Here is a 56,928-nt window from a genome sequence, read left to right on the forward strand (position 1 = left end):
TCTTCCGGCGGCCGGTCCGCGTCTCCCGGCGGCCGGTCCGCGTCTTCCGGCGGCCGGTCCAGGTCTCCCGGCGGACGGTCCGCGTCTTCCGGCGGCCGGTCCAGGTCTCCCGGCGGACGGTCCGCGTCTTCCGGCGGACGGTCCAGGTCTCCCGGCGGACGGTCCGCGTCTTCCGGCGGACGGTCCGGGTCTCCCGGCGGACGGTCAGCGTCTTCCGGCGGACGGTCCGGGTCTCCCGGCGGACGGTCAGCGTTTCTGGCAGGACGGGCACCAGAAGAGGTTGCGGGCGGCGAGGCCCGCGGTGCGGATCTCGCCGCCGCAGATGTGGCAGGGCAGGTTCGCCCGGCGGTAGACGTACACCTCGCCGCCGTGGTCGTCGACGCGCGGCGGGCGGCCCATGGCCTCCGGGGTGTGTTCGGGCCGGACCGTGTCGATGCGGTTGTTGCGGACGCCCTCGCGCATGAGGTCCACGAGGTCGCGCCAGATCGTGTCCCACTCGGCGGGGGTGATGTCCCGGCCCGCGCGGTACGGGTCGATGCCGTGCCGGAAGAGGACCTCGGCGCGGTAGACGTTGCCGACGCCGGCGATGACCTTCTGGTCCATGAGGAGGGCGGCGATCGTCGTACGACTGCGCCGCACCCGGGCGTAGGCGGCCGTCGGGTCGGCGTCGGTGCGCAGGGGGTCGGGTCCGAGGCGGTCGTGTATCGCCCGCTTCTCGGGGTCCGTGATCAGGGCGCAGGTGGTGGGGCCGCGGAGGTCGACGTACGCGGTGTCGTTCGCGAGGCGCAGGCGGACCGTGTCGGTGGGCGGGGGCGCCGGGGCGTCACCGAAGCCGACCTTGCCGAAGAGGCCGAGGTGGATATGGACCCAGTCGGTGTCACGGAAGCCGAGGAAGAGGTGCTTGCCGTGGGCCTCCGTCCGGGTGAGCTCCGCTCCGGTCAGCAGCTCGGCGGCGTCGGAGAACTTGCCCTGGGGGCTGGTGACTCGCGGGGCGGTGCCGTAGAAGCGCTCGGCGTAGTCCTGCGCCAGCCGGTGGATCGTGTGCCCTTCTGGCACGGGTGCCATGTCCTTTCCTGCCGCCCGGGGCTCCGCCCCGGACCCCGTCTCGGTCGCGGGAGAAGTCACCCGCGAACGGGGGGCCGAGCCCCCCGTCCGGCGTCAATCCTGCTGCGGGTGGTGCGCCGGGACCGGCGGCAGGTCGCCCGTCGTCTCGTACTCCGACAGCATGTCGATGCGGCGGATGTGGCGCTCGTCACCTGAGAACGGCGTGTTGAGGAAGGCCTCGACGAACTTCGTCGCCTCCTCCTGCGTGTGCATGCGCGCACCCACGGCCACGACGTTGGCGTTGTTGTGCTGCCGGCCGAGGGAGGCCGTCTCCTCGCTCCAGGCGAGCGCGGCCCGCACGCCCTTGACCTTGTTCGCGGCGATCTGCTCGCCGTTGCCCGAACCGCCGATCACGATGCCGAGGGCGTCGGCGTCCGCGGCCGTCCTCTCCGCGGCGCGCAGGCAGAAGGGCGGGTAGTCGTCCTGGGCGTCGTAGATGTGGGGGCCGCAGTCGACGGGGTCGTGACCCGCCGCCTTGAGCCATTCGACGAGGTGGTTCTTGAGTTCGAAGCCCGCATGGTCCGAGCCGAGATACACGCGCATGGGACGAGTGTGACACGGCGGTTGCGGGGCGGCAGCTCCGGGTGCCGGCCCAGAGAAATGTGAGTCTCGCCATAGAACCTCAAGGAAACCTCAAGTAACAATCCGGATTCGAAGGTTCCAGAATTCGATCGCCTCCGATTCACTGGACCGGCTCGTACACCGCTGTGCGAGTGAGCCCCCACAGGCGCAAAGGAATTCCCCCCATGAACCCTGGTTCCGGACTTCAGGCAGGACTCAAGAACCGCCATCTGTCGATGATCGCCATCGGCGGTGTGATCGGCGCCGGTCTCTTCGTCGGCTCCAGTTCGGGAATTGCCACCGCAGGCCCCGGCATCCTCCTGTCGTACGCCCTCGTCGGCACGCTCGTCGTCCTCGTGATGCGCATGCTCGGCGAGATGTCCGCCGCAAATCCGAGCTCCGGCTCGTTCTCCGCACACGCCGACCGTGCCCTCGGCCGCTGGGCCGGGTTCTCCATCGGCTGGCTCTACTGGTTCTTCTGGGTCGTGGTGCTGGCCGTGGAGGCCACCGCCGGCGCCAAGATCCTCGAAGGGTGGGTCCCCGCCGTCCCGCAGTGGGGCTGGGCCCTGATCGTGATGGTCGTGCTCACCGCGACCAACCTCGTCTCCGTCGGCTCCTACGGTGAGTTCGAGTTCTGGTTCGCCGGGATCAAGGTCGTGGCGATCGGCGCCTTCATCGTGATCGGCGCTCTGGCCGTCTTCGGCGTGCTGCCCGGCGTGCACAGCGACAAGGCCGGCCTCGGCAACCTCACCGACCACGGCGGCTTCCTGCCGAACGGCCCCGGCACGATCCTCACCGGTGTACTGCTCGTCGTCTTCTCCTTCATGGGCAGCGAGATCGCCACCCTGGCCGCCGGTGAGTCGGAGAACCCGCAGCGCGCCGTCACCAAGTCGACGAACAGCATCATCTGGCGTATCGGCGTCTTCTACCTCGGCTCGATCCTCGTGGTCGTCTCCCTGCTGCCGTGGAACGACCCCGCGATCAAGGAGAAGGGCTCGTACGTCGCCGCCCTCGACTCCCTCGGTATCGCGCACGCCGGCGAGATCATGAACTTCATCGTGCTGACCTCGGTGCTGTCCTGCCTCAACTCCGGCCTGTACACGGCCTCCCGCATGGCGTTCTCGCTGGGCCAGCGCGGTGACGCGCCGAAGGCGTTCGCGAAGACCACCTCCCGTGGTGTGCCGATGACGGCGATCATCGCCTCCGTGGTCTTCGGCTTCGTGGCCGTGTTCTTCAACTACAAGTTCCCGGACTCGGTCTTCCTCTTCCTGGTCAACTCCAGTGGCGCGGTGGCCCTGTTCGTGTGGCTGGTCATCTGCTTCTCGCAGCTGCGGATGCGGAAGATCATCCAGCGCGAGGCGCCGGAGAAGCTCGTCGTGAAGATGTGGCTGTACCCGTACCTGACCTGGGCGACGGCCGCGCTGATCGTGTTCGTCCTCGGCTACATGCTGACCGACACCGAGGGTGAGAGCAGCGGACGTACGACCGTGCTGCTGTCGCTGATGGTCGCGGCGGTCGTGATCGTGATCGCCGTGGTGAAGCAGAAGGTCGTCGGGGACCGTTCGACGGTGGCCCTGGAGTCCGACGACAAGACCGACAAGGTGCCTGTCGGCTGACCCGGGCGACCCTGTCGCCGTCGACGAGGGGAGGGAGCCCGCCGGGTTCCCTCCCCTCGGGCGTTCCCTCCCCCGGGCGTTCCCGCCCGCGTTCACAGCACGGTGAAGCTCTCCTTGACCTTGTCGTACGTCTTCAGGGCCTGGGGCTCGTCGTCCGGCCGGTACCAGGTGTTGACCTGGTACGACTTCCCCTCCACGTCGAAGCCGAGCAGCTGGGCGTGCCAGGGGTCGCCCTTGAGCGTGAAGGTGTACTCCCAGACGACCGCCGGGTGACCCTGGAAGGTGGTCTCCTCCAGCCGGATCTTGACGTAGTCCTGGCCCTGGCGGGCGTTCTGCTCCGAGGTGCGCCAGGTGTCCATCAGATTGCCGCGGGCGAGCGACGACTTGCCGACGAGTTCCTGGCGGCCGTCCGGGGAGGTGTAGTGGACCTCGGAACCGGTCTTCACATCCCGCCGCCAGCCCTCGGGCGTCGCCCAGGCGAACCCCCCGGCCTCCCGGTGCGCGCCCGGCGGCAGGCTCTGCGGCCGGGCGGTGCCCTCGACGGTGGGCGACGGGGTGCTGCCCGTACTCGCGGTGCCGCTGCTGTCGCTGCTGTCGCTGCTGACGGACGAGGCCGGCGAGGAGCCGGCGTGCGTGTCGTCCCGCCGTCCGCCGGACGACGTGGCGAGCAGGACCGCGACCACGGCGGCGACGGCGAGCAGGCCGACGGCGGCGAGGATGCCGACGCGGTGCCGGGGCGACGGGGTGGCGGGGTCCGGGGGTTCGCCGCGCGGCATGCCGACGGTGCCGGGGCCGCGCGGGCCCGGCGGCCCGTGGCCGGGGCTGCGCCGGGTCTCCGCCTGGGCGCGGGTGAGGGAGACGCCCTGCCGGGGGTGAGCGCCGGGTGCCGGTCCCGCGGAGTTGCTGGACGGCGTCTCGGAACGGGCTTCGGAGCGCAGTTCGGAGGCGGCTTCGGGGGGTGTGGGCGGTGTTTCCCGGGGTGCGGGTGGGGTTTCCCGGGGTGCGGGTGGGGTTTCAGGGGGTGCGGCAGGTGTTTCGGGCGGTGCGGCGGGGGGCGAGGCGGCGGCCTGCGGCACCGCGTCGCGCACCGGCTCGGGCTCCGCGCGGGGGTCGGGGAGCGGCGGGGACTCCGGCCCGCGTACGTGCTCGGCCTCCTCGGCATGACGCCCGGCACGCCCGGCACGCCCACGAGGCGGCTCCACGAACGCCGGTGTGGGCCACTCCCCGGGCGCCCGGGGGAACACCGGAGTGTCCCCGGCCCGGCTCACCGGTCCTGGCGGCCCTGTCCGTTCTGCCTCACTCGCAGAACCCGTCGGAACCGCCGCACGCGCACCGGCGCCCCCGCCCGACGCGTCGCTGCCGTCCCCGGCCCCCTCCGGCTCCTCTTCCCCTTGAGCCGGCGTCGGGGGTGGATACGCGACCGGCCACAGGGCGTCCTCCACCTCGGGGAGGCCCGCCCTGACCGTCGGCTCCTTCTCCAGGAGTGCCGCCAGGATGTCCCGCAACGGGCCCGCCGCGGCGGGGAGCACGGGCTCCTCGTACAGCACCGCGTGCAGCGTCGCGAGGGTCGTGTCGCGGGAGAACGGGGAGCGGCCGCCCAGCGCCGCGCACAGGGTGGCGCCCAGGGACCAGATGTCGGACGGCGGTCCCTGCGGCTGTCCCGACACCCGCTCGGGGGCCATGTAGTCGGGGGAGCCGACGAGCATGCCGACCATGGTGAGCGCCTTGGCGTCCTGGATGGCCGCGATGCCGAAGTCGGTGAGCACCACACGCCCGCCGCTCCGCTCGACGAGGACGTTCCCGGGCTTGATGTCCCGGTGCAGCACTCCCCCGGCGTGCACCTGCCGCAGCGCCGCCACCAGCCCCAGCCCGATCCGCGCCGCCTCGGGCGGAGCCAGCGGGCCCTCCTGCGCCATGATCTGTTCCAGCGAGCGTCCGGCGACCAACTCCATGACGATCCACAGGAGTTCGCCCTCGTCGACGACGTCGTACACGCGCACGACGTTGGGGTGGTCGATCCGGGCCGTCGCCCTGGCCTCGCGCAGCGTGCGCTCACGGCGGGTGCGTGTGTCCTCCGCGTCCAGCCCGTCTATGCGCATTTCCTTGACGGCCACCTGCCGGTCGAGCATTTCGTCGGCGGCCCGCCACACACGCCCCATTCCCCCCTGGCCGATGCTTTCGACCAGCCGGTACCGCCCCGTCACCAGTAGCCCTGGAACACCAACGCTTCGCGCATTCCCCGGCAATCCACCCACCCCCCTGACCGACCGTACCAACCGAAACACAATGGTCACACTTCAGTCCGTACCAGCATAGTGCGGAGAAATCTTGTGGTACCTCTTCAAGTACTGCGAATTCAGGCGCAGTCCAGGGGGTTGCAAGGGGGACGAACATGAGTTCTCGTCGTTTGACGGTCGTCGTGGGATCGCTGGTCACGGCATCTTTCTCGGCCGTGATGATCCTTCCGTTCACGGCCGCCGCCGATGACCAGGGATCGGGAAGCAGCAAGGGGGGAAAGGCGGTTGACGCGGCACCGGCGGGCGTGAAGCTGAGCACGCTGCTGCCCGAGAAGATCTCGGTCGACAACAGTTCGCAAAAGACGGCGATTACCGCCACCGTCAAGAACGACGGAAGCAAGGACAGCGGTGACATCAGGCTTTTGGTGGTCGGTTTCGACGGCCTGAAGGTGACGGATGTTCAGGGCTGTGACGCCATCGCCGCAAAGGATCTGCCCGCGGGTTCGAACAGCGGTTTCAGTTGTCCGGTCGGCAGTCTCGCGGCGGGCAAGTCCAAGTCGTACGACGTGCAAGCGACTTATGACCTGGGCAAGACGGGCAAGATCTGTCTGCCCGTCCAGACCGCCGACGGGAAGAAGACCTTCTGGCAGCAGGGCCCGGTGCCCTTCGGTACGACGAACCCGTCGCCGAACGCCCCGGCCACCCCGCTGCTGCTCGGCACCGACAACAAGCCGGTGGCACCGGGCGGCGACCAGTTGCCCAAGACCGGCGTGGGCCGTGACGTCCTGCCGCTCGGCGCGGCCGGCGCGGCGCTGATCGCGGCGGGCGCGGCGGGGCTGTGGTGGTCGCAGCGGCTGCCGCGGGCCGCCAGGCAGCGGGGCTGACGCGAACGGCCGCATGGCCCGACGGAGTCCGTCGGGCCATGCGGCCGTGCTACGGGCGCAGGAGGAACTTCGTCCTACGCAATACGGACCACCAACTCACCGCTTGTCGGCGAACTTCCAGGCCGTGGGCAGCAGGCCCATCGCCAGGGCGGCCTTCAGGGCGTCGCCGATGAGGAACGGGGTCAGGCCGTTCGCGATCGCGGTGGAGGCGGGCAGGTCGGCGGCGTAGGCCAGGTAGGGGACGCCGACGGCGTAGATGATGGCCTCGCCGAGCAGCATCGTGCCCGCCATGCGCAGTACGGAGCGGTCGGCGCCGCGGCGGGCCAGGGCTCCCACGACGGTGGAAGCGAGGATCATGCCGAGGATGTAGCCGAAGGAGACGGCGCCCGCACCGGAGGTACCGCTCGCGAACCACGGCACGCCTACGACACCCGCGAGCGCGTACAGCGCGAGGGAGAGGAAGCCGCGTCCGGCGCCGAGGGACGTACCGACGAGCAGGGCGGCGAAGGTCTGGCCGGTCACCGGCACCGGGGAGCCGGGCACCGGGACGGAGATCTGGGCCGCGAGGCCGGTGAGCGCGGCGCCGCCGACCACGAGGGCGACATCGCGCACGCGGGACGCGGGCAGGAGGTCGGCGAGGACTGCGCCGGGTCGGGCAGCGGCGGCGGTGGCGGTGCTCATGGGGACTCCGCGGGTGTGGGCACGTTGGGACACCGCGACGCTATCCCGCCGCGACGGAGTCGATCACCGTCAGCGCTCGACAAAGGGGGGAACGAAGGCTTGGTGGGCTCCTCACAAAAGGTGCCGGACACACCTGGTTCGGCGTGATACCGATCACTGAGGTGGAGACGGCCGGCTCACATCGCGAGCCGTGCACCGGATTGTGGGCTCCCACCAAAGGAATCCTACCGCTCTGGTCGGATTCACCTGTCCTGCCGTACTCTTCCAGCCATGGTTGCCCAGGCCCGGAACTTCACGTCGCGTCGCTATGTCGACCTGCGACGCCAGGGCACGGCCACCTGTCGCCGTCCGGTCTGAGGCGCGGTTGCGGCGCGCCTCGACTTCCGAGACGTGTCGGCCCCGTTCCCGAGGACGGTCAACCATGCCCCGTGCCACGGCACTCCTTCTCCCCTCCCTCTCCTCCCCCGTACCCCGAGCCGCCGACAGCGACCGGCGGCGCACCAGCGCCAGCGTCGTGCTGCGGTCCGTGCTGGAGCACGGACCGGTGGCGCGCAGCACCATCGCCCGGCTGACCGGGCTGTCCCCCGCGTCCGTGACGGACTACTGCGCCCGGTTCGCCGAACTCGGCTTCATCCGTGAGGCCGCGGTGCCCCGGCGCTCGGGCGGGGTGGGCCGCCCGCATGTCCCCGTCGACCTGGACGACTCGCGGTTCGTGGTCGGCGCGGTGCATGTGGCCGTGCCGTACACCACGGTCGCGCTGCTCGATCTGCGTGGACGGGTGCTCGCGCAGCGGGAGTTGACGCACGAGCACACCGATCCCGGGTGGGTGCTGGCCAGGGCCGCGGACGGGCTCGCGGCGCTGCTCGCCGGGGCGCCGGGCAGCCGGCCGCTGGGGGTCGGGGTGGCCGCCGGGGGCTGGGTGGACCGCGACGGCGGGACGATCGTCGAGCACGCGCTGCTGGGCTGGCGTGACGTGCCGGTGCGGGAGGTGCTCGGCGCGCGCACCGGGCTGCCCGTCCATGTCGACGGACACGCGCGGGCGCTGGTCAACGGCGAGCGGCTGTTCGGGCGGGCGAGGGGCAGCGGGAGCGTGCTGCACCTGTTCGTCGGCAACGTGGTCGACGCCGCGTTCGCCACCAACGACGAGGTGCACCACGGGCCCCGCTCCCAGGCGGGCGCGATCGCTCATCTCCCCGTGCCGGGCGGCACCGAGCCGTGCGACTGCGGGCGGACCGGCTGCCTCCAGGCGGAGCTGGGCGAGCGGACGTTGTGCCGGCGGGCCCGGGAGGCCGGGGTCGTCGACTGCGCCGACGCGATGCGGGTGGTCGCCGCGGCGGCGGCCGGTGACGAGACGGCCGTACGGCTGCTGGTGGAGCGGGCGCGGAGGACCGGGCGGGCGGTGGGACTGCTGCTGGACGTGCTGAATCCGGAGACGGTCGTGGTGACCGAGACCGGCGTCATTCACCGTGAGGACTGCCTGACGGCATTGCGGGAAGCGGTGGGCGGCGAACGCGCCGGCACCGTCGTGCCGACCGGTTTTCCGGATTCCGTGCTCGCCGTGGCGGGTGGCTCGGTGGTTCTGGACGTGCTGTACCGGGATCCGCTGAACGCTTCACCTCAGGCTATTTAATTCAGAAACTCGGAATATTGACAGGGATCACCGATGACCGAGAACATCCTGCTCATGAGCTGTCGCACCCTTTGTTGCTGACGCGTCGACGCGCCCGGAGCGCGTATCTCTCACCGACGCGTCGTGAACGCGTCCTCCCCATGTCTTTCCCGCGTTCTCCTCGCGCCCTCCCTGCGTGAATTCCCCTTCTCCGGCCTTCCGCCGCCCGGAATTCCGCATGCCTTCCTGCCCTATGAACTCAAGGGGTTCTCCCATGTCTTCCGTGCCCGCCTCGGGCTTCGACCGCCGTCTCTTTCTCACCTCTTTGCTCGGCGTCACCGCCGCTGCCGCCGGCCTGAGCGGTTGCGCGGGCAGCAGTGCCGCGGCCGACTCCGAGGGCGCCTCCTCCGCCCCGCTCGCCGACCGGGTCCCGGCGGGCACCAGCCTGAAGATCGCCTCGTATCTGGGCACCCAGCAGCTGCAGTTCAAGCTGGCGAGGCTGCCCGCGCTGCCGTTCACGGTGTCGAGCTGGGTGAACATCGGGGCCGGTCCGGATGTCATCAACGCCTTCCGCGCCAAGTCCCTGGACCTCGCCAACAACGCGGGCATCCCGCCGATCCAGGCGCATTTCCAGGGCTACGACGCGAAGGTCGTCGCGATCGGCATCACCCGCAAGCCCAACTACCTCTTCGCCACCAGCCCCGGCAGCGACATCCGCACGGTGGCGGACTTCAGGGGCAAGAAGCTGGCCTTCTCCCAGGGGCAGGCCCAGGGGGTGGTGCTGCTGCGGGCGCTGAAGCAGGCGGGACTGAAGGACGACGACGTGCGGCTGGTCCCGCTGACCAGCAACCAGTTCCTCACCGCCCTGCAGTCCGGACAGGTCGACATCGCCCCGCTCGCCAACAGCCAGGCCCCGGCGTATCTGAAGCAGTACGGGCCGAAGGGCGCCCGGACCATCGCCACCGACGTGGTCGACCTGCTCAATCTGCTGTGGGCGCCGCAGTCGGTGCTGAACGACTCCGCGAAGGCGGCCGCGATCGCCGCGTACATCCCGCAGTGGGCCAAGGGCCAGGTGTGGCAGTACGAGAACCCGGACGTGTGGAACGAGGAGTTCTACGTCAAGACGCAGAACCTGACCCCCGACCAGGCGAAGTCGATCAGCGCGCTCGCCAACAAGCCTCTCTTCCCACCGAGTTGGGACGAGGCGATCAAGTGGGAGCAGGAGACCGCGGATCTGCTCGCACAGGGCGGCTTCGTGAAGAAGTTCGATGTCTCCCCGCTCTTCGACCACCGTTTCGAGGGCATCGCGGCCAAGGCCGTACCGGCGGAGTACCGGAGGTGACCGCCATGACCACCACCGTGAGCACCCCGGCCGCCGTCACCGCCGACGAGGACGAGGCCCACCGGGTCCGCAGGCGTCGTCGGCTCTCCCCCGGCAGGCGTCTGCCGGCGGCCCGACTCGCCGGTCCCGTCCTGGTCGTCGTCCTGTGGGCCGTCGCCTCCGCCGCCGGACAGCTCGACCCCGGGGCGATCCCGGCGCCCTGGACGGTCGTGCGGACCGCCGGTCGGCTGTGGGCCGACGGCACACTGCCCACCGATGTCCTCACCTCGCTGGAGCGCGCCGCGTACGGCTTCCTGATCGGCCTCACCGCCGGGGTCGCCCTCGCGCTGGCCTCGGGGCTCAGCCGGGTCGGGGAGGCGCTGATCGACGGGACCGTGCAGCTCAACCGGGCGATCCCGACCCTGGGTCTGATCCCGCTGTTCATCCTGTGGCTGGGCATCGGCGAGACCTTCAAGATCGCCATCATCGCGATCGTCGTCTACATCCCCATCTATCTGAACACGCATGCCGCGCTCTCCGGCATCGACAGCCGGTACGTGGAACTGGCGGAGGTGCAGGGGCTGTCGAAGTTCCGGTTCGTCCGGCAGATCGTCGTCCCCGGCGCGCTGCCCGGGTTCTTCGTGGGACTCCGGCTCGGTGTGACCGGCTCCTGGCTGGGTCTGGTGGTCCTGGAGCAGATCAACGCCACCAGCGGCCTGGGCTATCTGATGTTCCAGGCCCAGAACTACGGCCAGAGCGATGTCATCCTCGTCGGCCTGCTGATCTACGGCGTCTTCGGCCTGGTCTCCGACAGCGTGGTCCGGCTGATCGAACGGAGGGTGCTGGCATGGCGCCGCACACTGAGCAGCTGACCCGGCCGGCGGTACGACTGCGCGGTCTGACCCGCTCGTTCGAGGGGCGTACGGTCCTCGACGGCATCGATCTCGACCTGCCCGCCGGGCAGTTCACGGCCCTGCTCGGGCACAGCGGCTCGGGCAAGTCCACCCTGTTGCGGGCCGTCGCCGGCCTCGATCACGGGGTGGCCGGCGACGGGCGGCTCAGCGCGCCGGAGCGGGTGTCGGTGGTCTTCCAGGACTCCCGGCTGCTGCCCTGGCGCCGGGTCCTGGACAACGTCCTGCTCGGCCTGGACGGCAAGGACGCCGAGGAGCGCGGCCGGGCCGCCCTGGCGGAGGTCGGCCTGAAGGGCCGCGAACGGGCCTGGCCGGGCGAGCTGTCCGGCGGCGAGGCACAGCGCGCCGCACTGGCCCGCTCACTGGTTCGGGAGCCCGAACTCCTGCTCGCCGACGAGCCGTTCGGCGCCCTGGACGCGCTCACCCGCATCAAGATGCACAACCTGCTGCGCGCGCTGTGGGTGCGTCACCGCCCCTCGGTGCTGCTCGTCACCCACGACGTGGACGAGGCGATCGTGCTCGCCGACCGGGTCCTCGTCCTCGACCGGGGCCGAATCGGCCTCGACCTGACCATCGACCGACCCCACCCCCGCTCCTACCGCGAACCGGTACTGGGCGAATACCGCGAGCGGCTCCTGGCCGCGCTCGGTGTCACGGAGGACCACGCATGACCCGCAAGCTCCACCTCAACGCGTTCCTGATGAACACCGGGCACCACGAAGCCTCCTGGCGGCTCCCGGAGAGCGACCCGCACGCCCATGTCGACCTCGCCCACTACGTCGGCCTGGCCCGGACCGCGGAACGCGGCACCTTCGACTCGCTGTTCCTGGCCGACGGACCGCACCTGTGGGGCAGGGTGGCCCATCGCCCGGCCGGCGCCCTGGAACCGCTCACCCTGCTCACCGCCCTGGCGACGGCCACCGAGCACATAGGTCTGATCGCCACCGCCTCCACCTCCTACAACTCCCCCTACAACCTGGCCCGTAGGTTCGCCTCGCTGGACATCGTCAGCGGTGGCCGGGCGGGCTGGAACATCGTCACCACCGCCGGTGCCGAGGCCGCCCGCAACTTCGGCCTGGACGCCGAGCCCGCGCACGCCGAGCGGTACGCCCGTGCCGCCGAGTTCCTGGACGTGGCCCTGAAGCTGTGGGACAGCTGGGAGGACGACGCGATCGTCGCCGACAAGGCGTCCGGTGTCTGGGGCGACGACACGAAGATCCATCCGCCCCGGCACCGGGGGACGTACTTCAGCGTCGAGGGCGCCCTCAACGTGCCGCGCAGCCCGCAGGGTTACCCGCTTCTCGTGCAGGCGGGGTCGAGCGAGGACGGCAGGGCGTTCGCGGCCCGGTACGCGGAGGCGGTGTTCACCGCCCAGCAGACCATCGAGGACGCGCGGGCCTTCTACGCCGACCTCAAGTCCCGTGCGGCGGCGGCAGGCCGGAACCCCGAGCACATCAAGGTGCTGCCCGGCATCGTCCCCGTGGTCGGCTCGACGGAGGCCGAGGCACGGGCGGGCGAACGGCTCCTGGAGGAGCACATCGTGCACGGGCACGGCGTGGCCAATCTGGAGCGGCTGCTGCAACTGAGCCCCGGAACGCTGGAGCTGGACGCCCAACTGCCCGCCGATCTGCCGTCCGAGGACGCCGTCGAGGGCGCCAAGAGCCGCTACACGCTCGTGGTCGAGCTGGCCCGGCGCGAGCGGCTCACGGTCCGCCGGCTGATCGGGCGGCTGGGCGGCGGGCGCGGGCATCTGACCTTCGCCGGGACGCCCGAGCAGGTCGCCGACGCCATCGAGACCTGGTTCACCCAGGGCGCCGCCGACGGCTTCAACATCATGCCCGCGGTCCTGCCCTCCGGTCTGGAGACCTTCGTCGACCACGTCGTCCCGATCCTGCGCACCCGCGGGCTGCTGCGCCACGAGTACGGCCCCCGCCGCACCCTCCGGGAGAGATACGGCCTCCCCCGCCCCGCCAACCAGCACACCTCCACCTCCACCTCCGCTTCCACCGCCCTCCTCGTCTGAAAGGACCCCCAGACATGTCCATCGAGATCCGCAAGATCACCGCGAAGATCGGCGCCCAGGTCTCGGGCGTCGACCTCTCCGCGCCGCTCGGCCAGGAGACCGTCACCGCCCTGCGTGAAGCGCTCAACGTCCACAAGGCCCTGGTCTTCGACGACGTGCACCTCGACGACGAGGGCCAGCAGGCCTTCGCCCGCCACTTCGGCGACCTGACCACCGCACACCCGACGGTGGGGGCCGTGGACGGCGCCCCGAACGTGCTGCCGGTGGACAGCGAGCGGGGCCGCGCCAACCACTGGCACACCGACGTCACCTTCGTGCTCAACCCGCCGCAGGCCAGCACCCTGCGCAGCATCACCGTCCCGCCGTACGGCGGCGAGACCCTGATCGCCAGCTCGGCCGCCGCCTACCGAGACCTGCCCGAGCCGCTGCGCCGGCTGGCCGACACCCTGTGGGCCGAGCACACCAACGACTACGACTACGCGGTGCCGCACGAGGAGGTCGACGAGGAGAAGGCCGCCCAGCGCGCCCAGTTCACGTCGATCACGTACCGCACCGCCCACCCGGTGGTCCGCGTCCACCCGCTGACCGGCGAGCGCGGGCTGTTCATCGGCGGGTTCGCACAGCGCATCGTCGGCCTGTCGACGGGCGAGTCCCGCAAGATCCTCGACCTGCTCCAGCCGTACGTCACCCGCCCGGAGAACGTCCTGCGCTGGCGCTGGTCGGAGCACCAGCTGGTGCTGTTCGACAACCGCATCACCCAGCACTACGCCATCGACAACTACGACGGACGGCCGCGCCGACTGCACCGGGTGACCGTCGCCGGTGACGTCCCGGTCGGCATCGAGGGCAAGGAGAGCTACTCGATCGAGGGCGACGCCTCGCACTACACGAGCGTCGCCGCGTAACCGGTCCACGCCGTAAGCGGAACGCCACGTACCGTAGTGTGCGCGTCCGGATACTGGGCGGTCTCTCCGGCCTCTCGGAGAGGCCGCCCAGACTGTGGGCGCTTTTGCCCGCCCATTGCACTGAACGAGCCGCATCCATGCACAGCAGCACCACTGTCGAGACGCCGCAGCACGAACAGCGCGACGACGACGCCCTCTCCCACGGCCTCAAGCAGCGCCATCTGTCGATGATCGCCCTCGGCGGGGTGATCGGTGCCGGTCTGTTCGTCGGCTCCGGCGCGGGCATCGCCGCCGCCGGGCCGTCGATCGTCGTCGCCTATGCCGTCTCCGGCCTCCTGGTGATGCTGGTGATGCGGATGCTCGGCGAGATGTCCGCCGCCTACCCGTCGTCGGGCTCCTTCTCCGCGCACGCCGAGCGGGCGATCGGCCCGTGGGCGGGCTTCGCCGCGGGCTGGTCGTTCTGGGTGCTGCTGTGCACGGCGGTCGGGCTGGAGGGCATCGGCGCCGCCCACATCGTCACGGGCTGGCTGCCCGGCACACCCGAGTGGGCCTGGGTGGCGCTGTTCATGGTGGTCTTCTGCGGCGCGAACCTGACCGCGGTGAAGAACTTCGGCGAGTTCGAGTTCTGGTTCGCCGCGCTGAAGGTCGGCGCGATCAGCCTGTTCCTGATCCTCGGCGGGCTGGCCATCGCCGGGGTACTGCCGGGCACGGACTCGCCCGGCGCCTCGAACCTGACGGACTTCCTCCCGCACGGCGGCGAGGGCCTGGTCATCGGCCTGCTGGCCTCGGTCTTCGCCTACGGCGGCCTGGAGACGGTCACCATCGCGGCCGCCGAGTCGGAGAACCCGGTGCGGGGCGTGGCGAGCGCCGTGCGCACGGCGATGTGGCGCATCGCGCTGTTCTACATCGGCTCCATGGCGGTCATCGTCACCCTGGTCCCGTGGGACTCCAAGGAGGTCGTCGAGAAGGGCCCGTACGTCGCCGCCCTGGACCACCTCGGCATCCCCGGCGCCGGCCAGCTGATGAACGTGGTCGTCCTGGTCGCCCTGCTGTCGGCCATGAACGCCAACATCTACGGCTCCTCGCGCATCGCCTACTCGCTGGTGGCGCGCGGCCAGGGCCCGAGGGCGCTGGCCAGGGTGTCCGGCGGCGTGCCGCGCATCGCGGTGCTCACCTCGTGCGTGTTCGGTTTCGTGTGCGTGCTGCTCAGCTACTGGCGGCCGAACGACGTCTTCCCCTGGCTGCTGAACATGATCGGCGCGGTCATCCTCGTCGTCTGGATGTTCATCGCGGTCTCCCAGCTGCTGCTGCGCCGCCGCGTGGAGCGAGAGGCACCGGAGAAGCTGGTCGTGCGCATGTGGGCGTTCCCGGTGCTGACCTGGGTGGCGCTGGCGGGCATGGTGGCGATCTTCGTCCTGATGGCCCGTGAGCAGGACACCCGCGTGCAGCTGTACTCGACCGGCGGGATGACGCTGGTCCTGGCGGTCGTGGGCTACGCCTGGCAGAAGGCGCGCGCCAGGGCCTGACGTTCGCGCCCGTCGGTCCCGGTCAGGGGCAGGGGACGTTGAGCGACAGCAGGGCCGTGGACTGCGCGTCGACGCGGATCTCGCTGACCGCCGCGTTGCGCAGCTGCGGGAAGACCCGGCGGTATCCGGCCAGGGGAATGCCCAGCAGCGAGCACAGCACCAGCCGCAGCAGGGTGTTGTGGGCGACGACCAGGACGCGCCCGCCGGGGTGGGCGGCGGCGATACGGCGCAGGGCCGCGGTGCCCCGGACCGCGGCGGAGCGGGGGTCCTCGGCGCCGGGGAAGGGGTGGGCCACCGGATCGGCGCGGAAGGCCTCCGCGGCGTCCGGGTGCTCGGCGGCGAACTCGGCGAGGGTACGGCCCTCCAGCACCCCGAAGTCGCACTCCCGCAGGTCCGGTTCGCGCCGCGCGGTGAGTCCCAGGGCACGGCAGGCGGGCTCGGCGGTGACGATCGCCCGGGAGACGGTCGAGGTCCAGATCGCGTCGACCGGGTGCGCGGCGGCCCACCGGCCCAGCCGCTCGGCCTGTTCCCGCCCGGTGTCGGTGAGGGCGACGTCGCTCACCCCGGCGTAGCGGTTCTCGGCGTGCCAGACGGTCTGGCCATGACGGGCGAGGAGGAGGGTGGCGCTCATGACTGTGCAGTATCCGCGTCGATGCGGCCCCGCGCATGCGCCGCGACCGGTGCGGGCAGCCAGCCCCTCGACTCCAGTGCGTCCAGGAGGCGGGCGTAGGGCTCGGTGAAGCGGGCCGTGCGGTCGGGGCGGGGTTCGACGACGGTACGGATGCGGACCATGCGGTCCGTGGCGTCCGCGAGGGTGCGGGCCGCGCCCGTGCCGTGGGCGGCCAACGCGGCCATGCCCAGGGCCGGTTCGGTCTGTTCCGGCACGCGGGCCGGGCGGCCCAGGATGTCGGCGCGCAACTGGTTCCAGTAGGCGCTGCGGGCCGCCCCGCCGGTGAAGGCGAGGGGGCCGTCGAGCGGGGCGCCGAGGCGGTGCAGACAGTCCAGGCAGAGGCGTTCGGTCAGGGCCACGCCCTGGAGGAGGGCGGCCCAGTGGTCGGCGTCCGACACGGGTTCGCCCAGCAGGAGCGGGGTGGCGTCGGGGGCCCGGAAGGGAAAGCGTTCGCCCCGTGACACCAGGGGGTACGCGAGCGCGCCCGACGGTTCGAAGGCCGCGGCCGCGGCATCCAGCGCGGCCGGGTCGGCGTCCGGGAAGCGGGCGGTGAGGGCTCCGGCGCCGACGCTGGACGCGCCCCCGGGCAGCCAGCTCCCGTCCGGTGCACGGTGGTTGTAGACCACGCCCGCCTCGTCGCGGACGGGCACCGAGGAGGCGCCCTTCAGGACGAGCGTCGTGCCGAGCACCGAGTTCCAGGCGCCCTCGCTGAGCGCGCCCGACGCGATCTGGGCCGCGCAGCCGTCGGTCATGCCGGCGATGACGGGCGTGCCTGCCGGGATGCCGGTGGCCTCGGCGGCGGACGGACACACCTCGCCGAGCCGGGTGCCGGGCCGGACGACCTCGGGGAGCGCGTCCGCCGGCACACCGGTGCCGTCCGGCCAGATGTCGCGCTCGACGTCGTACGCCGTCTTGAGCGCATGGCTGGAGTCGGTGGGGACCGTATGCCCGACCAGTCGTGCGTTGATCACGTCCGGCTGATGGGTGACCCGCCCGAAGCCCTGGGCGGCGAGCAGCCACAGCGCCTTCGGCAGCGCCCAGCTGTCCTGCACCGCGAGCCCGGCCGCCCGCAGCCGCGCCGCCTCCGCTCCGGCCCGCCCGTCGTCGTACATCAGCCCGGCGCCGAGCGGCCGTCCCGCCGCATCCGTCAGCAGCACGGTCCCCGAGGTCCCGCACACCGCGACCCCGCCCACCCGGTGCCCGCCCCGCAACGCGACCCGGGCGGCGGTGCACACCCCGGCCCACCACTCCCCGGGATCCTGCTCGTGCCGCACCCCCTCGCGCCGCCCGCGCAGCGCGGCCGAGCCGCTGCCCAGGACCCTGCCGTCGGCGGTGACGAGCAGCGCGCGGACGCCCTGTGTCCCCAGGTCGATCCCCAGCCATGCCGCGCCCTCGGACCCCATCCGGACCTCCCGCGTTTCGCGCTGCGAACTGTGAACTTCCCACTCTGCACCGACATTTCGTCCTGAACGTGGGATTGACACCCCTTCGCGGCCGTTACACGCTCTGTCAGCGAGTCGACTCGATGTGTTGACGCTGCCGGGTCCACCCTTGTCCTCGACGCCGAGACGGGAGACTCCCTGCGATGACCCTGGGGACCAGCGTGCGTGTCGTTGCCGCCGGCGACCACTTCGTCCTGCCCTCGCTGATCAGGGAGGCGGTTCTTCGCGAACACCCTTGTGAGGTGAGGGAACTGACCCTCGGCTGGCCGCTCGAACCCTTCGGCCCGGTGGCCGAGGTGACGGAGGCGAGCGACGCCGAGGACGAGCTGATCGCCGCGCTCGCGGGCGCTCGGGTACTGGTCACCCAGATGGGCCCGGTGACGGAGCGCGTCCTGGGCGCCTGCCCGGAGCTGCGGCTGGTCGTGGTGTGCCGGGGCGGCCCGGTCAACGTCAACCTGGACGCGGCGAAGCGGCACGACGTACGGGTGTGCTTCGCGCCCGGCCGCAATGCCGCCGCCACCGCCGAGTTCACCGTCGGGCTGCTGCTGGCGGCCCTGCGCCGCATCCCGCAGGCGCACGGGCTCCTCGCCGGTAAGGGCAGCTGGGCCGGGGCCGCCTACTACACCTATGAGCACAGCGGCCTGGAGCTGGAGGACCTGCCGGTCGGGCTGGTCGGGTACGGGGCGGTGGGCAGTCGCGTCGCCCGTGCGCTGTGCGCGTTCGGGGCGCGGGTGATGGTGTACGACCCGTATGTGCGCGGTGAGATCCACGGCCTGCGCGTCGCCTCCCTCGACGAACTCCTGCGCCGTTCCCGGGTGCTCACCCTGCACGCCCGGCTCACGCCGGAGACACGCGGTCTGATCGGCGCCCGTGAGCTGGCGCTGCTGCCGCCGGGCGCGGTGCTGGTGAACGCTGCCCGCGGTCCGCTGCTGGACGAGGACGCGCTGTGCGACGCGCTGGAGGCGGGCCGGCTGTCGGCGGCGGCCCTGGACACCTACGCCCATGAGCCGCTGCCGTCCGGCGCACGGCTGGTCGCCCTCGCCGATCGGGTGGTCCTCACCCCGCATCTGGGCGGGGCCAGCCGGGCGGTGGCGGAGAAGGCCGCGCGGATCGCGGCCGCGGAGGTGGGGCGCTGGGTGCGTGGCGAGCCGTTGACGCACTGTCTGACCTGACGGTGCGGGCCGTCCAAGGCCGCGTGTCCCGACGCGTCGGCCGCGAGTGAGCCGCAGGGGCTGGAGCGCCCCGGAGGCGATCGAGCCGAACGAAGGGGAGAGTGGCATGTTCGTGGGAATCGATGTGGGCACGTCCTTGGTGAAGGCCGCCGCGTTCGACGGCTCCGGACGTGAACTGGCCGTCGAGGCGCGGCCGGTGGGGCTCGATCTGCACGAGGGCTCGGTCGAGCAGGACATGGAGGAGGTGTACGCGGCGGTCGTCGCCGTGCTGGACGGGCTGACGGCGCGGGTGCCGGAGCCGGTGGAGCTGGCGGGGCTCACCGGGCAGGGCGACGGGGTGTGGCTGGTCGACGGCGAGGGGCGCCCGGTGCGGGCGGCGGCGTCCTGGATGGACGGCCGGGCGCACGAAGTGCTGGACCAGTGGCTGGCGGACGGCACGTTCGAGACGGTGTTCCGGCGGACCGGCAGCGCCATGTTCCCGGGCTGCCCCGGCCCGCTGCTGGCCTGGTTCGACCGCCACGAGCCGAAGTCCCTGGACGCGGCGGCCGCGGCCGTCTACTGCAAGGACATGGTCTTCCAGCGGCTGACGGGCGGGGCACGGGCCACGACGGATGTGTCGGACGCCTCGATGCCGTTCCTGGACCCGCGCACCCGGTCGTACGACAACCGGGTCGTCGAGCTCCTGGGCCTGCCCCACCGCCGGGGCCTGCTGCCCGCGATCAGCGATCCGGTGGCGACGGCACGGGCGCACGGCACGGGACTGCCCGCCGGCACCCGGCTGGCGAACGGCCCGTACGATCTGCCCGCCTGCGCGCTGGGCGCCGGAGTCACCGCCCCCGGCGACGGCCTGCTGATCGTCGGCACCTGTCTGGCCGCCCTGGTGGCCACCACCGAGCTGGATGTGTCCGGCGAGCCGGCCGGGCTGTACATCTCCACGGACCGCCCCGGGCACTGGCTGCGCGCCATGCCCGCGATGGTCGGCACGGCGGCCCTGGACTGGGTGCTGTCCACGACGCGCGTCCGGCACGACGAGGTGGACGCGCTGCTGGCCGGGACCCCGCCCGGCGCCCACGGCGTCCGTGTGCTCCCGTACTTCGCGCCGTCCGGCGAGCGTGCCCCCTTCGTCGACCCCGCTCTGCGCGCCGAACTCACCGGGGTGTCCCTGGAGTCGACGCCCGCCGATCTGATCCGGGCGACCTGCGAGGGCATCGGCTACGCGGCCCGGCACTGTCTGGAGGCGGCGGGTCTGACGGGCACGCTCGCGGTGTGCGGCGGGGGCACCCGCAGTCCCGCCTGGATGCGGCTGCTCGCGGATGTGCTGGGCCGCCCGCTGCGGGTGGTGGAGGGCGAGGTGGGCGCCCGGGGCGCGGTCCTCGCGGCGGCCCAGCGGTACGGGGTCACCCTCGACACCGCCGCCTGGACCGGCCCGACGGCGGTCGTCGCACCGGACCCGGGGCGGACCGCGTACTACGCGAACGGGTACGAGGAGCACCTGGCAGGGCTGGCCCGGTCGCGCGCCCCACGGACGTAGGGCGCGCAGCCGGCCGGGCCGGCGTGCGGATCAGAGGTTGCTGAAGTCGGGGCCCTTGGTGCGGGTCCGCTTGATCTCGTAGAAGCCGGGGACGGAGGCGACCGCGAGGGTGCCGTCCCAGAGGCGGGCCGCCTCCTCGCCCTTGGGGGCGGGTGTGACGACCGGGCCGAAGAAGGCGATCTCCTCGCCGGCGGGGCCGGGGACGGAGATGACCGGGGTGCCGACCTCCTGGCCGACCTTGTCGATGCCCTCCTTGTGGGAGGCGCGCAGCTCGGCGTCGAACTCGAAGTCCTCCTGCTCGGCGTAGTCGATCAGGTCGGCGGGCAGGCCCACGTCCGCGAGCGCGTCGGCGAGGACCTCGATCGTCGCGCCCTCTCCCTTGTTGTGGATGCGAGTGCCGAGCGCGGTGTAGAGGGGGCCGAGGACTTCGGCGCCGTGCTTCTGCCAGGCCGCGGTCACCACGCGCACCGGCTTCCAGGCCTTGACGGCGAGCATCTCGCGGTACGACTCGGGCAGCTCGTCCAGCCTGTTCTCGTTGAGTACGCCCAGGCTCATGATGTGCCAGCGGACCTCGATGTCCCGGACCTTCTCCACCTCCAGCACCCAGCGGGAGGTCATCCACGCCCAGGGGCAGAGCGGGTCGAACCAGAAGTCGACGGGGGTCTTACCGGCGGTCGTCGCGGTGGCGGACATGCTTCTCCTCGGAATGCGGATTCTTCAACTGGCAACATTCGCCTGCCGCGCTCCATTCCCTGGTGCCCCGGGTCAGGGGCGCATGGCAGGATCGGTCCTGTCCCGCCTGCCCGAGACCCGTCCCGGACCTGTCCGCGAATTGTCCGAAAAGTCCAAATTCCCAGAGGGAGTGCCGCCTGTGCCCGGTGAGAACCTGTCCCGCGACGAGGCCCGGGAGCGGGCCGCCCTGCTGTCGGTCGAGGGGTACGAGGTGTCCCTCGACCTGCGCTCAGCCGTCGGCGAGGGGGACGGCGACCCGCGCACGTTCCGCTCGGTCACCACGATCCGCTTCCGCTGCAACGAGCCGGGCGCGTCGAGCTTCGCGGACCTGATCGCGCCGAGCGTGACCGCCGTCTCGCTGAACGGCAAGGACCTCGACCCGAGCGAGGTCTTCGACGGCTCCCGGGTCGCCCTGGAGGACCTGGCCGCCGAGAACGAGCTGATCGTCGACGCCCGCTGCGCCTACTCGCGCACCGGCGAGGGCATGCACCGCTTCGTCGACCCCGAGGACGGCGAGGTCTACCTCTACACCCAGTACGAGCCGGCCGACGCCCGCCGTGTCTTCGCGAACTTCGAGCAGCCGGACCTCAAGGCCCCGTTCCGCTTCGAGGTGCGGGCGCCGGAGGGCTGGACGGTGTGGTCGGGCGGCGCGGGCGAACTCGTCGACGGGGTGTGGCGGTTCGCGGAGACGAAGCCGATCTCGACGTACATCACCTGCGTGGTGGCGGGGCCGTACCACTATGTGACCGACTCCTACGAGCGGGTCTTCGAGGACGGCACGCGTCTGGAGATCCCCCTCGGCGCCATGTGCCGCAAGGGCCTCGCGCCCTACTTCGAGGCCGACGACGTCTTCCTGATCACCAAGCAGGGCCTGGACTTCTTCCACGACCACTTCGACTACCCGTACCCGTTCGGGAAGTACGACCAGGCCTTCGTGCCCGAGTACAACCTGGGCGCGATGGAGAACCCGGGTCTGGTGACCTTCCGCGAGGAGTACATCTTCCGCGGGAAGGTCACCCAGGCCTCGTACGAGGCGCGGGCCAACGTCATCCTGCACGAGATGGCGCACATGTGGTTCGGCGACCTGGTCACCATGGAGTGGTGGGACGACCTGTGGCTCAAGGAGTCCTTCGCGGACTTCATGGGCACGTTCGCGAACGTCGGCGCGACCCGGTTCACCAACGCCTGGGTCACCTTCGCGAACCGCCGCAAGGCCTGGGCGTACCGCGCGGACCAGCTGCCCTCCACGCACCCGATCACGGCGGACATCCGCGACCTTCAGGACGCCAAGCTGAACTTCGACGGCATCACCTACGCCAAGGGCGCGAGCGTGCTGAAGCAGCTGGTGGCGTACGTCGGCCAGGACGCGTTCCTGGAGGGCGCGCGGCGCTACTTCAAGCGGAACGCGTACGGCAACACGCGCCTGGGCGACCTGCTGTCGGCGCTGGAGGAGACGAGCGGCCGGGACATGGCGGCCTGGGCCCGCTCCTGGCTCCAGACGGCCGGGGTCAACTCGCTGACCCCGCAGGTGCTGCTGGACGCGGAGGGCCGGGTGACCGAGCTCGCGGTGCTCCAGGAGGCTCCGGAATCACACCCCGAGCTGCGTCCGCACCGGGTCGCGGTGGGCCTGTACCGCCGCACGCCCGAGGGCGCGCTGGAGCGGTACGCGCGCGTCAAGGCGGACGTCGAGGGTGCGCGCACGGTCGTGCCGGGCCTTGCGGGCGCCGAGGCCCCGGAACTGGTCCTGGTCAACGACGACGACCTCACGTACTGCAAGATCCGGCTGGACGAGACCTCGCTCTCGGCCCTGCGCGAGAACCTGGGAGCGGTGACCGATCCACTGGCCCGGGCGCTGTGCTGGTCGGCGCTGTGGAACATGACGCGGGACGCGCTGCTGCCGGCCCGGGACTTCGTGGACCTGGTGCTCCGGCACGCGGCCGGCGAGTCGGACATCGGCGTGCTGCAGATGCTGCACGCGTGGGCGAACTCGGCGCTGGTGCACTACGCGGCGCCGGAGTGGCGGGCCACGGGCGAGCGCCTGCTGGCCGACGGGGCGCTCGCGGAGCTGCGGGAGGCCGAGCCGGGCAGCGAGCATCAGCTGGCGTGGGCGCGGTTCTTCGCGACGACCGCGACGGGCGAGGCCGATCTCCAGCTGCTCCGGGGCCTGCTGGAGGGCACGGAGAAGATCGACGGGCTGGAGGTGGACCAGGAGCTGCGCTGGTCGTTCCTGGAGCCGCTCGCGGCCCATGGGGTCGCGGACGAGTCGGTCCTGGCGGCCGAGTTGGCCCGGGACGACACCGCCTCCGGCAAGCGTCACCAGGTCCGCTGCCTCGCCGCCCGCCCCTCGGCCGCGGTGAAGGCGCAGGCGTGGGCGCAGGTGGTGGAGTCGGACGCGCTGTCCAACGCGCTGGTCGAGGCGACGATCGCGGGCTTCGTGCAGCCGTCGCAACGGGAGCTGACGGCGCCGTACACGCAGAAGTACTTCGCTGCGATCGAGCGGGTGTGGACCCAGCGGTCGATCCAGATCGGCATGGACGTGGTCCGGGGCCTGTTCCCGTCCTTCCAGGACTCTCCGGAGACGCTGGACGCGACGGACGCGTGGCTGGAGTCCCACCAGGACGCGGCTCCGGCGCTGCGCCGGCTGGTGGTCGAGGCGCGGGACGACCTCGCCCGGGCGTTGCGTGGACAGGCGTGCGACGCCGCGACCTCTGGCCAAAGCCCGGCCCGTCCGTGACCGTTACGGAATTCAGGCAATAACAGCCGTAACCCCTGGTCCGCACCCGAACGGACCAGGGGTTTTCCGGGCCTATTCGGCATCCGAACACGCGTCCTTTAGTACCATCTTGTCCGTATTCATCGACGGGCGTGTAACAGCGGTTAAGGGGCGGACGGGGCGCGGGAATCTCGACGGCATGACGCACAACACCCCGCTCTCCCCCCGCCCCGTACGCCGCCTCTCCGAGGTGCGCCGCCGGGTGATGTCGACGGCCCGTCTGCGCGCCCACGGCATCTCCACGGCCGAACTCGACGAGCAGTGCCGCCCCGGCGGCCCCTGGCGGCAGATCCTCCCGGGCATCGTCCTGCTCCACCCCGGTCCGCCCACGAGCGAGGAGCGCCTGCACGCGGCGCTCCTGTACGCGGCGCGCGAGTCGGCGGCGGGGATGCCGGGAGTGCCGTCCCAGCCGAACGCGGACGAACCGCACCGCCCGGTGTACAAGGAGGCGATGATCACGGGCCTGGCGGCCCTCGCCCTCTACGGCTTCGCCTCCGCTCCCCCGCTCACCTCGCTGGACCGCATCGACGTGCTGGTCCCACGGCTGCGCCGGCTGCGCACGACGGGCTACGTCCGCATCCTGCGCACCCCGGCCCTGCCCACCCCCCGCCAGGTCACCGGGCTCCCGGTCGCCCCGGTGGCGCGCGCCCTGGCCGACGCGGTGGCGGAACTGACCGAGGGGGGCGCCGTACGCAGGCTGCTGACCGAGGCGGTACGCGCCGGGCACTGCGAACCAGCCGCGGTGGTACGGGAATTGACCCAGGCGAAGCTGCTGAGCCGGCCGCACGTGGTGGACGCTGTGGACTCGCTCGTGGCCGAGGGCAGGGCTGTGGCGGAGGACCACCTGTACCGGATGGTGCGCGAGCACGGCCTGCCCGACCCGGTCTGGAACGTGGACCTGAGGCTCCCGGGCGGCCCCCACCTCGGCGGCGTGGACGCGTACTGGCCGGAGCAGGCGGTCGCGGTGGAACTGGACACCCGGGCCCCGCGCCAGGACGACGACGCCCTGTGGTCGGAGTACGCCCGCAAGCGCGAGCACCTGGAGCGCCTGGGCATCACGGTCGTCCACCTCACCCCCAGGAAGCTCAGGCACGCCCTGGAACAGCAGGCGGCGGTGGTTCGCACGGCCCTGATGGCCTCGAACGACCGCGAGCCTGCCGCGTATGTCCTGGTACTGCCCCGATAGGGACGGACCCGGGCAACAGGAGGGGAGAGGAGGGGCCACCGGCCAACTACCCGGGGGCCCCTCCTCGTTGTACACGGACCTGTGGCGGCCCCTGCCCGTAGTCTGACGGTGATGACCGACGAACCCGTGATACTGCGCCCCGTCCGCGAGGACGACCTGCCGATGCTGGAGCGGTTCCTGACGGACCCCGAGGCCACCGGTCCCTTCCAGTGGTACGGCTGGTCGGACCCGGGGCGCTTCAGGCGCCGCTGGGACGAGAACGGCCTGCTGGGGGACGACGGCGGCCAGTTGATGGTGGCGACCGACACCGACCGGCTCGGATTCGTGGCCTGGCGGAAGGTCGTCACCGGGCCCGCCTCGTACTGCTGGAACATGGGAATCCAGCTGGCACCGCACGCCTGCGGCCGAGGAGTCGGCACCCGGGCCCAACGACTCCTGGTCCACTACCTGTTCGCACACACCCCCGTGGTCAGGATCGAGGCGGACACCGAGGCGGAGAACATCGCGGAGCAGCGCGCCCTGGAGAAGGCCGGCTTCACCCGGGAGGGCGTGCTCCGCAGCATCGTCTTCCGCGACGGGCAGTGGCGCGACGGCGTGTCCTACAGCGTGCTGCGCGACGACGTCAGCCTCGCCTGAACCGTCTAGACCCCGACATCGCCGTCCGCGACCCCAAGAAGCCCAACGGCCCCGCTCTCCTGCTCCCCGCCGAGGCGTGGCAGGCATTCATCGCGCACGTCGCCGACATATGAGTGGTGAACGCGGTCGAGCAGCGCGGCGTACGCCGCGATCATCCGCGTACGGCTGAACCGCTCACGGCTGCGGGCCAGGATCGGTGCGAGGGCGGCACGCCCGGCGATCGCGCCGGTCCAGGCCAGAGCGATGGCGCTCGGGTCCTGAGGCGTGACGAAGCCCTGCCCGGCAACGATGGACGCGCTGTCGCCGACGTCCGTCGTGACCGGCACCGCGCCGCACATCATGCCCTCGATGAGGCAGAGCGGGGCCGCCTCCCCGGAGATCGAGGTGAGGGCGACGACATCGGCGCCGGCGTAGACGGCTTCCATGTCGCGCCGCACCCCGAGCAGGTGCACGCGCTCGCGGAGCGCCTGCTCGTCGGGCCCGAAGGCGACGGCGATGTCCGCCCACAGGGCCGGGTTGTCCTCGGTCATCCCGGCGCCGCACATCACCACGTGCCCGCCGCCCTCGCGGGCCAGCCACTCGCGCGCGGCGCGCAGGAAGAGGGGGACGTTCTTCATGGTGGCGTACCGGGCGGCGAAGACGACCACGGGCGCGGCGGCCGGGACCCCGAGTGAGGCGCGGAACGCGACCCGCACCGCGGGATCGGGCCGAAACCGCAGCAGATCGACGCCGTTCGGAATCACGTGCAGCAGCTCGGCCGGAATCCCGGCGGCCTGGTACGCGTCGCGGGTGGACTCGGCGCAGCACACGCACGCGACGACCGTGCCGTCGCCGATGGCCGCCTTGAGCTCGTCCAGGGCCGGGCCCTGGTTCTCGGGGTCGGACCGGTGCAGCGAGACGACCACCGGCCGACGCGGCAGCCCGGCCTGGTTGAGCAGGGCGAGCGGCTGCTCCTTGAGGGACAGGATCACGTCGGCCCCGGCCATGGCACGGGCCGTTTCGGCCAGCTCGGGCCCGCTGAAGACGTCCGCGGCGACGGCCCCGTCGACCAGCCCGGCGCCGCGCCCGAGTGACGTGACCCCGACACCACCCGCCGTGAGCGAGCGGTAACAGGTGTCGTCCTCCATCCGCTGCCGGGTGGCCTCGCGGTGCACCTCGCCATGGATGCTCAGCACCCGATGACGTTGCTGGCCACCCTCGACCAGCCCCAGCACCACATCACTGTGAACGATCCGGGCTCCGCCGGAGAAGAAGCCCTCGTAGACCGAGAGCACACGCAGTCCGTGCCTCGCGCGCACACGACCACCCGCCTTGCACTAAATCGAGCCATCCCCGTCAACAGCGGGTTAGCCGATATGAGGCGGTACGGACGTTTCGTACAGATGAACGCCGTGTCTCGTCTCCGGGTCCTCTCGATGACACGACTCACCGTGCCGGGAGGTGGCTCACCGTCCGCAGAACTCGCCCTCGACCACCGCGTCGCTGTCCCCCGTCCAGTCGCCGTTGAAGTTGAACGACAGGGCGTGGCGGCCGTCGGCCGTGGTCACCGCGGAGGACGTGGAGCCGTGGATTCCGCCGTCGTGGCCCCAGACGTGGACTCCGCAGGAGAGGGTGCGGTCCATGAGGCCGAGGCCGTAGCCGGTGTTCGGGGCGCCCTCGATCTTCACCGTGGTCTTCATCTCCTTCAGCTGCTGTGGCGGGAGGAGGCCGCCGCGCAGGAGGGCACGGTAGAAGCGGTCGAGGTCGGCGGAGTCGGAGATCATCTCGCCCGCGGACGACGCCAGGGAGGGGTTCAGCTTCGTGACGTCGTACGTCGGGCCCGTGGCCGTCTGCGCGAGCTTGGAGTAGGCGCGGCTGCTGGGGTGCGGGACCGTGGCCCGGGTGCCGGGCAGGGAGGTCGCCCTCAGGTGCAGCGGGCCGATGACGCGGTGGGTGATCTCGCGGGCGTACGAGTGGCCGGTGACGCTCTTGATCACCATTCCGGCGAGTACGTAGTTGGTGTTGGAGTAGTTCCAGGAGGTGCCCGGCGCGAAGTCCGGCTCGTGCTTCATCGCTACCGCGACGAGCTGGGCCGGGGTGAGGGTGTCGTAGCGGTGCCGGAGGAAGCCGTCCGCCAGGAAATAGGTGCGGCCGAAGTCTTCGTCCGCCGTGTAGTTGTAGATGCCGCTGGTGTGGTTGAGGAGTTGGCGGATCGTGATCCGGCGGCCGTCGTGGCCATAGCCGTGCACCACGCCCGGCAGCCACTTCTCCACCGTGTCGTCCAGGGACAGCCGTCCCTCCGCCTCCAGCTGGAGCAGGACCGTCGCCACGAACGTCTTGGTGATGCTGCCCACGCGGTAACGGTCGTCCGCCGAGCGCGCGGCGCCCGTGCGCAGGTTGCCGGTGCCGGCCGTCGTCGACCAGGTGCCGTGGGCGTCCTCGGCGGTCGCGGTCACGCCGGGCACGCCCGCCTCGACCGCCGCCTCGATGGCCCGGCGGGTGGTGGCGTGCCCAGCGCCGCCTCCGGCGGGGCCGGCCGCCAGGGCCGGTCCCGCCAGCGCGGCCGACAGGACCAGGGTCGTGGCACCCACCAGTGTCGTACGTACGGACATGTCTTCCCCCAACTTCGCCGTCGAGCTCCGTCGGGGGGAGGGACCCGCGGAGATCGGCGCGGGTTGCCTGCCGGGGTACCGGTTGAGTGACTTTCAGCCCTTCTTCAGCACCAGTTCCGTGTTCCGGTCGTTGGCGTCGCCCGCGAGGGTCTTGCTGGCGCCGGGCGCGTTGAAGGACAGCTCGCGGTACAGGGCGGCCAGGCCCGTCTGGCTGAGGTCGGCGAAGTCCGTCCGGTGGGGGGCGGCCGACTCGATGAGCGTGGTGAAGATCGACAGCGTGCCGTCCTTGTTGTCGACCAGCTCGATCACCCGGGCGAGCTGCGGGTAATCGACGTGCGAGGCGGTGGAGATCTCCCAGAAGGAGCGGCCGCCGGACGCGGCGTGCGGGGTGACCACGTTCTTGTGGATGTGACCGTTCACCCAGGCCAGCACGTTGGCGTGGCTGCTGAGGAGGGACACGACCTCGGCTCCGTTGTGGCGGCGCTCGCCGGGGTGGGCGGGGTCCGGGCGGGTGTTGGTCATCGTCTTGCTGGTGTGGTGGCTGAAGACGACGGCGTACGAGTCCTTGTTGTCCCGCAGCGTCCTGTCCAGCCACTTCAGCTGGGCGGTGCCGATGGAGCCCTCGTAGTGGCCGCCGGCGTCGGTGGTGTCGAGGCTGATGCCGATCACGTCGTCGGCGATGCGGAAGGTGTAGTACTGGGTGCCCGCGGCGAGATTGGCGGAGGAGTAGCCGTGGCCTACCGGTCCGATGCCCTGGTGGGCCGGGTCCAGATGGGCCTTCAGATAGTCGGCGGAGGTGTACGGGGCGCGCTTCTCGTCCGGGGCGACCGAGCGCATGGACCGGGCGTGGGCCTTGAGGAAGTCCCGGTAGCCGACGCCCTTGGGGTCCTTGGCGTTCTTGATGGCGTCCTGGAGCTTCTTGGCGTCGGCGGCGGACACGTTCATCAGCTTCTTGCCGCCGATGGCCGCCTCGGCGAGGTAGGGGTCGCCGTGGGAGCCGTAGCAGCCGAGGGGCAGCGCGTCGTGGTTGCCGACGGTGGAGTACCAGGGCAGGTTGAGGCCGGGGCTGCGGACCTCCCGGACGGCGGCCGCCAAGAAGCCCTTGAGGTGCGGGAATCCAAGGGCCTTGTCGCCGTCGCGGAGTGTGGAGTCCGGCTGCCAGTACAGCTTGAGGCCGCTGTTCTGGACGCCCTCGTAGTGCCGCGCGTCACCGGAGTCGGGGGTGATGCGGCCGCCGCTCATGACCTTCATGAACCACTCCAGTTCGGAGTGGGCGTTGTTGTCGGTGTTGTCGCCGGTGGTCATGACGAAGTGCAGCGGGGAGCCGGTGACCGGGGCGCCCCGCAGCGCGTTGACCCGCTCGACGAGCGAGACGGCGCCCTGCACGGTCAGCGCCTCCTGCGGGCGCCAGGCGTGCGGGTCGGTGGAGCGCAGGAACTCCAGGCGCAGCGGGTGCTGGACGTCCATCAGGTGCAGATCGGTGAACTGCACGAAGGCGGCTAGGGGCGTACGGCGGCCCGCGCGGCCGGACTTGGGGGCGGCGAGCTCGCCGCGCACGACGCGCTTCCAGCCGGCGCCGTCGCCCAGGCGGCGGTATCCGGAGCTGGTGCGGGGTGCGGCGACCGTGGCGAGGGTGGTGCCCTTGGTGTAGGGGGCGAGGGGGGCCGCCGCGGCCTTGCGGGAGGAGGCGACCGGTGCCTGGGACGTGGTGGCGGCCTGGCTGTCGGTGGGGCGCAGGGCGTAGCCGATGCCCGCGGAGACGGACACCGCTCCGGCGGCGGCGAGGACGGTACGGCGGTTGACCCCCAGAGCGGAGGTGGCGACAGAGCGTATGCGCGACATGGCGCGATCTCCCCGGGTACGAACGCGTCGGCTGTGGTCGCGGGCGGTCGCTGTCGCGAACATCCCGCTCACTTTGGATCGTTGGCAGCGGGGATGACCTGCGCGTGAACGCGACGGCAACGGGCAGCGCCGATCACCGTACGTGGATCACGGGGTACAGGGGCGGCCATGGAGTGGATTTCGGGTGGCCCGGGGGCGGTCACTCAGTGTTCATCTCACGGGGTAGGGGACGGACCCCGGACCCTCGGCGGGCGAAGCCTCCTCCCACCCCCGTCAGACGGACTCCGCCGACCCCTCCACCCGCCCCTGCGCCGGTCGCTCGCGCCACAGCCGCAGGGCGATGTCGACCAGGCGCACCCGGGTGAGCCCGGGGACCGCGGACAGGTCCTGCCAGGCGGCCAGGTCGGTGGAGCCGTCGATCTCGTTGCGGAGTTCACCGCCGACGACCTCGCCCTCGTAGATGATCCGTACGCCGTGGTGGTCCGTGGCGGAGCGCAGCCCCTGGCGCCCGCGCAGATGGCGGAACGAATCCACGCCGAGGAGACCGGTCACCTCGATGCGGTAGCCGGTCTCCTCGGTCACCTCCCGGCGGACGGTGTCGTAGGGATCCTCACCGTGCTCCATACCGCCGCCCGGCAGCACCCACTCAGGGGTGCCGTCGGAGGCCGGGGAGCGGGCAAGCAGGATCCGTCCGTCGCGGACGCACACGGCGTAGGCCGCCACCCTCAACTTCTCGCGCACGGAGGGACGTTAACGCGCCCGCTCCGGATCGGCAGGCGAGTATCCGGGAGCGGGGTGAGCCGGAGCCACCGACGCCAACCGGTCACGTACCCTTGAGTGGTTAGCGGAGAAGGAGTGAGTGCCCCATGTCCGTCAGCCCCGACCCCCGTCCGCTCACCGGTGAGCCGCTCTCGCTCGATCTGCTCAACACGCGGTGGACCCGGGAGGGCGTCACCGAGGACCTGCTCACCGGCACCGAGGGGCTGGCGGTGTGGCTGGCGAGCAATGGGCTGGCGGGCGAGTACGCCGCCGACGCGGAGGTGCTGCGTCACCTTCTGCAGGCGCGGGAGGCGCTGAAGGCCGTGGTGGACGGGTCACCCGAGGAAGGCGCGCCGCTCGTCGACGCGGTCCTCGCGCACGGCCGGATCCGGCCCACGCTCACCGCCGAAGGGCCGGGCGAGCGGGCCGAGTTCAGTTATCCCGCCTGGGGGCCGGCCTGGCTCGCCGCCCGCGACTATCTGGAGCTGCTCGCCACCGCCCCCGACCGGATCCGCGGCTGCGCCCATGAGTCGTGCGTCCTGCACTTCTTCGACACGTCGAGGAACGGCACCCGCCGCTGGTGCTCCATGGCCGTGTGCGGCAACCGCGCGAAGGCGTCCCGGCATTACGCCCGCTCCAAGGAAGAAACCTGATCCATTCGGGATTTAACCCCCCACATCCGATAGCGGGTTTTCCCCATACATGGATTTCGATTCGGTCAACACTCCCCAAAGTTCTGTCTCTTGGGTAAAGCTGTGCGCTCGTCCGGCACGGAAGTCTCCGTCTACAAGGGATGCCGATGACCCACACCCCCGAGCGCGAACCCATACCCGGCCCGAGACGCCTGGCCCGCATAGCCGTGGCCGTCGGCGTGGTGGCCGCTCTCTCCGCGGCAGGGCCGATACCCATGGCCTTCTCCGCCGACGCACCGCCCACGGCCGCCGACCCCGGCGTCAAGTCCGCCCACGACAAGCTCGGTTCGGACGACGCCGACCTGCTCGCCGAGGCCAAGGCCGCCGGGGACAAGAACGTCACGATGATGGTCGCGACCGCCCCGGGCAAGACCGAGCAGGTCGCCCAGGAGCTGGACGCGGTCAAGGGCGGCTCGGTGGGCCGTACGTACGACAAGCTCGGCTATGTCCGCGCCACCGTCCCGACCGGCAGGGCCGACGCGGCCATCGCCGCCGCCGCGAAGCTGTCCTCGGTGCACGCCATCGACCTGCGCCAGGAGATCCAGCTCGACGACCCGGCACCGAGCGCGGACACCGCCAAGGGCGCGGCGAACGCGGGGACCGCGGCCACCTACCCGGCACCGGGCAAGAACACCCCGGCCGCGAACCCGTACAACCCGTCCTTCGAGACCGGCGCCGTCGACTTCGTCAAGGAGCACCCGAAGGCGGACGGCCGCGGCATCACCATCGGCATCCTGGACTCCGGCGTCGACCTCGGCCACCCCGCGCTGCAGAAGACCACCACCGGCGAGCGGAAGATCGTCGACTGGGTGACGGCGACCGACCCGATCGTCGACAGCGACCAGACCTGGCGTCCGATGGTGACGGCCGTGTCCGGACCGAGCTTCAGCTACGGCGGCAGCACCTGGACGGCGCCCGCGGGGTCGTACCAGATCAGCACGTTCAAGGAGTCGTACACCACCGGCGGTGACGCGGCGGGCGACGCCAACCGGGACGGCGACACCACCGACTCCTGGGGCGTCCTGTACGACGCGGCGGCCGGCACGGTCACCGTCGACCTGAACAACAACCACGACTTCTCCGACGACACGCCGATGAAGCCGTACAAGGACGGCTACCAGATCGGCTACTTCGGCACCGACAACCCGGCCACCGACGTGGTCGAGCGGCAGCCGTTCGTCGTGCAGATCCGCAAGGACGTCCCGATGGACCCGTACGGCGGGTCCTGGGTCGGCAAGAAGGCCGACTTCGTCAACATCGGTGTCATCGAGTCCGAGCACGGCACCCACGTCGCCGGCATCACCTCCGCCAACGGTCTGTTCGGCGGGAAGATGAACGGCGCCGCGCCCGGCGCGAAGATCGTCTCCTCCCGCGCCTGCACCTGGACCGGCGGCTGCACCAACGTCGCGCTCACCGAGGGCATGATCGACCTCGTCGCCAACCGCGGCGTCGACATCGTCAACATGTCCATCGGCGGTCTCCCGGCGCTCAACGACGGCAACAACGCGCGCGCCGAGCTGTACACGCGCCTCATCGACACCTACGGCGTCCAGCTGGTCATCTCCGCGGGCAACTCCGGCCCCGGCGCCAACACCATCGGCGACCCCGGCCTGGCCGACAAGGTCATCTCGGTCGGCGCGGGCATCTCCAAGGAGACCTGGGCCGCCAACTACGGCTCGGCCGTGGAGAAGAAGTACGCGCTGCTGCCCTTCTCCTCCCGCGGCCCGCGCGAGGACGGCGGCTTCACGCCGACGCTCGTCGCGCCCGGCGCCTCGATCAACTCCACCCAGACCTGGCTGCCCGGTGGCCCGGTCGCCGAGGCGGGCTACTCGCTGCCGGCCGGCTACTCGATGCTCCAGGGCACCTCGATGGCCTCCCCGCAGGCGGCGGGCGCGAGCGCGCTGCTGCTGAGCGCCGCCGAGCAGAAGGGCATCGCCCTCAGCCCGGCCGACCTGCGCACGGCTCTCACCTCGACCGCCCACCACATCAAGGGTGCGCAGGCGTACGAGGAGGGTGCGGGCCGTATCGACATCGTCGACGCCTGGGACGCGATCCGCGACGAGGCGACCGCGCACGACTACACGGTCAAGGCGCCCGTCGACACCGCGATCGACTTCGCCCTGAAGACACCGGGCTTCGGCACCGGCCTGTACGACCGCGAGGGCGGCCTGAAGGCGGGTCAGAAGAAGACGTACGACGTCACCATCACCCGTACCACCGGCCCGGACCGGGCGCTGTGGCACGAGCTGAACCTCGTGAACAACGCCGGTGACACCTTCCGGATCGTCGGCGACGACAGGGTGAAGCTGCCGCTGAACCAGCCGGTGACCGTCAAGGTCCAGGCGGCTCCGCGGTCCGCGGGCATCAAGAGCGCGATCCTGGAGGTCGACGACCCGAGGACCGAGGGCGTCGACAAGCAGATCCTCACCACGGTCGTGGTGTCGACCCCGGTCGGCTACACCGTCTCCGCGTCGGATTCGGTGCAGCGCAACAGCACCCGGTCGTACTTCCTGAACGTCCCGGCCGGCGCCAAGTCCCTGGAGGTCGCGATGAGCGGCCTGAAGGACAAGAGCCAGACGCGGTTCATCGCGATCCACCCGTACGGCGTTCCGGTCGACAACACCTCGACGCCGTTCTGCTACAACAACTACCTGGACGGCAACGGCTGCAGGCCCGACGTGCGCTCGTACGCGGACCCGCAGGCCGGCGTCTGGGAGATCGAGGTCGAGTCGCGCCGTACGTCGCCGCTGCTCGACAACCCGTACAAGCTGGACGTCACCGTCCTCGGCGCGGCCTTCGACCCGGAGACCGTGACCGTGCCCGAGGCCAAGGTCGGCAGCCCGGCCGCCGTCTCCTGGAAGGTGACCAACAAGTACGCGGCGCTGGACGGCAAGCTCGTCGGCGGCCCGCTCGGCTCCTCGAAGACGGCCCGGCCGTCGATCAAGGAGGGCGAGACGCAGACCACCACGGTGACCGTGCCAGAGGGCGCCAAGTCGCTGGACGTGGCCATCGGCAGGGCCTCCGACACGGCGGCCGACCTCGACCTGACGGTGTACGACGCGAGCGGCACGAAGGTCGCGCAGTCCGCGGACGGCGACTCCGAGGAGGCGGTCTCCATCGCCTCGCCGGCCGCCGGCACCTACACCGTCGAGGTCGCGGGCTACTCGGTTCCGGCCGGCTCGACCGACTACGACTACCTGGACGTGTTCTTCTCCGCCACGCTCGGCTCCGTCACCGTCGACGGCTCGGCGCCGGTGAAGCTCGGCACGGGTGACTCGGCCACGGTGACCGGTCAGGTCACGGCGGCCGCGCCGGCCCCCGAGGGACGCGAGTTCTTCGGCCGGGTCCAGCTGGTCAACGCGCGCGGGACGGTCGCGGGCGTGGGCAGCGTGCAGATCGACAAGGTCACTCCGTAACACCGGTTCGGAAATCCGTAACACCGGTTCGGAAAGAGGGGCGGGCGTCCTGGTGGGCGCCCGCCCCTTCGTGTGCGCGGGTCATCCGCAGCCGGGAGTGCCGGTCGCGGACGGCGACGCGTCGGGGACGAGGGCGGCCCGCTCGTCGGCGATCTCCTGCTTCCCGGTCACCCACAGGTCCGGGACGGCGGCCCGGTCCGCGAAGCCGACCAGCACCTGTTCGCCCTCGCGGGGGGACGGGTCGATCGACTCGTCCGTGAGGAAGGTGAGTTCGTCCTTGCCCTCGGCCGGCTTGTAGTAGCGGGTCACGCGCAGGGTGACCCGCCGCTGTCCGGTGCCCGGGACCCGCTCGACGGCGGTCACACGGCCCTCGACCACGAGCTGGGCGCAGGCCGTGTACATCGGCCCACGGCCCGACTTCCCGTCGGCGGCCTTGGCCGCGCTGTCGCTCGCCCCGCCCGCCATGTTGCTCCCCGTCTGGGCCAGCAGCCAGGCCATCCCGGACAGCACGGCCGCCACGGCGACCACGGCAAGGGCCCCGAAGGCGAGGTTCAGCGCACGGGGCCGACGGGTGCGCACGGGTCGTACCGCGCTCACCGGTGCCGGCTTCGGTGCCGTCGCGGGCTCGGCCAACGCCTCGGCGAGGAGCCCCAGTTGCTCCCGGAGCAGCGCCACATCGGCCGCCGCGGCGCCGTGCTCGGCCATGAACGCGGCATCGGCGCGGGCCTCGTCCGACAGCGGCCGGTCCATGAGGACGGCCATCAGCGCGTCCGGACCGGAGTCACCGTCGTCGTGTCCGCCGTATCCGTCGGGTGCGCGGTATCCGTCGTGTGCGCCGTATCCCTCGTGTCCGTCGTATCCATCGTGTTCGGCGGTCACGTCACACCACCTCGTCCTCGTGCAGGCGGGCGCGCAGGGCCCGTACCGCCGTGTGCAGCCTGCTCTTGACCGTGCCCTCGGGAATGCCGAGCTCCTCGGCTATCCCGCGCACCGGCAGGTCGGCGTAGAAGCGCAGGACGACGACCTGGCGCTGGCTGTCGGGCAGGTCGTCCAGGCCCTGGGCCACGGCGAGCGAGAGCACGCTGGTGTCCTCGCCGGAGGGGTGCTCGCCCTGCCGGAGCGAGGCCAGCCGCTCGCCGAGCCGTTCCTGGCGGCGCTTGGCGCGGTGCCAGTCCATGGCGAGGTTGGAGGCGACGACCGCCGCCCAGGCCGAGACGTCCCGCGGCGCCTCCTCGCCCTTCGCGGCCCGCTCCAGCAGCCGAAGGCGGACCTGCTGCACCCCGTCCAGCAGATCCGCCTGAGGCACCCCGCCCAGCGCGAGCACCGCCCGCACCCGGCGTTCCTGGGCCGCGTCCAGCGGATCGTCCCCTCCGTGATCCGCACCCTGGCCGCGGCGGGCCTTTCTGCGCAGCACAGCCACCCCTCCCCTCGCCGCGTTTCCCCTATGACGCGGGCGCGAGCCGAAACGTTCGCGGTGATTTTCCGCGATCCTTCCGCGATCTTCCGGACCCCGCACCTCCACTTGATCCACTCGTCTCCGACGCGTCGACTTCACGCCGCCTCCGCTGTCACCATGAACCCCATGACGCACATCACCAAAGGAGCGAACACCCCTGTCCCCGCAGGCCCGTTGCGGGTCGCGGTCTGCCGGCGGAACGTGCCCGGGACGCCGGTCGTGGACGCGTCGGCCCTGCTGCTCGACGCGGCGGGCAAGGTCCGCGGCGATGCCGACCTCGTGTTCTACAACCAGCCCGCGCATCCCTCCGGGGCGGTACGGCACACGGGGGCGGGCGAGGGCGACGGGATGCTCGCCGAGTGGCTGGAGGTGGACCTGCCGCGCGTCGAGCCGGAGATACAGCGGGTGCTGATCGCAGGCTCCTGCGACGGCGGGGTGTTCGGGCAGGTGCCCGGGCTGTATGTGCAGGCGGTGACGGCGGACGGCGCGCTGGTGGTGCACTACGCGGTGACCGACGCGTCGAGCGAGACCGCGTTCGTGCTCGGGGAGTTCTACCGGCGCAACGGGCAGTGGAAGTTCCGGGCGGTGGGGCAGGGGTACGCCTCCGGGCTCGCGGGGCTGGCGACGGACTTCGGCATCGCGGTGGAACAGCCGACCCCGACCCCGGCACCGGCGCCAGCGCCGGCCCCGGTACCGGTGCCTCCGCCGCCCCGCAGGACGCCGCGCCCTACTCCTTCGGCCCCCAGTTCCCGCCGTACGTCCAGCGCGGCCGCGGCAACGGCGTCGTCTCCGTGGACGCGCCCCTGCCGCCCGGCCCGGTGATCGTGGAGGCCTGGCACGAGGGCGACGGCTACTTCGGGATGCACACCCTGACTCGCCGCAACAAGGACGACGAGCTCCTCTACAACAGCACCCTGCGCGACTTCCGCGGCCGCGCCTTCGTGCTGCCGCCGGCGGACCGCCCGCTGCGGCTGCGGGTGGAGGCCGACCACGACTGGACGGTGTCCGTACAGCCGCTGTCGGTGGCCCGCCGGATCGGCCAGGGCCCGCTGAGCGGATACGGCCCGGAGGTCATCGCCTACACCGGCACGGCGGCCGATCTCGACGTCGACTTCGCGGGCGACGAGGACGGCGGCGGCTACTTCGGGCTGAAGTGCCTGGAGGCCCGGAATCTCGGCAGGCCCGACGAGTACGACCTGCTGGTCAACGACACCGACCCGTTCCGCCAGACCGTGCCCCTGCCCGACGGCCCCCTGCTGCTGCTCCTGGAGGCCGACGGCCCCTGGCAGCTCACCGCCCGGCCGCTGCCCGTGTTCGACGGGGCCGCCGCGCAGGCCGCCGGTGCCTGGACGGGCCGCGGCGACCGCACGGTCACCCTCGCCAACCCGGCCCCGGGACGCCCCGCGCTGCTGGAGTACTCCTTCACCGACGCCGGCACCTTCGCGTCGTACCGGGTCAAGCTGCTCGACGAGTACGACGACGAGGAGACGTTCCTGGAGGGCTCCCGGCACGGCCGGCACGGCCGCACCGTGCTCTTCCGCAAGGGCGAGCCGGAGGTACGGCTGAAGGTGGAGGACGGCGGCGACTGGAGCCTGCGCCTGCTGCCGATCGAGCAGGTGCCGCCGCTCACCGGCGCCGCGGAGGGCCGCGGCAGCGCGGTGTTCCGCTACGACGGCCCGCCCGCGCTGCTCGGTCTGCGCCGCACCACCTCCGACACGGAGCCGCTGGAGACCCGCACCCTGCAGGCCGACGGGCAGCTGCGGATCTCCGCCGACAGCGTGGGGCGGCGCCGCCCGACCGTCGGACCGGTGTGGGTCTCGGCGGCCGGGTACTGCTACGTGCACGTCTTCGCCGCGAGCGTCGACACCGGCTGGCGGATCGAGACCGCGGACACGGCCTCCGTACCGGTGCTCGGCAAGCTCGTGGAGGGCCAGGGCTATGGAGTCGTACGTCACACCGGGCCCGAGGCCGAGGTGATGGTCAAGCACGAGCCGCGCGGGATGCTGGACCTGGTGGTGCTCTGGCAACTGGACGAACGCCTGGAACCGGTGCGCCGGATCAGCACGGCTTCCGGTCTGCAGCGCGTTCCGGGAGGATTCCTCCAGATCAGGACGTCCGGCAAGTGGAGCATCGAGCTGCGCGGCTGACGTGAGACCCGTCCCATTCCTCGGGCAAAGGATTGGACACGTGGGCCGGGGTGAGACGCATGATGGAAAGGCCCCGGCCACGCAGGGGGCACCCGCAAGCCATGTGAAGGAGTCGCAGTGAGGGTCGGAATCGTCGGAGCCACCGGTCAGGTCGGCACGGTCATGCGCAGGATCCTCACGGAGCGTGACTTCCCGCTGGACGAGCTGCGGCTGTTCGCCTCGGCCCGCTCGGCCGGCACGGTCCTCGACGGTGTGACGGTGGAGGACGCGGCGACCGCCGACTACACCGGCCTGGACATCGTCCTCTTCTCGGCGGGCGGCGCGACCTCCAAGGCGCTGGCCGAGAAGGTCGCCTCCCAGGGTGCCGTGGTGATCGACAACTCCTCCGCGTGGCGCAAGGACCCCCAGGTGCCGCTGGTGGTCTCCGAGGTGAACCCGCACGCGATCGCCGACCGGCCCAAGGGCATCATCGCCAACCCGAACTGCACCACGATGGCCGCGATGCCGGTGCTGAAGCCGCTGCATGCCGAGGCGGGCCTGGAGGCGCTGGTCGTCGCCACCTACCAGGCGGTGTCCGGGTCCGGGCTCGCGGGTGTGGCGGAGCTGCACGGGCAGGCGCAGAAGGTGATCGCCGAGGCGGACAAGCTGACCCACGACGGCGAGGCGGTGGACTTCCCGGAGCCGGGCGTCTACAAGCGCCCCATCGCCTTCAACGTGCTCCCCTTCGCGGGCAACCTCGTCGACGACGGCCTGAACGAGACCGACGAGGAGCAGAAGCTCCGCAGCGAGTCCCGCAAGATCCTGGAGATCCCGGCCCTCAAGGTCTCCGGCACCTGTGTGCGCGTCCCGGTCTTCTCCGGCCACTCGCTGCAGGTCAACGCCCGTTTCGCCCGTCCGATCGCCCCGGAGCGGGCGGCCGAGCTGCTCGCCGACGCGCCGGGTGTCGTCCTCACCGACATCCCCACCCCCCTCCAGGCGGCCGGCAAGGACCCCTCGTACGTCGGCCGCATCCGCCGCGACGAGACCGTCGAGCACGGCCTGGCCCTGTTCATCTCCAACGACAACCTCCGCAAGGGCGCGGCCCTGAACGCCGTCCAGATCGCGGAACTGGTGGCGGCGGAGCTGCGCGGCTAGGCCCTGCGCACCTCGTAGAGGAAACATCCGTACTCGACGGCCCGGACGTGGACGAGCGCCACATCCGGGTCGTCGAACGCGTTCTGGAGGGCGGCGGCGAGGTCCTCGGCACGCTCCACCAGCCGCCCGCCCAGGATGTGTCCCTCGGCCGAGTAGCGGCGGACGGTCCGGTGCGCGTTCGAGAAGGGCAGTCCGTCACCCTCCGGCCCCCGGCACTCCTCCGCGTGGATGAACACGGGACCCTGCTCGTCGTAGGCACCCGGATCGGCACCGGTCCCGGCCGCCCAGCGGCGCAGGGGCGCGTAGGAGACGAGGGCAATGCTCTCGCCCGGGACGCTCCGGCGCAGACAGCAGCGCAGCGGAGCACCACCCTCCTCGTCCGTCACGGGAACCGTCTCGCGTCCCGCGTCGTCAGTGGAACGCAGCTCCTTCAGGACCGGCGGGTCGATGGGTCGTGCGGTGTACGTCGTCATGTGCCCAGGCTGGCGCGATCGGGCCCCGCCGACCGGCGGGATCCGGACATCGCGTTCCGCGCGGGTCCCATGGAAGGATGGCGCAACCCACACATAACGAGGAGATGACCGCGTGCCTGGCACAAACCTGACTCGCGATGAGGCGCAGCAGCGGGCGAAGCTGCTGACCGTTGACTCGTACGAGATCGATCTCGACCTCTCCGGCGCGCAGGAGGGCGGCACCTACAGGTCCGTGACCACGGTGCGCTTCGACGTCACCGAAACCGGTGTCGAATCCTTCATCGACCTGGTGGCCCCGACGGTCCACGAGGTGACCCTCAACGGCGACCCGCTCGACCCCGACCAGGTCTTCAAGGACTCGCGGATCGCCCTGCCGGGCCTCCTGGAGGGCCGCAACGTCCTCCGTGTCGTCGCCGACTGCGCGTACACCAACACCGGCGAGGGCCTGCACCGCTTCGTCGACCCGGTGGACGAGCAGGCCTACCTCTACACCCAGTTCGAGGTGCCCGACGCCCGCCGGGTCTTCGCCTCCTTCGAGCAGCCGGACCTCAAGGCCACCTTCCAGTTCACGGTGAAGGCACCGACTGGCTGGACGGTCATTTCCAACTCGCCGACGCCCGAGCCCAAGGACGACCTCTGGGTCTTCGAGCCGACGCCGCGCATCTCGTCGTACATCACCGCGCTGATCGTCGGGCCGTACCACTCGGTGCACAGCGTGTACGAGAAGGACGGCCAGTCGGTGCCGCTGGGCATCTACTGCCGTCCCTCGCTCGCCGAGTTCCTCGACTCGGACGCGATCTTCGAGGTGACCCGGCAGGGCTTCGACTGGTTCCAGGAGAAGTTCGACTACGCGTACCCGTTCAAGGAGTACGACCAGCTCTTCGTGCCGGAGTTCAACGCGGGCGCGATGGAGAACGCGGGCGCGGTGACCATCCGCGACCAGTACGTCTTCCGGTCCAAGGTGACCGACGCGGCGTACGAGGTGCGTGCGGAGACGATCCTGCACGAGCTGGCCCACATGTGGTTCGGCGACCTGGTCACCATGGAGTGGTGGAACGACCTGTGGCTGAACGAGTCGTTCGCCACCTACACCTCCATCGCCTGCCAGGCCTACGCCCCCGGGTCGCGCTGGCCGCACGCGTGGACGACGTTCGCCAACTCCATGAAGACGTGGGCCTACCGGCAGGACCAGCTGCCGTCCACCCACCCGATCATGGCCGAGATCAACGACCTCGACGACGTGCTCGTCAACTTCGACGGCATCACTTACGCCAAGGGCGCGTCCGTCCTCAAGCAGCTCGTCGCGTACGTCGGCATGGACGAGTTCTTCAAGGGCGTGCAGGCCTATTTCAAGGCCCACGCGTACGGCAACACGCGCCTGTCCGACCTGCTGGGCGCGCTGGAGGAGACCTCCGGGCGCGATCTGAAGACCTGGTCGAGGAAATGGCTGGAGACGGCCGGCATCAACGTCCTGCGCCCGGAGATCGAGACGGACGCCGAGGGTGTCATCACCTCCTTCGCCATCCGCCAGGAGGCCCCGGCCCTGCCCGCCGGCGCCAAGGGTGAGCCGACCCTGCGCCCGCACCGGATCGCGGTCGGTCTGTACGAGCTCGACGGCGAGAGCGGCAAGCTGGTCCGTGACGAGCGTGTCGAGCTGGACGTGGACGGCGAGCTGACCGCCGTACCGCAGCTGGCCGGTCGGCGCCGCCCGGACGTGGTCCTGCTCAACGACGACGACCTGTCGTACGCCAAGGTCCGCCTGGACGAGAAGTCCCTGGCCTTCGTGACCGAGCACCTCGGCGACTTCGAGTCCTCCCTGCCCCGCGCCCTGTGCTGGGCGTCGGCCTGGGACATGACCCGGGACGCCGAGCTCGCCACCCGCGACTATCTGTCGCTGGTGCTGTCGGGCATCGGCAAGGAGTCCGACATCGGCGTGGTGCAGTCGCTGCAGCGCCAGGTGAAGCTGGCCATCGAGCTGTACGCCGACCCGGCCGCCCGCGAGGCCCTGCTCACCCGCTGGACGGACGCCACGCTGGCCCATCTGCGCTCCGCCGCGCCGGGCAGCGACCACCAGCTGGCCTGGGCCCGGGCGTTCGCCGCGACCGCCCGTACGCCGGAGCAGCTGGACCTTCTCGAAGGTCTGCTGGACGGCACCCAGACGATCGAGGGCCTGGTCGTCGACACGGAGCTGCGCTGGGCGTTCGTGGAGCGTCTGGCCGCGGTGGGCCGGTTCGACGAGACGGAGATCGCGGGCGAGTACGAGCGGGACAGGACCGCGGCCGGTGAGCGGCACGCGGCCACCTCGCGCGCGGCCCGCCCGACGCCCGAGGCCAAGGCGGAGGCGTGGGCGTCGGTCATCGAGTCCGACAAGCTCCCCAACGCCGTGCAGGAGGCCGTGATCGGCGGCTTCGTCCAGACCGATCAGCGCGAGCTGCTGGCGCCGTACACGGAGAAGTTCTTCGAGGTCCTGAAGGACATCTGGGACTCCCGTTCGCACGAGATCGCGCAGCAGATCGTGATCGGCCTGTACCCGTCGATCCAGGTGTCCGAGGAGACCCTCGCCAGGACGGACGCCTGGCTCGCCTCGGCCGAGCCCAACGCGGCCCTGCGCCGCCTCGTCTCGGAGTCCCGCTCGGGCGTGGAGCGGGCCCTGAAGGCACAGGCGGCGGACGCGGCGGCCGCCTAGTCCGTACGGTGACGAGGGGCGCCCGGTGATCCACCGGGCGCCCCTCACTCGTGCTCGGCGCGGGACCGGCCCGCCGGTGACGTCGGCGAACGTGCCGGGGACGCTACCGCCGGGCCGAGGTGGCGCGCGGGCCCCGTTCCGCGATGCCGTTCCCCGCCGCCGTGCCGAGGCGCCGTACGCGTCGGCCACCGCCGTCCGCGCCGAGCTGTCCCGCGATCGTCGCCCCGAACGCCAGGGCCATGCCCGCCAGTTGGACAGGTGTGAGGGCCTGGCCCAGCGCCGCCCAGCCGATGACGGCGGCGGTCAGCGGGGAGAGGGGGCCGAGGAAGGTGACCTGGGTGGCGGTGAGGCGGCCCATGCCGCGGAACCAGAGCCAGTACGCCACCGCCGTGTTGGCCAGTGCGAGGTAGAGGTAGCCGCCGACGGCCCGGCCGTCCAGGGCGGGCGGGGCGCCCTCGACGAGGAGGGCGAGCGGGGCGATGAGCAGCCCGCCCGCGGTGAGCTGCCAGCCGGTCAGGGCGAGGGGGCCGACACCGTCGGGGCGGCCCCAGCGCTTGGTCAGGACGGTGCCGGTGGACATGGAGGCGGTGGAGGCGAGGGCCGCGAGCACGCCCACGAGGTCGAGCGCTCCGGCCGCCTTGAGCACGACCAGGCTGACGCCGAACGCGGCCGCGACGCCGGTGAGCAGGGTGCGTGCGGTCGGCCGCTGCCCGAGCAGCGGCGCCGAGAGGCCGACGACGAACAGCGGCCCGGCCGAGCCGACGACGGCCGCCATACCGCCGGGCAGCCGGTACGCCGACAGGAAGAGAAGGGGGAAGAAGGCGCCGATGTTCAGCGCGCCGAGGACCGCGGCCTTCCACCACCAGGCGCCGCTCGGCAGCACGCGGGCGAGCGCGAGGAGGAGCAGTCCCGCGGGGAGCGCCCGCATCAGGCCGGTGAACAGGGGGCGGTCGGGCGGCAGGAACTCGGTGGTGACCGCGTAGGTGGTGCCCCAGGAGACGGGGGCGAGGGCGGTGAGGGCTATGAGGGCGGAGCGGTTCACGGCCATGGCGGACCCCTTCGGAGTAGGTCGACGGTGAATAGCTTAGCGCTAAGCAACTTAGCGTCAAGCCAGTTTCTTGCGTGCGACCGTAACCCGGCGGATACTCTGCGCATGCCACAGCACAGGGACCCCGTCGACGCGATCATCGACCAGTGGGCGGTCGTACGCCCCGACCTCGACACCGCCGCGATGGAGGTCTTCGGCCGGATCTTCCGGCTCTCGCGCGCCATGAGCGACCGGATGGAGAAGGCGTACTCGCGGTTCGGGATCTCCCGCGGCGAGTTCGACGTCCTGGCCACCCTGCGCCGCTCCGGCGAGCCCTACACCCTCCCCCCGCGCCGGCTCTCGGCCACGCTGATGCTCACCACGGGCGGGATGACCGGACGCCTCGACAAGCTGGAGCGGGCCGGGCTGCTGCGCCGCTCCCCGGACCCGCACGACCGGCGCGGTCTCCAGGTGACGCTGACCGAGGAGGGTCTGCGGCTCATCGACGAGGCGGTCGGCGCGGGCCTCGCGGAACAGTCGGACGCGCTGTCCGCCCTGAACGACGAACAGGCCGGCCAACTGGCCGACCTGCTGAGGGAGTTGCTGGCGGGGACCACGAAGACACAGCCCTAGGTCCGGCAGGGCCCGGGTCACCCGACGTGGGCGGCCAGCGCGGCCTCCACGGCGGCCGGGTCGGGCGCGTCGGCCGCCCAAGCCACGTATCCGTCGGGGCGCACCAGCAGGGCCGTACGACGGTCACTCGCCCAGCGCGCCACGGTCAGCCTCTCCGCGCGGCCCGGGCCACCCTGTCCGCCCTCAGACGCCTCCGGGGTGATCAGTACGAACCGCCCGCCGCGCAGTGCCTCGTAGAGGCGGCCGCCGTCGGCGAGGGCGGTGTCGGGGACGCGCGTGCCGGTGAGGCGGTGGGAGCCGCGGGGGGCCGGGTAGCGGTAGCCGATGCCGGTGATCTGGCCGACCGCCTTGCGACGGGCGGGTGCGACCGCGCCGAGGAACGCGGTGAGGGCGGCACGCAGCGCCAGGGTCCAGGGGCGCTTGGCCATGGCGAGGCGGACGATGCCGCCGCTGCTGCGGAGCACGGACCTGCCGACGGGGTGGCGCTCGGCCTGGTAGGTGTCGAGCAGCGCCGGGTCCGCGTGGTGGTTGACGACCGCGGCCAGCTTCCAGCCCAGGTTGGCCGCGTCCTGCAGACCGGTGTTCATGCCCTGGCCGCCGGCCGGGGTGTGCACATGCGCGGCGTCGCCGGCCAGGAAGACACGGCCGACCCGATAGGCGGGCGCCTGGCGCTCGTCGCTGTGGAAGCGGGACATCCAGCGGGCGTCGTGCATCCCGAAGTCACGGCCCAGGGCGAGCCGGGTGATCTCCTTGACCTCGTCGAGGTCGAGCGGCTCGCTGTCGGCGACGTTGCGGCGGCGGTGCCAGCCGATGACACGGTAGTAGCCGTCGCCGAAGGGGGCGATGAAGGCGAAGGCGTCACCGGCGGCGTTCACGGTGAGCAGGGTGTCCGGCTTCTCGGCGAGCAGGACGTCGGCGAGGACGACGGAACGGATCACCGACCTGCCGGGGAAGGGCAGCCCGATCGCGTCGCGCACGGCGCTGCGCATGCCGTCGGTGCCGACGACATAGGCGGCCCGCAGGCTCTCGGCCTCACCACCGGGACCGCGGACCTCGACGGTGACGCCGTCCGCGTCCTGGACCAGCCCGGTCAGCTCGGTCTCGTGACGGAAGTCCACCCCCGCCTCCACCGCGCGCCGCTCCAGCACCTTCTCCACCTCGTACTGCGGGAGGACGAGGAGGTGGTTGAAGCGGGAGGGGAGCGGGTCGAGGTCGATGGTGAGGCGGCCGAAGAGGCGGAGGCGGTCGAGGGGCTGCCCGACGGCCTCCAGGTCGTCGGCGAGGCCGCGGGCGTCGAGTTGTTCCAGGGTGCGGGCGTGCAGGACGAAGGCCCGGGAGAGGTTGCTGATCTTGTGCGGGCGCCTTTCGAGGAGCGTGACGGGAACGCCCGCGGTGGCGAGGTCGCCGGCCAGGAGGAGGCCGGTGGGGCCGGAGCCCACGACGATGACGGGGCGCGGACGCGGGAGCGGACGCGGGCTCAGGTTCAGGTTCGGGTTCGGGTTCGGGTTCGGGTTGCGGGTGGTGCCAGTCGTGCCGTTCATGGGGGCCTCCTGGGGTGCCAACACCTGTTGGTCAACGTTCGCTGGCCAACGCTTGTTGGTCAACGCTTGTTGGCAACACTACGACTGAGGCATGGAGGCGTCAACACTTGTTGGCCTACGCATGTTGGCCTACGATCGTTGACATGACTGCGAGCAACACGGGCCCCGTCGGCTCCGGCTCCCCCAGCGGAGCGCGCCGCTCCGAGGCCACCCGCAACGCGATCCTGGCCGCCGCACGCGAGCGCTTCGCCGCCGACGGCTATGAGCGCGCCACCATCCGCGCGATCGCCAAGGACGCGCACATCGACCCGTCGATGGTGATGCGGTACTTCGGCAACAAGGACGGTCTCTTCGCGGCGGCCGTCGCGCTCGATCTGCGGCTTCCCGACCTGATGGCGGTGGAGCGCGACGAGGTCGGCCGGGCGCTCGTGGGCCACTTCCTCGCGCTGTGGGAGGAGAACGAGGAGCTCACGGCGATGCTGCGGGTCGGCGCCACCAATCAGGCGGGGGCCGAGCGCATGCAGGGCATCTTCCGCGACCAGCTGCTGCCGGTGGCCCGGCAGGTGTGTCCCGACCCCGAGCAGGTCCCGACGCGGGCCGCGCTGTGCGCCGCGCAGCTGCTCGGACTGGCGCTCACCCGCTATGTGTTGCGTCTCCCGCCGGCCGTGGCGCTGGTCCGGGAGGAGATCGTGGCGTGGCTCGCGCCCACGGTGCAGCGGTATCTCACGGCGCCCAGCCCCTGAGGGACGGGCCCGGACACGAACGCGGACACGGACACGAGCACGGACACGCCGAGGGCGCCGGCCTCACCGCGAAACTGGCGGGAGGACGGCGCCCTCGGCGTGCAGGTCGGCTTCGGCTCAGGCCTTCGCCTCGGACTTGCTCACGCGGTACTTGGACTTGTCCAGGATCATCACCAGACCGGTGATGACGGCGAACAGCACGAGCGGGGTCACGACATAGAGGCCCAGCGTCTCGATGACGCTCAGGCCCTGACCGGGGTCGTCACCGTCGTCGCGCGTGAGCGCGAGCGCGGGGGACGACATGAGCAGCATCATCAGCGTCGTACCGGCAGCCAGGGCGCCGGCGCGCAGGGCGTTCTTCTTGTCCACAGTGCCAAAGTAGCGAACGCCCGAACGGGGCGCGCGCCCGGGGTGCCCTACGCGGGCGCGCGGCCCCTCGCCGGCCTTCACCGCCACCCCCGGCGCCCGTCTTCACCGCCCGTCCCGCAGCACCTCAAGGAGCGCGTGCAGCCGTGGTGAGGCGGTCAGCTCCTCCAGGGTCACCGGGCGGCCCTCGGCATCGGCGACGGGCAGGCGCCAGTTCGGGTACTGGTCCCAGGTGCCGGGGAGGTTCTGCGGGCGGCGGTCGCCGACGCCGTCCGGGAGCCAGACGCCGATCATGCGGGCGGGGGTGCGCAGCAGAAAGCGGTGGACGGCCTGGATCTCCGCCTCCTCGGCGGCCGGCGAGTGGCCTCCGGCCGTGCCCTGGAGCAGGCCGAGCCGGGTGAGCAGGGCCAGCCACTCCGCGGTGTCGGCCGCGGCCGCCGCGCGTTCCTCCTCCAGCGGCCGGGTCAACAGGCCGAGGCGATCGCGGAGTTCGACGTGTTCGCCGGTGAGGCGGGCGGCGGTGGACGGCAGGTCGTGGGTGGTGGCGGTGGCCAGGCAGTCGGCACGCCAGCGGGCGGGCGGCAGGGGGTGTCCGTCGCCCTCCCAGTCCCGTTCGAACCAGAGCACGGACGTGCCGAGCACCCCGCGCCGCTGGAGCGTCTCGCGCACGCCCGGCTCCACGGTGCCCAGGTCCTCACCGATCACCACGGCCCCGGCCCGGGAGGCCTCCAGGGCGAGGAGGGCGAGCATGGCCTCGGCGTCGTAACGGACGTACGTGCCCTCGGTCGGTGGCTGCCCCTCGGGCACCCACCACAGCCGGAACAGGCCCATGACGTGGTCGATGCGCAGGGCGCCGGCGTAGCGGAACAGGGCGCGCAGGAGGCGGCGGTAGGGGGCGTGGCCGGAGGCGGCCAGGCGGTCCGGCCGCCAGGGCGGCAGGCCCCAGTCCTGGCCGCGGGCGTTGAAGGCGTCGGGCGGGGCGCCCGCCGACATCCCGGCGGCGAAGTACTCCTGCTGGGCCCAGGCGTCGGCGCCCGTGGGGTGCACGCCGACCGCGAGATCGTGCACGATCCCGACGGGCATGCCCGCCTCGCGCGCGGCGCGCTGGGCGTCGGTGAGCTGGGCGTCGGTGAGCCAGGCGAGCCAGGAGTGGAAGTCGACGCGGTCCATCAGCTCGGTGCGGGCGCGTATGACCGCGGGCGAGCGGGGGTCGCGCAGCTCGGCCGGCCAGCGGTGCCAGTCGGAGCCGTGCGCCTCGGCGAGCGCGCACCAGGTGGCGTGGTCCTCCAGCGCCTGTCCCTCCCCGGCGAGGAAGTCGGCGTAGGCGGCCTGCCGTCCAGGCCCCAGGGGCACGTCCCGCACCAGCTCCAGCGCCTCCCGCTTGAGCTCCCACACCGCGTCCCGGTCGATCAGCGCGCCCTTGTCCAGCACCGCGGCGCGCAGCCGTTCCGCCCGTTCCAGCAGGGCGTGGACCCGCTCGTGGTCGGCGACGTACGCGAATTCGGGGACGTTCTCCACCCGCAGGTGCACCGGGTCGGGGAAGCGGCGCGAGGAGGGCCGGTAGGGCGAGGGATCGGTGGGGGTGCCGAGTACGGCCGCGTGCAACGGGTTGACCTGCACGAATCCGGCGCCGGCGGTGCGTCCGGCCCAGGCGGCCAGCTCGGCCAGGTCGCCGAGATCGCCCATGCCCCAGGAGCGCCTGGACAGGAGGGAGTAGAGCTGGACGAGGAGCCCGTACGAGCGTCCGGGGGGCGCGGGCAGCCGGGCCGGGGCGACGATCAGATGGGTCTCGGCGCTGCGTCCGTCGGGGGCGGTGGCGCTCACGTGGTGGACGCCGGCCGGGAGTGACCCGGCGGAGCTGAGGGTCTCACCCTGTTCGGTCTCGATGCGCAGCCGGGTGCCGGGCGGGAGCGCGGCGAGGGCGGCGGGGTCTTCGCCGGGAGTGTCGGGGTCTTCGCCGGGGGTGACGAGGTCCTCGCCCGGGGTGCCGGTCCAGTGGACCACCGTGGGCGGCAGCAGTCGCTCGCGCAGTTCGCTCTCGCGGGCGGCGAGGGCGGAGCGGGCGGCCTCCGGGGTGCTTGCGTCGACGCCGAGCGCGGCCAGGGCGGCGACGACGGCGGTGGCGGAGGCGGCGACCGTACGGTCCGGGGACGGGCTGTAGGAGGTGGCGACGCCGTGCAGGCCGGCGAGCCGGGACAGCTCCTCGTCGAGGGGCCCGGGCGCGGTCATCTACAACCCCGGGGCGTAGCAGTCCGCGGTCGCGTCGGACTCGCTGGTCAGCGGGGCGGCGTCGGCGAGGGGCGGCTCGCTGGTCAGGGGCTCGGCGTCGGGCAGCGGAGGCTCGCTGGTCAGCGGGACCTCGGCGAAGGCGCCCTCCGCGCTGAAGACACAGAAGTGGGGGTCCTCGGGTTCGGCGGACGGCTCCGCCACGGGTTTGAACTGGGCCGGGATCGGGGTGTGAGCCGGTGCGGCCACGGGGGCCTCCTTGTCGGTACGTCGGGCACTGTCTTGTCGGTACGTCGGGCACTACGGCGTCTGCCGGATATGGGCAGGCCTACCCAGCGGGCGGGAACGCACTCTCGACAGCCGGTGGAGCGCGGATGAGCGCCAGACGAGTGGGGCCACTATTCACTCAGTACATGTATCCAGTGCATACTGATCTCCATGAGCACCCGGCACATCCTTCTGGGGCTGCTGGAGGCGGGGCCGAGCCATGGCTACGACCTCAAGCGACGCCACGACGAACGCTTCCCGCAGGCCCGTCCGCTGGCCTACGGGCAGGTCTACACGACCCTGCAACGCCTGGTACGCGACGGTCTCGCGGAGGTCGACGGCACCGACGCCGACGGCGGACCGGAGCGGACGCTGTACCGCTCGACGGACTCCGGTGCGCACGAACTGGCCCAGTGGGCACGGGAGATCGCCCCGCCGGCACCCTTCGTGGCGAACGAGATCTTCGCCAAGGTCGTCGTGTCGATCCTCGCGGGCGGCGACCCGGCCGCCTACCTCCGCGCCCAGCGCGCCGCGCACATGGAGCGGATGCGGGAACTGACGACCCTCAAGACCGCCGGCACCGCCGATCTGGCGACCGTTCTCTCGGCGGACTACGCCCTCAACCACCTAGACGCCGACCTCCGTTGGATGAACACCACGGCGGCCCGGCTGACCACTCTGACCGCGGAGGTCGACGCAGCATGAGCAACAAGGGGGAGGCCTCGGCGCCGCTTCTGGCGGCCCGGGACCTCGTCAAGGCGCACGGCAGGACGCAGGCGCTGCGCGGTGCCTCGGTCGAACTGCACCCCGGCGAGATACTCGCCGTGACCGGCGCCAGCGGCAGTGGCAAGTCCACGCTGTTGCACTGCCTGGCGGGCCTCGTGCGCCCGGACCAGGGGTCGGTGGCCTACGCGGGGCTGCGCCTCGACCAGTTGCCGGAGAAGCGGCTGAGCGAGCTGCGGCGCTCCGACTTCGGCGTGGTCTTCCAGTTCGGGCAGCTGATCCCGGAGCTGACCGCCGCCGACAACGTGGCGCTGCCGCTGATGCTGGCCGGAGCGGTGCGCACCGAGGCGCGGGCGCGGGCGGGCGAGTGGCTGGAGCGGTTCGGGGTGCGCGGGCAGGAGGAGTTGCGGCCGGGTGAGATGAGCGGCGGCCAGGCGCAGCGGGTCGCGCTGGCCCGGGCGCTGGTGACGGACCCGAAGGTGGTCTTCGCGGACGAGCCGACGGGGGCGCTGGACTCGCTGGCGGGCGAGCAGGTGATGACGGCCCTGGTGCACACGGCCCGCGAGTCGGGCACGGCGGTGCTGCTGATCACGCACGACGCGCAGGTGGCGGCGTACGCGGACCGCGAGGTGCGGCTGAGCGACGGGATCGTGGCGCCGCTGGGGGTGGCCGCGTGATCGCCGCGGACGTCCGTCTCGCCTGGCAGCTGACCCGGGGGTCCGACCGGCGCGAGTGGTGGCGGCTCGCGCTCACCGCGGTGGGGGCGGCGCTCGCCACGGGGTTCGCCCTCGCGGCGGTGGCGCTGGCCTCGGTGCGCGGGCACCACCACTTCTCCTTCGCCGGCGGTCTGCTGGACAACCCCGGTGAGCGCTCGGGCGTGATCGTCGGTCTGCTGCTCCTGCTGGTGCCGGTGCTGGGCTTCCTCGGTCAGTGCGCCCGGATCGGCGCCGTGCACCGGGACCGGCGGCTGGCCGGTCTGCGGCTCGCCGGGGCAACTCCGGCCCAGGTGCGCCGGATCGCCGCGCTGGAGACGGGCCCGGCCTGTCTGCTGGGCTCGGCCCTGTCCACCGCTGTCGCGGTCCCGGTGCTGCTGGGTCTGTGGGCCGGCCCGAGCGTCTACACCTGGGCCGGGATGGCGCTGATCGCCCTCGGTGTGCCGGTGCTGGGCGCGGCGGCCGGCGCGCTGGCGCTGCGCCGGGTGGTGGCCTCGCCGCTCGGGTGGGTACGGCGGGTGCGGCCGAGCAGCGGGCGGGGGCCGGGTCTCCTGTTCGTGGGCGGGGTACTGGTCGTGCTGCTGTTGGCACTGTGGGCCGCCATGAACACATCCAGCAGTGATCGCGGGCAGATCCCGCTGACGGTGCTCGGGCTGGTCCTCGTGGTCGGCGCGGGCACGGTGTGGCTGGCCGGGGGCACGGCCGGGCTGGTCGGACGGCTGCTGGCGGGCCGGGCCCGTTCCGCGGCCACGCTGATCGCGGCGGAACGGCTGCGCGACGACCCGTGGGCGGCGGCCCGTACGCATGCGGCGGTGCTGCTGGTCACGATCGTCGGCACGGGCTTCGTCGGCTTCCGCCGGGCGTTCCTCGCCGATCTGCACCACATGGCGCGCGAAGGCCACCTCGGTATGCGCATGTCCTTCTACACGACGGGCGTCGACCTGGCCGGCGCGGCGATCCTCGTCGCCCTCGCGATCACCGTGTCCGGCCTCGCCGTCGGTACCGCCGAGTCCCTGGCCGACCGCCGCCGCGGACTGGCCGCCCAGGTCGCCGCCGGAGTGCCGCGGGCGGTGCTCGGCCGGGCGCTGCTCCTGGAGACCGCGCTGCCACTGGCCCCCGCGGTCGCGCTGGCCGGCGCGGGCGGCATGGCCATCGGCATCTGGTACGGCTCGCTGGCCGACGAGTACGTCACCCAGATCGTGCCGTACACCGCGCTGCTGGTCCCGGTGGGCGTGTACGCGTGCTGTCTGCTGGCGGCGGCCACCTCGCTCCCGCTGCTGCGCCGCTCGGCGCACCCCGCGCAGCTGCGCTACGCGTGATCGCCGCATAGGTGTCCGGTCCCGGGGGCACAGGGGACCCCCGGGACCGGAGCACATGCGTGCCCCGGGTACGCGAAGGCCCGGGTCGTCAGGCGGAAATGCCGTCGATCCGGGCCATGGCGTCGTCCGCGCCGTACGGCTGCAAGTACGGCAGCCAGCGCGGGTCCCTATGGCCGGTGCCGATGATGCGCCAGGCCAGGCCGGTGGGTGGAGCCGGCTTGTGGCGCAGCCGCCAGCCGATCTCGAAGAGATGTCGGTCGGCCTTCACGTGGTTGCAGCGGCGGCAGGACGCCACCACGTTGTCCCAGACGTGTTTGCCCCCGCGACTGCGCGGGATGACGTGGTCGACGCTGGTTGCGACGCCACCGCAGTACATGCACCGGCCCCCGTCCCGGGCGAACAGCGCCCGCCGGGTGAGAGGAACGGGCCCCCGGTAGGGAACCCGTACGAATCGCTTGAGCCGGACCACGCTGGGTGCGGGGACGGTGACGGTTGCGCTGTGCATGAAGGCGCCGGACTCCTCGAGACAGACTGCCTTGTTCTCGAGGACGAGGACGAGCGCGCGGCGGAGCGGTACGACGCCAAGGGGCTCGTACGACGCGTTGAGAACCAGGACATGCGGCACGGGTGCCTCCTTGGGCGTCGGCGGCGCGTGGCTCGCGCCGGGACGATCTGCAGCCAGTCTCCCCTCATGCCTGGTGGAAGCGCCACCATGTCCCGGTAACGGGCTGGGAGTGTTTTCGACCACACCTGCTTCATCCCCAGGATCAAGACCTGTTCAAGCGCAGGTGAGCACGGTCTCTCCTTTTCGTAAGCGGCGCTCGCACACACGATGCCCCGTTAGTGTGGTGACTCTGCCCGTCCGGTGTCCTTTCCGTGACCTTGACGACCTTGACGACCTTGACCGCCGCGTCGGACGGGACAGTGCAGCACCAGGAGGTACCTGCCGTGTCCTTGCCCGCCGTCCTACTGGCCGCCGGTTCGTCGCCGTCGCCGACTCCCGGAGAGTCGACGACCCCGACGGTCCCCACGCTCCAGGACGCCCAGGAGAGCGCGACCAACGCCGCCGGCTGGGTCGAGCAGAACTGGTCGACGTGGCTCGCCATCGGACTCAGGGTCCTGCTGATCCTGGTGATCGCGGCGGTCCTGAGAAAGGTGGTGCTGCGGGCCATCACCAAGCTGATCGACCGGATGAACCGGACCGTCCAGACGATGGACGGCACGGCCCTCGGCGGTCTGCTGGTCAATGTGGAGCGGCGTCGCCAGCGCTCGCAGGCGATCGGCTCGGTGCTCAGGTCGGTTGCCTCGTTCGTGATCCTCGGCACGGCCGCGCTGATGGTCCTGGCCACGTTCCAGATCAACCTGGCCCCGCTGCTGGCGTCCGCCGGTGTGGCGGGTGTGGCGATCGGTTTCGGCGCCCGCAACCTGGTCACCGACTTCCTCTCCGGCGTGTTCATGATCCTTGAGGACCAGTACGGCGTCGGCGACCAGATCGACGCGGGCGTCGCCTCGGGCGAGGTCGTCGAGGTCGGCCTGCGGGTGACCAAGCTGCGCGGCGCCAACGGCGAGATCTGGTACGTCCGCAACGGCGAGGTCAAGCGCATCGGCAACCTGTCCCAGGGCTGGGCGACGGCCGGCGTGGACGTGACGGTGCGGTCCTCCGAGGACCTGGACCGGGTGAAGGCCACCCTCGACGAGGTCGCCGAGCAGATGAGCAAGGAGGAGCCCTGGAACGAGCTCCTGTGGGGCCCGATCGAGGTCCTGGGTCTGGACTCCGTCCTGATCGACTCGATGGTGGTCCGTGTCTCGGCCAAGACCATGCCCGGCAAGTCGGTGACCGTCGAGCGCGAGCTCCGCTGGCGCATCAAGCGTGCCTTCGACGCGGCGCAGATCCGCATCGTGGGCGGCGAGACGGCCGTGGTGGCGGACGAGGCCCCCGACCCGACGGCGGCGGTCGCGGCCCCGTCGGCGTTCTCCAACGCGGACTCCCCGCAGTCGATGGCGGCGACACCGATCGCTCCGCAGCGGGCGGTACCGCCGACGAAGTAGAGGGACCGAAGCAGGGGAACGGTTTCAGCACACTCGTTCGAGTGAACGGTTGGGGCATCGGGCGCCGCGCGGGCGCTGGGTGCCCCATCGTTCTGCCGGGGCACCCAGGGCGGGCTTAGCCTGGCATCAATCCGTTAAGGAGACCCAGCAATGAGCGCGGAACCGATCATGGAGCTGGTCATGCCGCAAGTGGACCCCATCGACTTGTTGAACGCATTCGAAAAGGCAGCGTCACCGATGCCGATTCGAGCGGAGTACATCGAGGGGACGGGCTACTTGCCACCTCAACCGGAGCATCAACACAACGCAGGTGCCGTGAAGCTCATCGTCCAGTTCCACCTGGCCGGACTCGACACGGCCGGCGTGAACGACGGTTTCCGAGTGCCTCACCCAGATGGTCGGACGATGGCTTTGGTCGTGCCGGACTTCTATGTCTGCCGCCACAACCCGACCGAACTCGACGAGTCGTATTGCAGAGCCAACAAGGGCTGGTATCCCATCGACATGATCGCCCTCGTGGGCGAAGTCACCTCCACCAACCACGAGACCGACACCGGCCCCAAGCTCCGCACGTACGCCGCCGCTGGCATCCCCGTCTATGTCCTCATCAACCGCCACGCCAAGACGGCCCACTGCTACACCGACCCCGTCCTCCCCGGCGACGATCCCACCGAGGCCTACTACAACACCGACCACAAGGTCGGCCTCGGCGACCCGCTCCCCCTCCCGGCCCCCTACCCCACTCTGGACACGACCCCGTTCCTCACCGACTGAGCCGGCCGCACGTCAGTCGGTACGCCTCCTGGACCCAGGCGTCGTCGCCGGGGTCCACTCCGCAGGCCACGGAGTCGCCGTAGCTGCCGAACCACGTCGTCACGCTGCCGTACACGTCATGGCCGGGGCAGGTGGCGGTGAAGCTCGCCTCGACGACCTGCTTGGCGAGGGCGGCGAGGACGCGGTGCGCGGGCACGCTGCCGTCGCTCGTGTCGACCAGGGGCACGACGTTACGCACGAGCACGGGGTGGAACGTGACCGCGCCGACGTCGTCTCATGCCGCTCTCCCCTTGCCTTGTTCGTCACCGGAGGCCTCGGCGAAGATCGCCGAGGCCCGGAGAGCAGTGACTGTAAGCCCTCTGGCCAGGTCCACCCCACCACCCCCGAGGTAACGAGTCTGTTGCCTCGGGGGCGGTGTCTATTGACGCCCCCTTCGTCCTGGGCTTACGTTCCTCCCACCCAATAGGAAACTTTCCTAACAGTGATCATCGGTGATCGACGGCGTACCCCGCCCGACGATCACCCGGGTGGACTTCCCGCCCAGGTCACTGGGAAGCTGGGCAGTCGGAAAGGCAGGTGTCGACCCCATGGCAGGAACCGCCGGTACGCCGGGCACCCCGCGCGTCCTGCGCGCCATGAACGACCGCGCCGCACTGGACCTGCTGCTGGAGCACGGCCCGCTGTCGCGCACCCGGATCGGAAAGCTCACCGGCCTCTCCAAGCCGACCGCCTCCCAGCTGCTGGCCCGTCTGGAGTCGGCGGGACTGGTCCGGGTCACCGGCACCAGCGAGGGCCGGCCGGGCCCCAGCGCGCAGCTGTACTCGGTCGACCCGGCCGCCGCGTACGCCGCGGGGCTCGACGTCACCCCCGGCCGCATCCGCGCCGCCGTCGCCGACATCACCGGCCGCACGGTGGGCGAGTACGAACTCCCCACTCCGGGACGGCGCCCCGCCCATCCGGTCGTCCAGCAGGTCACCGACGCCCTGGACGGCGCGGTGAAGGCGGCGGGACTGGCCCGGGGCGACGTCCGCCGGCTGGTCATCGGCACACCCGGCGCCTTCGACCCCAACACCGGCCGGCTGCGCTACGCCTCCCATCTGCCCGGCTGGCACTCCCCCACGCTGCTCGACGAACTCGCCGCCGCGCTGCCGATGCCGGTGGAGTACGAGAACGACGTCAACCTCGTCGCGATAGCCGAGCAGCGGCTGGGTGCGGCCCGGGGCCACGCGGACTTCGTGCTCCTGTGGAACCAGGAGGGCCTCGGCGCCGCCCTGGTCCTCGGCGGACGGCTGCACCGCGGCTGGACCGGCGGCGCGGGCGAGGTCGGCTTCCTGCCGGTGCCGGGCACGCCCCTGGTGCGCCAGGTGACCAAGGCCAACAGCGGCGGTTACCAGGAGCTGGCCGGTTCGCAGGCCGTACCCCGGCTGGCCCGGGAACTCGGCATCGAGGACCTGCCGACGGGCCCGTACGCGAAGACCGCCGCCGAACTCGTGGCCCGGGCCGCCGATCACACCACCGGACCCCACCACGAGCTGCTGCGGACGTACGCGACCCGGCTCGCCACCGGTCTCGCCTCGCTCGTCTCCGTCCTCGACCCCGAACTCGTCGTCCTCAGCGGCGCCGCCCTCACCGCCGGCGGCGAGGTGCTGCGCGCCCTCGTCCAGGCCGAACTGGAGGAGCTGGCGGCACCGCGTCCACGGCTCGTCGTCGGCGACGTCCGTGAACACCCCGTGCTGCGCGGCGCTCTGGAGACCGCGCTGGCGACCACCCGCGACGAGGTCTTCGACACCTCGCGCTGAGCCCCCGTACCTCCCCCTCTCCTCCCTCCTCC

50 protein-coding genes and 1 pseudogene are annotated in these 56,928 nt (G+C 71.7%); 29 read left to right on the forward strand and 22 right to left on the reverse strand.

Going from position 1 to position 56,928, the window contains the following annotated elements; genetic code table 11:
- The 3 genes from AB0I54_RS08625 to AB0I54_RS08635 form a co-directional block, all read right to left on the reverse strand.
- Positions 1–271 (reverse strand): hypothetical protein (locus tag AB0I54_RS08625; protein WP_363295177.1); only part of this gene is annotated, 271 nt, incomplete at its 3' end.
- The gene (locus AB0I54_RS08630; protein WP_363295506.1) at positions 247–1,056 is read right to left on the reverse strand and encodes a DNA-formamidopyrimidine glycosylase family protein; all 810 of its coding nucleotides are present in this window, start codon (positions 1,054–1,056) and stop codon (positions 247–249) included. The genes AB0I54_RS08630 and AB0I54_RS08625, both read right to left, overlap by 25 nt.
- Positions 1,057–1,158: 102 nt before the next feature.
- On the reverse strand, positions 1,159–1,647 hold the full coding sequence (locus AB0I54_RS08635; protein ID WP_363295178.1) for a ribose-5-phosphate isomerase: 489 nt from the start codon (positions 1,645–1,647) through the stop codon (positions 1,159–1,161).
- Between the two features lie 203 nt (positions 1,648–1,850).
- Between AB0I54_RS08635 and AB0I54_RS08640 the strand changes: the two genes are divergently transcribed.
- Positions 1,851–3,281, forward strand: a complete 1,431-nt coding sequence (locus tag AB0I54_RS08640) for an amino acid permease (protein ID WP_363295179.1) — start codon at positions 1,851–1,853, stop codon at positions 3,279–3,281.
- A 92-nt stretch (positions 3,282–3,373) separates the two neighbouring features.
- On the opposite strand, the gene AB0I54_RS08645 is transcribed toward AB0I54_RS08640, so the two are convergent.
- Positions 3,374–5,488 (reverse strand): protein kinase, encoded by a 2,115-nt coding sequence (locus AB0I54_RS08645; protein ID WP_363295507.1) that lies wholly within the window; start codon positions 5,486–5,488, stop codon positions 3,374–3,376.
- A gap of 185 nt (positions 5,489–5,673) precedes the next feature.
- On the opposite strand from AB0I54_RS08645, the gene AB0I54_RS08650 reads away from it, so the two are divergent.
- On the forward strand, positions 5,674–6,402 hold the full coding sequence (locus tag AB0I54_RS08650) for an LPXTG cell wall anchor domain-containing protein (RefSeq protein WP_363295180.1): 729 nt from the start codon (positions 5,674–5,676) through the stop codon (positions 6,400–6,402).
- A 96-nt stretch (positions 6,403–6,498) separates the two neighbouring features.
- Here the strand turns inward: AB0I54_RS08650 and AB0I54_RS08655 are convergent, their stop codons facing one another.
- Entirely contained in the window at positions 6,499–7,083 is a 585-nt protein-coding gene (locus AB0I54_RS08655) for a biotin transporter BioY (RefSeq protein WP_363295181.1), read from the reverse strand.
- A gap of 421 nt (positions 7,084–7,504) precedes the next feature.
- Here AB0I54_RS08655 and AB0I54_RS08660 point away from each other — a divergent pair, with 421 nt between their 5' ends.
- The 7 genes from AB0I54_RS08660 (at position 7,505) to AB0I54_RS08690 (ending at position 15,378) form a co-directional block, all read left to right on the forward strand.
- Positions 7,505–8,713 carry an ROK family protein gene (locus AB0I54_RS08660; protein ID WP_363295182.1) on the forward strand — a complete coding sequence of 403 codons (1,209 nt, stop codon included), beginning with the start codon at positions 7,505–7,507 and terminating at the stop codon, positions 8,711–8,713.
- A gap of 253 nt (positions 8,714–8,966) precedes the next feature.
- Positions 8,967–10,034: an ABC transporter substrate-binding protein gene (locus AB0I54_RS08665; RefSeq protein ID WP_363295183.1), complete on the forward strand. Its 1,068-nt coding sequence runs from the start codon at positions 8,967–8,969 to the stop codon at positions 10,032–10,034.
- Positions 10,035–10,039: 5 nt separating this feature from the next.
- Positions 10,040–10,885, forward strand: coding sequence for an ABC transporter permease (locus tag AB0I54_RS08670; RefSeq protein ID WP_363295184.1), 846 nt, complete (start codon positions 10,040–10,042; stop codon positions 10,883–10,885).
- Complete coding sequence (locus tag AB0I54_RS08675; RefSeq protein WP_363295185.1) at positions 10,861–11,595, forward strand: ABC transporter ATP-binding protein; 735 nt, start codon at positions 10,861–10,863, stop codon at positions 11,593–11,595. The genes AB0I54_RS08670 and AB0I54_RS08675 overlap by 25 nt, the downstream gene beginning before the upstream one ends.
- Positions 11,592–12,947 (forward strand): LLM class flavin-dependent oxidoreductase, encoded by a 1,356-nt coding sequence (locus tag AB0I54_RS08680; RefSeq protein ID WP_363295186.1) that lies wholly within the window; start codon positions 11,592–11,594, stop codon positions 12,945–12,947. Before AB0I54_RS08675 ends, AB0I54_RS08680 begins: the two co-directional genes overlap by 4 nt.
- Positions 12,948–12,961: 14 nt before the next feature.
- Positions 12,962–13,852 carry a TauD/TfdA family dioxygenase gene (locus AB0I54_RS08685; RefSeq protein ID WP_363295187.1) on the forward strand — a complete coding sequence of 297 codons (891 nt, stop codon included), beginning with the start codon at positions 12,962–12,964 and terminating at the stop codon, positions 13,850–13,852.
- A 137-nt stretch (positions 13,853–13,989) separates the two neighbouring features.
- Positions 13,990–15,378, forward strand: a complete 1,389-nt coding sequence (locus AB0I54_RS08690) for an amino acid permease (RefSeq protein WP_363295188.1) — start codon at positions 13,990–13,992, stop codon at positions 15,376–15,378.
- A 22-nt stretch (positions 15,379–15,400) separates the two neighbouring features.
- On the opposite strand, the gene AB0I54_RS08695 is transcribed toward AB0I54_RS08690, so the two are convergent.
- Positions 15,401–16,009: a histidine phosphatase family protein gene (locus AB0I54_RS08695; RefSeq protein ID WP_363295189.1), complete on the reverse strand. Its 609-nt coding sequence runs from the start codon at positions 16,007–16,009 to the stop codon at positions 15,401–15,403.
- On the reverse strand, positions 16,006–17,451 hold the full coding sequence (locus tag AB0I54_RS08700; RefSeq protein WP_363295190.1) for an FGGY-family carbohydrate kinase: 1,446 nt from the start codon (positions 17,449–17,451) through the stop codon (positions 16,006–16,008). Before AB0I54_RS08700 ends, AB0I54_RS08695 begins: the two co-directional genes overlap by 4 nt.
- 182 nt (positions 17,452–17,633) lie before the next feature.
- Here AB0I54_RS08700 and AB0I54_RS08705 point away from each other — a divergent pair, with 182 nt between their 5' ends.
- Positions 17,634–18,662, forward strand: coding sequence for a 2-hydroxyacid dehydrogenase (locus tag AB0I54_RS08705; protein WP_363295191.1), 1,029 nt, complete (start codon positions 17,634–17,636; stop codon positions 18,660–18,662).
- Positions 18,663–18,768: 106 nt separating this feature from the next.
- Positions 18,769–20,193 carry an FGGY-family carbohydrate kinase gene (locus tag AB0I54_RS08710; protein WP_363295192.1) on the forward strand — a complete coding sequence of 475 codons (1,425 nt, stop codon included), beginning with the start codon at positions 18,769–18,771 and terminating at the stop codon, positions 20,191–20,193.
- A 30-nt stretch (positions 20,194–20,223) separates the two neighbouring features.
- On the opposite strand, the gene AB0I54_RS08715 is transcribed toward AB0I54_RS08710, so the two are convergent.
- A complete protein-coding gene (locus AB0I54_RS08715) occupies positions 20,224–20,886 on the reverse strand; it encodes a DsbA family protein (protein ID WP_363295193.1) in 663 nt (220 codons plus the stop codon).
- A gap of 178 nt (positions 20,887–21,064) precedes the next feature.
- Here AB0I54_RS08715 and pepN (AB0I54_RS08720) point away from each other — a divergent pair, with 178 nt between their 5' ends.
- From pepN (AB0I54_RS08720) to AB0I54_RS08735, 4 genes and pseudogenes are all read left to right on the forward strand, one after another.
- Entirely contained in the window at positions 21,065–23,659 is a 2,595-nt protein-coding gene (pepN, locus tag AB0I54_RS08720) for an aminopeptidase N (protein WP_363295194.1), read from the forward strand.
- 178 nt (positions 23,660–23,837) lie between these two features.
- Complete coding sequence (locus AB0I54_RS08725) at positions 23,838–24,884, forward strand: hypothetical protein (RefSeq protein WP_363295195.1); 1,047 nt, start codon at positions 23,838–23,840, stop codon at positions 24,882–24,884.
- Between the two features lie 111 nt (positions 24,885–24,995).
- Positions 24,996–25,520, forward strand: a complete 525-nt coding sequence (locus AB0I54_RS08730; RefSeq protein ID WP_363295196.1) for a GNAT family protein — start codon at positions 24,996–24,998, stop codon at positions 25,518–25,520.
- Positions 25,466–25,582, forward strand: a pseudogene (locus AB0I54_RS08735) (hypothetical protein); the annotation flags it as partial. The gene AB0I54_RS08730 and the pseudogene AB0I54_RS08735, both read left to right, overlap by 55 nt.
- Here the strand turns inward: AB0I54_RS08735 and AB0I54_RS08740 are convergent.
- The 4 genes from AB0I54_RS08740 to AB0I54_RS08755 all read right to left on the reverse strand — a co-directional run bounded on the left by AB0I54_RS08740 (position 25,526) and on the right by AB0I54_RS08755 (position 30,676).
- Positions 25,526–26,794 carry a glycosyltransferase gene (locus tag AB0I54_RS08740; protein ID WP_363295508.1) on the reverse strand — a complete coding sequence of 423 codons (1,269 nt, stop codon included), beginning with the start codon at positions 26,792–26,794 and terminating at the stop codon, positions 25,526–25,528. The pseudogene AB0I54_RS08735 and the gene AB0I54_RS08740 overlap by 57 nt on opposite strands.
- A gap of 171 nt (positions 26,795–26,965) precedes the next feature.
- Entirely contained in the window at positions 26,966–28,111 is a 1,146-nt protein-coding gene (locus AB0I54_RS08745; RefSeq protein ID WP_363295197.1) for a serine hydrolase domain-containing protein, read from the reverse strand.
- Between the two features lie 93 nt (positions 28,112–28,204).
- The gene (locus tag AB0I54_RS08750; RefSeq protein ID WP_363295198.1) at positions 28,205–29,953 is read right to left on the reverse strand and encodes a TIGR03767 family metallophosphoesterase; all 1,749 of its coding nucleotides are present in this window, start codon (positions 29,951–29,953) and stop codon (positions 28,205–28,207) included.
- A gap of 273 nt (positions 29,954–30,226) precedes the next feature.
- Positions 30,227–30,676: an NUDIX hydrolase gene (locus AB0I54_RS08755; protein ID WP_363295509.1), complete on the reverse strand. Its 450-nt coding sequence runs from the start codon at positions 30,674–30,676 to the stop codon at positions 30,227–30,229.
- A gap of 143 nt (positions 30,677–30,819) precedes the next feature.
- On the opposite strand from AB0I54_RS08755, the gene AB0I54_RS08760 reads away from it, so the two are divergent.
- Positions 30,820–31,365 (forward strand): CGNR zinc finger domain-containing protein, encoded by a 546-nt coding sequence (locus AB0I54_RS08760; protein ID WP_363295199.1) that lies wholly within the window; start codon positions 30,820–30,822, stop codon positions 31,363–31,365.
- 146 nt (positions 31,366–31,511) lie between these two features.
- Positions 31,512–34,820, forward strand: a complete 3,309-nt coding sequence (locus tag AB0I54_RS08765; RefSeq protein ID WP_363295200.1) for a S8 family serine peptidase — start codon at positions 31,512–31,514, stop codon at positions 34,818–34,820.
- A gap of 81 nt (positions 34,821–34,901) precedes the next feature.
- On the opposite strand, the gene AB0I54_RS08770 is transcribed toward AB0I54_RS08765, so the two are convergent.
- Together AB0I54_RS08770 and AB0I54_RS08775 are read right to left on the reverse strand one after the other, a co-directional pair.
- Positions 34,902–35,699: a hypothetical protein gene (locus AB0I54_RS08770; RefSeq protein WP_363295201.1), complete on the reverse strand. Its 798-nt coding sequence runs from the start codon at positions 35,697–35,699 to the stop codon at positions 34,902–34,904.
- 1 nt (position 35,700) lies between these two features.
- Positions 35,701–36,240 carry a sigma-70 family RNA polymerase sigma factor gene (locus tag AB0I54_RS08775; protein ID WP_363295202.1) on the reverse strand — a complete coding sequence of 180 codons (540 nt, stop codon included), beginning with the start codon at positions 36,238–36,240 and terminating at the stop codon, positions 35,701–35,703.
- A 162-nt stretch (positions 36,241–36,402) separates the two neighbouring features.
- On the opposite strand from AB0I54_RS08775, the gene AB0I54_RS08780 reads away from it, so the two are divergent.
- The 3 genes from AB0I54_RS08780 to AB0I54_RS08790 all read left to right on the forward strand — a co-directional run bounded on the left by AB0I54_RS08780 (position 36,403) and on the right by AB0I54_RS08790 (position 39,557).
- Positions 36,403–37,098 carry a TerD family protein gene (locus AB0I54_RS08780; RefSeq protein ID WP_363295203.1) on the forward strand — a complete coding sequence of 232 codons (696 nt, stop codon included), beginning with the start codon at positions 36,403–36,405 and terminating at the stop codon, positions 37,096–37,098.
- Entirely contained in the window at positions 37,068–38,423 is a 1,356-nt protein-coding gene (locus AB0I54_RS08785; RefSeq protein ID WP_363295204.1) for a hypothetical protein, read from the forward strand. Before AB0I54_RS08780 ends, AB0I54_RS08785 begins: the two co-directional genes overlap by 31 nt.
- Before the next feature lie 117 nt (positions 38,424–38,540).
- A complete protein-coding gene (locus tag AB0I54_RS08790) occupies positions 38,541–39,557 on the forward strand; it encodes an aspartate-semialdehyde dehydrogenase (RefSeq protein WP_363295205.1) in 1,017 nt (338 codons plus the stop codon).
- Here the strand turns inward: AB0I54_RS08790 and AB0I54_RS08795 are convergent.
- A complete protein-coding gene (locus tag AB0I54_RS08795) occupies positions 39,554–40,030 on the reverse strand; it encodes a DUF1203 domain-containing protein (RefSeq protein ID WP_363295206.1) in 477 nt (158 codons plus the stop codon). The two genes, AB0I54_RS08790 and AB0I54_RS08795, sit on opposite strands and share 4 nt — an antisense overlap.
- A gap of 112 nt (positions 40,031–40,142) precedes the next feature.
- On the opposite strand from AB0I54_RS08795, the gene pepN (AB0I54_RS08800) reads away from it, so the two are divergent.
- Entirely contained in the window at positions 40,143–42,716 is a 2,574-nt protein-coding gene (gene pepN / locus AB0I54_RS08800) for an aminopeptidase N (RefSeq protein WP_363295207.1), read from the forward strand.
- Positions 42,717–42,819: 103 nt separating this feature from the next.
- Here the strand turns inward: pepN (AB0I54_RS08800) and AB0I54_RS08805 are convergent, their stop codons facing one another.
- The gene (locus tag AB0I54_RS08805) at positions 42,820–43,764 is read right to left on the reverse strand and encodes an EamA family transporter (RefSeq protein ID WP_363295208.1); all 945 of its coding nucleotides are present in this window, start codon (positions 43,762–43,764) and stop codon (positions 42,820–42,822) included.
- Between the two features lie 105 nt (positions 43,765–43,869).
- On the opposite strand from AB0I54_RS08805, the gene AB0I54_RS08810 reads away from it, so the two are divergent.
- Complete coding sequence (locus tag AB0I54_RS08810; protein WP_363295209.1) at positions 43,870–44,376, forward strand: MarR family transcriptional regulator; 507 nt, start codon at positions 43,870–43,872, stop codon at positions 44,374–44,376.
- Between the two features lie 17 nt (positions 44,377–44,393).
- On the opposite strand, the gene AB0I54_RS08815 is transcribed toward AB0I54_RS08810, so the two are convergent.
- A complete protein-coding gene (locus AB0I54_RS08815) occupies positions 44,394–45,917 on the reverse strand; it encodes an FAD-dependent monooxygenase (RefSeq protein WP_363295210.1) in 1,524 nt (507 codons plus the stop codon).
- Between the two features lie 143 nt (positions 45,918–46,060).
- Between AB0I54_RS08815 and AB0I54_RS08820 the strand changes: the two genes are divergently transcribed.
- Entirely contained in the window at positions 46,061–46,660 is a 600-nt protein-coding gene (locus AB0I54_RS08820; protein ID WP_363295211.1) for a TetR family transcriptional regulator, read from the forward strand.
- A 117-nt stretch (positions 46,661–46,777) separates the two neighbouring features.
- Here the strand turns inward: AB0I54_RS08820 and AB0I54_RS08825 are convergent, their stop codons facing one another.
- The 3 genes from AB0I54_RS08825 to AB0I54_RS08835 form a co-directional block, all read right to left on the reverse strand.
- On the reverse strand, positions 46,778–47,029 hold the full coding sequence (locus tag AB0I54_RS08825; RefSeq protein ID WP_363295212.1) for a hypothetical protein: 252 nt from the start codon (positions 47,027–47,029) through the stop codon (positions 46,778–46,780).
- A gap of 102 nt (positions 47,030–47,131) precedes the next feature.
- Positions 47,132–49,255, reverse strand: a complete 2,124-nt coding sequence (gene malQ, locus AB0I54_RS08830; protein ID WP_363295213.1) for a 4-alpha-glucanotransferase — start codon at positions 49,253–49,255, stop codon at positions 47,132–47,134.
- The gene (locus AB0I54_RS08835) at positions 49,256–49,501 is read right to left on the reverse strand and encodes a hypothetical protein (protein WP_363295214.1); all 246 of its coding nucleotides are present in this window, start codon (positions 49,499–49,501) and stop codon (positions 49,256–49,258) included.
- Between the two features lie 189 nt (positions 49,502–49,690).
- Between AB0I54_RS08835 and AB0I54_RS08840 the strand changes: the two genes are divergently transcribed.
- From AB0I54_RS08840 to AB0I54_RS08850, 3 genes are read left to right on the forward strand one after another with little or no spacing between them, the layout of a single operon-like run.
- Positions 49,691–50,224: a PadR family transcriptional regulator gene (locus tag AB0I54_RS08840; RefSeq protein WP_363295215.1), complete on the forward strand. Its 534-nt coding sequence runs from the start codon at positions 49,691–49,693 to the stop codon at positions 50,222–50,224.
- Complete coding sequence (locus AB0I54_RS08845; RefSeq protein WP_363295216.1) at positions 50,221–50,919, forward strand: ABC transporter ATP-binding protein; 699 nt, start codon at positions 50,221–50,223, stop codon at positions 50,917–50,919. Before AB0I54_RS08840 ends, AB0I54_RS08845 begins: the two co-directional genes overlap by 4 nt.
- Positions 50,919–52,274 (forward strand): ABC transporter permease, encoded by a 1,356-nt coding sequence (locus tag AB0I54_RS08850; protein ID WP_363295510.1) that lies wholly within the window; start codon positions 50,919–50,921, stop codon positions 52,272–52,274. The genes AB0I54_RS08845 and AB0I54_RS08850 overlap by 1 nt, the downstream gene beginning before the upstream one ends.
- An 88-nt stretch (positions 52,275–52,362) precedes the next feature.
- Here the strand turns inward: AB0I54_RS08850 and AB0I54_RS08855 are convergent, their stop codons facing one another.
- Positions 52,363–52,899, reverse strand: coding sequence for an HNH endonuclease (locus AB0I54_RS08855; RefSeq protein ID WP_186280906.1), 537 nt, complete (start codon positions 52,897–52,899; stop codon positions 52,363–52,365).
- A 323-nt stretch (positions 52,900–53,222) separates the two neighbouring features.
- On the opposite strand from AB0I54_RS08855, the gene AB0I54_RS08860 reads away from it, so the two are divergent.
- Positions 53,223–54,323: a mechanosensitive ion channel family protein gene (locus AB0I54_RS08860; RefSeq protein WP_363295217.1), complete on the forward strand. Its 1,101-nt coding sequence runs from the start codon at positions 53,223–53,225 to the stop codon at positions 54,321–54,323.
- Between the two features lie 150 nt (positions 54,324–54,473).
- On the forward strand, positions 54,474–55,097 hold the full coding sequence (locus AB0I54_RS08865) for a Uma2 family endonuclease (protein WP_363295218.1): 624 nt from the start codon (positions 54,474–54,476) through the stop codon (positions 55,095–55,097).
- On the opposite strand, the gene AB0I54_RS08870 is transcribed toward AB0I54_RS08865, so the two are convergent.
- A complete protein-coding gene (locus AB0I54_RS08870; protein WP_363295219.1) occupies positions 55,087–55,341 on the reverse strand; it encodes a hypothetical protein in 255 nt (84 codons plus the stop codon). The genes AB0I54_RS08865 and AB0I54_RS08870 overlap by 11 nt on opposite strands.
- Before the next feature lie 343 nt (positions 55,342–55,684).
- Here AB0I54_RS08870 and AB0I54_RS08875 point away from each other — a divergent pair, with 343 nt between their 5' ends.
- Positions 55,685–56,896: an ROK family transcriptional regulator gene (locus AB0I54_RS08875; protein WP_363295220.1), complete on the forward strand. Its 1,212-nt coding sequence runs from the start codon at positions 55,685–55,687 to the stop codon at positions 56,894–56,896.
- Positions 56,897–56,928 lie beyond the last annotated feature (32 nt).

Source organism: Streptomyces sp. NPDC050625 (assembly GCF_040654755.1).
Taxonomy (GTDB): Bacteria; Actinomycetota; Actinomycetes; order Streptomycetales; family Streptomycetaceae; genus Streptomyces.

Coding starts and splice junctions, on each gene's coding strand:
- AB0I54_RS08750 (WP_363295198.1), bottom strand. CDS start 29,953: ATGTCGCGCATACGCTCTGTCGCCACCTCCGCTCTGGGGGTCAACCGC.
- AB0I54_RS08805 (WP_363295208.1), bottom strand. CDS start 43,764: ATGGCCGTGAACCGCTCCGCCCTCATAGCCCTCACCGCCCTCGCCCCC.
- AB0I54_RS08655 (WP_363295181.1), bottom strand. CDS start 7,083: ATGAGCACCGCCACCGCCGCCGCTGCCCGACCCGGCGCAGTCCTCGCC.
- AB0I54_RS08725 (WP_363295195.1), top strand. CDS start 23,838: ATGACGCACAACACCCCGCTCTCCCCCCGCCCCGTACGCCGCCTCTCC.
- AB0I54_RS08670 (WP_363295184.1), top strand. CDS start 10,040: ATGACCACCACCGTGAGCACCCCGGCCGCCGTCACCGCCGACGAGGAC.
- AB0I54_RS08745 (WP_363295197.1), bottom strand. CDS start 28,111: ATGTCCGTACGTACGACACTGGTGGGTGCCACGACCCTGGTCCTGTCG.
- AB0I54_RS08650 (WP_363295180.1), top strand. CDS start 5,674: ATGAGTTCTCGTCGTTTGACGGTCGTCGTGGGATCGCTGGTCACGGCA.
- AB0I54_RS08795 (WP_363295206.1), bottom strand. CDS start 40,030: ATGACGACGTACACCGCACGACCCATCGACCCGCCGGTCCTGAAGGAG.
- AB0I54_RS08690 (WP_363295188.1), top strand. CDS start 13,990: ATGCACAGCAGCACCACTGTCGAGACGCCGCAGCACGAACAGCGCGAC.
- AB0I54_RS08635 (WP_363295178.1), bottom strand. CDS start 1,647: ATGCGCGTGTATCTCGGCTCGGACCATGCGGGCTTCGAACTCAAGAAC.
- AB0I54_RS08875 (WP_363295220.1), top strand. CDS start 55,685: ATGGCAGGAACCGCCGGTACGCCGGGCACCCCGCGCGTCCTGCGCGCC.
- AB0I54_RS08680 (WP_363295186.1), top strand. CDS start 11,592: ATGACCCGCAAGCTCCACCTCAACGCGTTCCTGATGAACACCGGGCAC.
- AB0I54_RS08780 (WP_363295203.1), top strand. CDS start 36,403: ATGACGCACATCACCAAAGGAGCGAACACCCCTGTCCCCGCAGGCCCG.
- AB0I54_RS08685 (WP_363295187.1), top strand. CDS start 12,962: ATGTCCATCGAGATCCGCAAGATCACCGCGAAGATCGGCGCCCAGGTC.
- AB0I54_RS08760 (WP_363295199.1), top strand. CDS start 30,820: ATGTCCGTCAGCCCCGACCCCCGTCCGCTCACCGGTGAGCCGCTCTCG.
- AB0I54_RS08730 (WP_363295196.1), top strand. CDS start 24,996: ATGACCGACGAACCCGTGATACTGCGCCCCGTCCGCGAGGACGACCTG.
- AB0I54_RS08845 (WP_363295216.1), top strand. CDS start 50,221: ATGAGCAACAAGGGGGAGGCCTCGGCGCCGCTTCTGGCGGCCCGGGAC.
- AB0I54_RS08665 (WP_363295183.1), top strand. CDS start 8,967: ATGTCTTCCGTGCCCGCCTCGGGCTTCGACCGCCGTCTCTTTCTCACC.
- AB0I54_RS08700 (WP_363295190.1), bottom strand. CDS start 17,451: ATGGGGTCCGAGGGCGCGGCATGGCTGGGGATCGACCTGGGGACACAG.
- AB0I54_RS08840 (WP_363295215.1), top strand. CDS start 49,691: ATGAGCACCCGGCACATCCTTCTGGGGCTGCTGGAGGCGGGGCCGAGC.
- AB0I54_RS08640 (WP_363295179.1), top strand. CDS start 1,851: ATGAACCCTGGTTCCGGACTTCAGGCAGGACTCAAGAACCGCCATCTG.
- AB0I54_RS08715 (WP_363295193.1), bottom strand. CDS start 20,886: ATGTCCGCCACCGCGACGACCGCCGGTAAGACCCCCGTCGACTTCTGG.
- AB0I54_RS08815 (WP_363295210.1), bottom strand. CDS start 45,917: ATGAACGGCACGACTGGCACCACCCGCAACCCGAACCCGAACCCGAAC.
- AB0I54_RS08695 (WP_363295189.1), bottom strand. CDS start 16,009: ATGAGCGCCACCCTCCTCCTCGCCCGTCATGGCCAGACCGTCTGGCAC.
- AB0I54_RS08810 (WP_363295209.1), top strand. CDS start 43,870: ATGCCACAGCACAGGGACCCCGTCGACGCGATCATCGACCAGTGGGCG.
- malQ (WP_363295213.1), bottom strand. CDS start 49,255: ATGACCGCGCCCGGGCCCCTCGACGAGGAGCTGTCCCGGCTCGCCGGC.
- AB0I54_RS08660 (WP_363295182.1), top strand. CDS start 7,505: ATGCCCCGTGCCACGGCACTCCTTCTCCCCTCCCTCTCCTCCCCCGTA.
- AB0I54_RS08865 (WP_363295218.1), top strand. CDS start 54,474: ATGAGCGCGGAACCGATCATGGAGCTGGTCATGCCGCAAGTGGACCCC.
- AB0I54_RS08820 (WP_363295211.1), top strand. CDS start 46,061: ATGACTGCGAGCAACACGGGCCCCGTCGGCTCCGGCTCCCCCAGCGGA.
- AB0I54_RS08710 (WP_363295192.1), top strand. CDS start 18,769: ATGTTCGTGGGAATCGATGTGGGCACGTCCTTGGTGAAGGCCGCCGCG.
- AB0I54_RS08705 (WP_363295191.1), top strand. CDS start 17,634: ATGACCCTGGGGACCAGCGTGCGTGTCGTTGCCGCCGGCGACCACTTC.
- AB0I54_RS08675 (WP_363295185.1), top strand. CDS start 10,861: ATGGCGCCGCACACTGAGCAGCTGACCCGGCCGGCGGTACGACTGCGC.
- AB0I54_RS08765 (WP_363295200.1), top strand. CDS start 31,512: ATGACCCACACCCCCGAGCGCGAACCCATACCCGGCCCGAGACGCCTG.